Source organism: Pauljensenia sp. C0170B4, from assembly GCF_056590235.1.
The window spans coordinates 1-42,201 of record NZ_JBWPVS010000010.1; the positions used below are offsets into that span (position 1 = coordinate 1).

At 59.8% G+C, this 42,201-nt stretch carries 35 protein-coding genes and 1 tRNA gene; 22 read left to right on the forward strand and 14 right to left on the reverse strand.

The annotated features are described in order from the left end of the window. Positions 1-799: 799 nt before the first annotated feature. Both AC1EJ1_RS10025 and AC1EJ1_RS10030 read right to left on the reverse strand, forming a co-directional pair. Positions 800-2,524 carry a YihY/virulence factor BrkB family protein gene (locus AC1EJ1_RS10025; RefSeq protein ID WP_480295794.1) on the reverse strand — a complete coding sequence of 575 codons (1,725 nt, stop codon included), beginning with the start codon at positions 2,522-2,524 and terminating at the stop codon, positions 800-802. A gap of 127 nt (positions 2,525-2,651) precedes the next feature. Then, the gene (locus AC1EJ1_RS10030) at positions 2,652-3,194 is read right to left on the reverse strand and encodes a 2'-5' RNA ligase family protein (protein ID WP_058237091.1); all 543 of its coding nucleotides are present in this window, start codon (positions 3,192-3,194) and stop codon (positions 2,652-2,654) included. A 304-nt stretch (positions 3,195-3,498) separates the two neighbouring features. Here AC1EJ1_RS10030 and galT point away from each other — a divergent pair, with 304 nt between their 5' ends. The 9 genes from galT to AC1EJ1_RS10075 all read left to right on the forward strand — a co-directional run bounded on the left by galT (position 3,499) and on the right by AC1EJ1_RS10075 (position 15,486). After that, positions 3,499-4,707 (forward strand): galactose-1-phosphate uridylyltransferase, encoded by a 1,209-nt coding sequence (gene galT / locus AC1EJ1_RS10035; RefSeq protein ID WP_480295795.1) that lies wholly within the window; start codon positions 3,499-3,501, stop codon positions 4,705-4,707. A gap of 37 nt (positions 4,708-4,744) precedes the next feature. After that, complete coding sequence (gene galK, locus AC1EJ1_RS10040) at positions 4,745-6,010, forward strand: galactokinase (protein WP_480295815.1); 1,266 nt, start codon at positions 4,745-4,747, stop codon at positions 6,008-6,010. A gap of 141 nt (positions 6,011-6,151) precedes the next feature. Continuing rightward, the gene (pth, locus tag AC1EJ1_RS10045; protein WP_480295797.1) at positions 6,152-6,763 is read left to right on the forward strand and encodes an aminoacyl-tRNA hydrolase; all 612 of its coding nucleotides are present in this window, start codon (positions 6,152-6,154) and stop codon (positions 6,761-6,763) included. 94 nt (positions 6,764-6,857) lie between these two features. Continuing rightward, on the forward strand, positions 6,858-10,535 hold the full coding sequence (gene mfd / locus AC1EJ1_RS10050) for a transcription-repair coupling factor (RefSeq protein WP_480295799.1): 3,678 nt from the start codon (positions 6,858-6,860) through the stop codon (positions 10,533-10,535). Positions 10,536-10,728: 193 nt separating this feature from the next. After that, the gene (locus AC1EJ1_RS10055; RefSeq protein WP_058237088.1) at positions 10,729-11,325 is read left to right on the forward strand and encodes a hypothetical protein; all 597 of its coding nucleotides are present in this window, start codon (positions 10,729-10,731) and stop codon (positions 11,323-11,325) included. Positions 11,326-11,525: 200 nt separating this feature from the next. After that, positions 11,526-12,806, forward strand: coding sequence for a phosphopyruvate hydratase (eno, locus tag AC1EJ1_RS10060; RefSeq protein ID WP_058237087.1), 1,281 nt, complete (start codon positions 11,526-11,528; stop codon positions 12,804-12,806). Between the two features lie 162 nt (positions 12,807-12,968). Then, a complete protein-coding gene (locus AC1EJ1_RS10065; protein ID WP_480295801.1) occupies positions 12,969-13,874 on the forward strand; it encodes an FtsB family cell division protein in 906 nt (301 codons plus the stop codon). Continuing rightward, on the forward strand, positions 13,871-14,410 hold the full coding sequence (locus AC1EJ1_RS10070; RefSeq protein ID WP_480295802.1) for a DUF501 domain-containing protein: 540 nt from the start codon (positions 13,871-13,873) through the stop codon (positions 14,408-14,410). The genes AC1EJ1_RS10065 and AC1EJ1_RS10070 overlap by 4 nt, the downstream gene beginning before the upstream one ends. A 77-nt stretch (positions 14,411-14,487) precedes the next feature. Then, positions 14,488-15,486, forward strand: coding sequence for a Ppx/GppA phosphatase family protein (locus AC1EJ1_RS10075; RefSeq protein ID WP_480295804.1), 999 nt, complete (start codon positions 14,488-14,490; stop codon positions 15,484-15,486). A 105-nt stretch (positions 15,487-15,591) separates the two neighbouring features. Here the strand turns inward: AC1EJ1_RS10075 and nhaA are convergent, their stop codons facing one another. Continuing rightward, entirely contained in the window at positions 15,592-17,013 is a 1,422-nt protein-coding gene (gene nhaA, locus AC1EJ1_RS10080) for a Na+/H+ antiporter NhaA (RefSeq protein ID WP_285016274.1), read from the reverse strand. A gap of 196 nt (positions 17,014-17,209) precedes the next feature. Here nhaA and AC1EJ1_RS10085 point away from each other — a divergent pair. The 3 genes from AC1EJ1_RS10085 (at position 17,210) to AC1EJ1_RS10095 (ending at position 18,993) form a co-directional block, all read left to right on the forward strand. Beyond that, positions 17,210-17,283 (forward strand) — tRNA-Leu (locus AC1EJ1_RS10085). Positions 17,284-17,592: 309 nt separating this feature from the next. After that, positions 17,593-18,552, forward strand: a complete 960-nt coding sequence (locus AC1EJ1_RS10090; protein WP_480295806.1) for a Bax inhibitor-1/YccA family protein — start codon at positions 17,593-17,595, stop codon at positions 18,550-18,552. Positions 18,553-18,594: 42 nt separating this feature from the next. After that, complete coding sequence (locus tag AC1EJ1_RS10095; protein WP_058237082.1) at positions 18,595-18,993, forward strand: FKBP-type peptidyl-prolyl cis-trans isomerase; 399 nt, start codon at positions 18,595-18,597, stop codon at positions 18,991-18,993. Positions 18,994-19,123: 130 nt separating this feature from the next. Here the strand turns inward: AC1EJ1_RS10095 and msrA are convergent, their stop codons facing one another. Further along, positions 19,124-19,744 (reverse strand): peptide-methionine (S)-S-oxide reductase MsrA, encoded by a 621-nt coding sequence (msrA, locus tag AC1EJ1_RS10100; RefSeq protein WP_480295808.1) that lies wholly within the window; start codon positions 19,742-19,744, stop codon positions 19,124-19,126. Between the two features lie 301 nt (positions 19,745-20,045). Here msrA and AC1EJ1_RS10105 point away from each other — a divergent pair, with 301 nt between their 5' ends. Next, positions 20,046-21,554: an AI-2E family transporter gene (locus AC1EJ1_RS10105; protein ID WP_480295810.1), complete on the forward strand. Its 1,509-nt coding sequence runs from the start codon at positions 20,046-20,048 to the stop codon at positions 21,552-21,554. A 199-nt stretch (positions 21,555-21,753) separates the two neighbouring features. Here the strand turns inward: AC1EJ1_RS10105 and greA are convergent, their stop codons facing one another. Next, positions 21,754-22,239, reverse strand: a complete 486-nt coding sequence (gene greA, locus AC1EJ1_RS10110) for a transcription elongation factor GreA (RefSeq protein WP_058237079.1) — start codon at positions 22,237-22,239, stop codon at positions 21,754-21,756. 204 nt (positions 22,240-22,443) lie between these two features. Then, positions 22,444-23,127, reverse strand: coding sequence for a PAQR family membrane homeostasis protein TrhA (gene trhA / locus AC1EJ1_RS10115; protein WP_480295811.1), 684 nt, complete (start codon positions 23,125-23,127; stop codon positions 22,444-22,446). A gap of 248 nt (positions 23,128-23,375) precedes the next feature. Between trhA and AC1EJ1_RS10120 the strand changes: the two genes are divergently transcribed. Then, complete coding sequence (locus AC1EJ1_RS10120) at positions 23,376-24,137, forward strand: isoprenyl transferase (protein ID WP_058237078.1); 762 nt, start codon at positions 23,376-23,378, stop codon at positions 24,135-24,137. A 15-nt stretch (positions 24,138-24,152) separates the two neighbouring features. Here the strand turns inward: AC1EJ1_RS10120 and AC1EJ1_RS10125 are convergent, their stop codons facing one another. From AC1EJ1_RS10125 to xseA, 3 genes are all read right to left on the reverse strand, one after another. Further along, on the reverse strand, positions 24,153-25,106 hold the full coding sequence (locus AC1EJ1_RS10125; RefSeq protein WP_480295812.1) for a PfkB family carbohydrate kinase: 954 nt from the start codon (positions 25,104-25,106) through the stop codon (positions 24,153-24,155). A gap of 259 nt (positions 25,107-25,365) precedes the next feature. Further along, the gene (locus tag AC1EJ1_RS10130) at positions 25,366-25,650 is read right to left on the reverse strand and encodes an exodeoxyribonuclease VII small subunit (RefSeq protein ID WP_058237076.1); all 285 of its coding nucleotides are present in this window, start codon (positions 25,648-25,650) and stop codon (positions 25,366-25,368) included. Between the two features lie 84 nt (positions 25,651-25,734). Further along, positions 25,735-27,036: an exodeoxyribonuclease VII large subunit gene (xseA, locus tag AC1EJ1_RS10135; RefSeq protein ID WP_480295817.1), complete on the reverse strand. Its 1,302-nt coding sequence runs from the start codon at positions 27,034-27,036 to the stop codon at positions 25,735-25,737. Positions 27,037-27,215: 179 nt separating this feature from the next. Here xseA and AC1EJ1_RS10140 point away from each other — a divergent pair, with 179 nt between their 5' ends. The 3 genes from AC1EJ1_RS10140 to AC1EJ1_RS10150 all read left to right on the forward strand — a co-directional run bounded on the left by AC1EJ1_RS10140 (position 27,216) and on the right by AC1EJ1_RS10150 (position 31,129). Further along, complete coding sequence (locus tag AC1EJ1_RS10140) at positions 27,216-28,334, forward strand: 4-hydroxy-3-methylbut-2-enyl diphosphate reductase (RefSeq protein WP_083314372.1); 1,119 nt, start codon at positions 27,216-27,218, stop codon at positions 28,332-28,334. Between the two features lie 177 nt (positions 28,335-28,511). Further along, on the forward strand, positions 28,512-29,597 hold the full coding sequence (gene ychF / locus AC1EJ1_RS10145) for a redox-regulated ATPase YchF (RefSeq protein ID WP_480289430.1): 1,086 nt from the start codon (positions 28,512-28,514) through the stop codon (positions 29,595-29,597). Positions 29,598-29,617: 20 nt separating this feature from the next. After that, positions 29,618-31,129 (forward strand): recombinase family protein, encoded by a 1,512-nt coding sequence (locus AC1EJ1_RS10150; protein WP_070421670.1) that lies wholly within the window; start codon positions 29,618-29,620, stop codon positions 31,127-31,129. A gap of 540 nt (positions 31,130-31,669) precedes the next feature. Here the strand turns inward: AC1EJ1_RS10150 and AC1EJ1_RS10155 are convergent. Beyond that, complete coding sequence (locus tag AC1EJ1_RS10155; RefSeq protein WP_048733850.1) at positions 31,670-32,074, reverse strand: MerR family transcriptional regulator; 405 nt, start codon at positions 32,072-32,074, stop codon at positions 31,670-31,672. Between the two features lie 294 nt (positions 32,075-32,368). Between AC1EJ1_RS10155 and AC1EJ1_RS10160 the strand changes: the two genes are divergently transcribed. Continuing rightward, entirely contained in the window at positions 32,369-33,802 is a 1,434-nt protein-coding gene (locus tag AC1EJ1_RS10160) for a SulP family inorganic anion transporter (RefSeq protein WP_480295819.1), read from the forward strand. Between the two features lie 169 nt (positions 33,803-33,971). On the opposite strand, the gene AC1EJ1_RS10165 is transcribed toward AC1EJ1_RS10160, so the two are convergent. After that, positions 33,972-34,508: a hypothetical protein gene (locus tag AC1EJ1_RS10165; RefSeq protein ID WP_218079069.1), complete on the reverse strand. Its 537-nt coding sequence runs from the start codon at positions 34,506-34,508 to the stop codon at positions 33,972-33,974. A 35-nt stretch (positions 34,509-34,543) separates the two neighbouring features. Here AC1EJ1_RS10165 and AC1EJ1_RS10170 point away from each other — a divergent pair, with 35 nt between their 5' ends. From AC1EJ1_RS10170 to AC1EJ1_RS10185, 4 genes are all read left to right on the forward strand, one after another. Then, complete coding sequence (locus AC1EJ1_RS10170; protein WP_080972893.1) at positions 34,544-35,017, forward strand: recombinase family protein; 474 nt, start codon at positions 34,544-34,546, stop codon at positions 35,015-35,017. 170 nt (positions 35,018-35,187) lie between these two features. After that, the gene (locus AC1EJ1_RS10175; protein ID WP_480295814.1) at positions 35,188-36,210 is read left to right on the forward strand and encodes a DUF4192 domain-containing protein; all 1,023 of its coding nucleotides are present in this window, start codon (positions 35,188-35,190) and stop codon (positions 36,208-36,210) included. 160 nt (positions 36,211-36,370) lie between these two features. Next, complete coding sequence (locus AC1EJ1_RS10180; RefSeq protein ID WP_016456431.1) at positions 36,371-36,514, forward strand: hypothetical protein; 144 nt, start codon at positions 36,371-36,373, stop codon at positions 36,512-36,514. A 91-nt stretch (positions 36,515-36,605) separates the two neighbouring features. After that, positions 36,606-37,031 carry a single-stranded DNA-binding protein gene (locus AC1EJ1_RS10185; protein ID WP_016456430.1) on the forward strand — a complete coding sequence of 142 codons (426 nt, stop codon included), beginning with the start codon at positions 36,606-36,608 and terminating at the stop codon, positions 37,029-37,031. A gap of 568 nt (positions 37,032-37,599) precedes the next feature. Here the strand turns inward: AC1EJ1_RS10185 and AC1EJ1_RS10190 are convergent. The 3 genes from AC1EJ1_RS10190 to AC1EJ1_RS10200 all read right to left on the reverse strand — a co-directional run bounded on the left by AC1EJ1_RS10190 (position 37,600) and on the right by AC1EJ1_RS10200 (position 41,257). Continuing rightward, the gene (locus AC1EJ1_RS10190; RefSeq protein ID WP_070422031.1) at positions 37,600-38,958 is read right to left on the reverse strand and encodes a coiled-coil domain-containing protein; all 1,359 of its coding nucleotides are present in this window, start codon (positions 38,956-38,958) and stop codon (positions 37,600-37,602) included. A gap of 1,519 nt (positions 38,959-40,477) precedes the next feature. Beyond that, positions 40,478-40,777, reverse strand: coding sequence for a hypothetical protein (locus AC1EJ1_RS10195; RefSeq protein ID WP_024058949.1), 300 nt, complete (start codon positions 40,775-40,777; stop codon positions 40,478-40,480). Between the two features lie 171 nt (positions 40,778-40,948). Further along, entirely contained in the window at positions 40,949-41,257 is a 309-nt protein-coding gene (locus AC1EJ1_RS10200) for a helix-turn-helix domain-containing protein (protein WP_024058948.1), read from the reverse strand. Between the last annotated feature and the right edge of the window lie 944 nt (positions 41,258-42,201).

The following is a 42,201-nucleotide window of genomic DNA, read 5'->3' on the forward strand; positions in this document are numbered from 1 at the left end:
GAACAGTACTGCTGCCCGTACAGACCCAATTCATAATTGTGGATCAAACTCTTCCTGCACCCACCTGTCGATCTGGAAGCCTCTCACTGGATTCATCACGGCTCTACCTCCCGTGAGGTAACTCGTGACCAGTGCAAATGCCTCGCCCGTGGGTGCGATTGCCGGTGACCTGCCCTTCAGATCGACAGGCGGGGAAAGAGGAGAGGACAAGCATGCGGGAACAAGAATTCCCACAATGTGGGAAAGAACCACCCACGCTTGCACCCCGCGCGGAAGACCCCTCAGGCCCCGCAATGAGACACAAGGTTCACTCACCCCGCAAGCCGCGGGCCTTGTCTCCCCTCGGCAATCACGGGAGCGACGATCACATGAGACCCCGGGCATGTTCCCCCAAGTTCGAACTCGACACACACCCACAGCCCAAAAGACCCGCACTGACCTCACTGGCCAAGCATTCCCACAGGTCACAAGCCCACCCACCCAACCACACGCACCACCCACAGCCTCACAACGAACCCACCACCACGCCAAATCGAACCTCGGGGACGAAAAGAGGAAAGGCGTATCTCTCATCTCGCACTCGAGACAAAGAGCGAGGCACTCATGCCTTCGCGAAAGACGACACAAGAGGGGGAGGACACCTACCCTCCACGCACGGTGACACGAGCCAGTCTTCAGCCACGACGACACAAGGCACGAGGAGAGCGGGCATTCCCTACGCGCGGGGCTTGAACGACCGGCTCAGGCTCCAAGCTCAACGTGCAGCAGGGACATCCCCGCGCGGGGCTTGAAACTACTGCTACTTGTCGGCGCGGTCGATAACCTCGGACGTACCTGACATGTCGGTGTTCTGAGCGGAATCCTTGCTTGACGTGCTCTCAGCATTGTCAGGAGCAGTGCCGGCAGCCTCGCGCTCCTGGAGCAGCCGTTCGCCCAGAGCCAAAGCATCACGTCGGTTCTCATCTTCGTGTCGCTTAGTGGCGTCATCTTTCAGTGCGTCAACTTGTTCGCGCGCATCGGCCTGACGACGCTTCTCCTCTTTTTCGCGCTTGGCGTCCTCGACGTTCCACGGAGTTTTTTCACCGCGAGCTTCACGTTCGTCAGCCAGATTCTCTCCACGTTTCATTGCCTGATGGAAGTTCATACGAGCCTGCTTCTCCTTACGGTGTTCAGAAATTTCTTCCGGCGACATGCTGGCTAGAGCCGCCAATTCGCCCTCGCTGAATGAGGGGTGGTATGAGGCGTCAATGGCCAGCGGAGCATCGGAAAGCTTGGGGGGATCGGGGGTCGGTTCGACCTCTCCGGTCACAGCGTGGTGTGGCCACTCCAAAGTACGAGGGACACCCAGCGTGACATAGTTCGGCGTCTCATTGAAGTGAATCAGAGAGGACTTATCGGTCGGCGGGATTGCAGGCGGATTCGCAACCCACGCACTGATCTGCAAAATGACACGCATCTGCAGGTTAATCCACAAAATGAGCGTGACCAGCGTCGTCGCAGTGGTCAACACTGCGCCCGACACGGCGCCAACAGCGGACGTTCCCAAGAAGCGCAGCACCCCGGCGGCGAGGGCAGCCAATGCGGCACCCCACATGAGGTCGCGTCGAGGTGGATGAACGAGCGCCACGATTCGAATCAGAACAATGAACACGCCGAAATCAACCGCAAAACCGACCAGCAGGCTCGCAATGTTCAATGCAATTTTACCGAAACCGGCGTCGATTCCCAGAGTCGAGAAAATCCAATCGCCAAACACTCGCAGAGCTACGGAGGAAACGGCGCTCACCAGCACTCCCACGCCCAGGCAGAGAGCGCCGACCAGGTTACGCGGCATCGACTTGTAGATGGGAACCGGGGCACTCACCAGCCCAAACATCGAACGAATCGCCATGCCCAGCGACCCCACAACCGACAGAGCGGACCACACCAAGCCGACGAAGGCAACGATCGACGTGATTGACATTGCGGTGGAGACCTGCAGACTGTCGGGGTTGACCAGCCCGCCGTTCGTGCCGTCATCGATGACGCCCGGCATCGCGTTGTTGACACCGTTGATGACAGCCTCTTTGAGCTCCGCGTTATTGCCCAGCACCGCCATGAAGATGGTCCAGCCAACGACCAGTGCTGCGGACAGCGACAGGAGCGTTGTCAGCGCCATACCGCCTGACAACAAGCCACCGGAACGCTTACTGTATCGCGCCAATGCTCGCGCCAGGCGCGTCCGGTTCCACCACTGAATCAGTGCCTTGATCTTGTCGACCAGACCCGGAGTAGCGAGGGTCTCGCGCAATCCCGGGCCGCGCAGATGCGAGGCGCGCTTGGTTTCGTCGGAATATGTGCCGGCCAGCTCGGCTGAATGATAACCGGGAGCATTCGGAGATGGCTCATCACGATAGGTCAGATCCGATTCGCGCACGGTGCCCGTGAACGTTCCGGGTACTGAGCGCGGGCTCGGCGGCGCAACGGTGGATCCCACGTTGGTAGCCGACAAATCGTGTTGAGTATCGTTCGTGCTTGCCGTCATATTCATAATCTACGGTGTTGACGCGGCGCGCGCTCGCTATGCATAGGCAGAATTTGCTCAACAGGGGACGGCCGTCTCCCCTCGTCGATCACGAAAATTGACGAGGGAGGCTGCCGCATCCGCGTTCCTACTTCGTTTCGAAATCGAAAAGGGCGAGCGAGGAATACATGCCAGTGGGGTCCACGCGGTCCAGGCGAAATCCTGGAACCATCCAAGAGGCCTCGAAATCTGCGGCGACGTCGAGAGCCAGGTCAATGGCTGGGTCATCAACATCCTGAGCCAGTGTGACGTGAGGGTGGTAGGGGAATCGAAGGGTGTAGTCAAGTGGGCCGGTGCGCACATCGTCTGCAAGGCTGCGGCACTCATCCACGCCTTGCGTCACAGTCAGGAACGCCACCTGGGACAGAGGGCGGAACGTGTCAGTACCTTTAATGGTGATGCGGAACGGCTGGCGGCGTTGCGCGACGGAGCGGAGGTGGCGAATGATTCGGGTGCGATCTTCCACCGGCACGGCAATCGGTGGCATGACGGTGATGTGGGCGGGGACACGAGAGCCGTTGACGTCACCCAGCCCGAGGCGCAACTCTGTCAGTTCGCTGACCCAAGGCTCCGGAATGGCGATGACTGCTCCCATCCATTCCTGGCCGTCAAGGCGCGGAGGCAGGAACATGGATCACCGCCATTTCTGCAATGAGGTAGCTGCGTGGCGAAGCGGCCGGGGTGCCGCTGCGCGACTGACCTTTTAAGAGTACATGGGATGGTGCGGCTGTGAGGTGAAGGCGGTGCGGCTGTGAGGTGAAGGTCGCAACGCAGGTAGATGCCATGACCTAGGTCACGAGCCGTCCCCGTGGTGGTGACAAACCTCTATGGCAACGTAAACTTATGACGTGGCCTGCCTGTGGGGACACGGACGGGGCACCGAGAAATGAACGTCTCTCAAGAACTTCGTTGACAACGTGGAAGGACACACAGCGATGAGTGCTCAGGTGCGCAAAACTGCCACCAAACTTGCCGATGGGCGAGACCTCTTTTATTTCGACGATTCCCCCGAATATGTATCAGGACAGCGCACTCGTCGCCTCGATGACCCGCGGCCCTTGCCGGATCGTTTCGCACCGATTGAAGGGGAGGACGGGACCGTTCATCCCGTGACCGGACCTCAGATGCGCAAAGACCCGCTGACCGGGGACTGGATCCCGATGGCGTCCCACCGCATGAACCGTACATTCCTTCCGCCAGCAGACGCGAACCCACTGGCGCCGGCACGACCGGGCGCCGAATACTCCGACGGGGAGATACCCGACACAGACTACGACGTCGTCGTCTTCGAAAACCGCTTCCCCTCCCTCATGGCAACCCCAGAACAGGCGCAGGAAATCGCCGCAGCTGACGGTGTGATCCCCGTGAACGGTCTCGACGGTGATGACCTGTACCGCAGGGCACCAGCCGCGGGACGATGCGAAGTCATTTGCTTCACCCCGAACCTTGAAGACTCACTGGCCACCGTCTCCCATGAGCGCATGCGCACCGTGATCGAAGCGTGGGCGGACCGTACCCGCGAACTGTCAGCAATGCCCGGCATCAAACAGGTTTTCTGCTTTGAAAACCACGGCAAGGAAATTGGCGTCACACTCTCGCACCCACACGGCCAGATCTACGCCTACCCTTATCTGACGCCCCGCACCCGCCAAATGCTGACTCAGGCTCAGGCCCACCGCGAAGCGACTGGTCGCAACCTGTTCGACGATATCGTGGACACCGAGCTGCGCAGTGCGCGCCGTATCCTCGATCAAAGCGAACACTGGGTGCTGTTCACACCCGGAGCCGCGCGCTGGCCCGTCGAAGCTCACCTCGTCCCACGTCGCCACGTACGCGACATTGCGCATCTGACCGAGGAAGAACGTGAAGAACTGGCTGACCTCTACCTGCATTTGCTACAGGCAGGTAATCGCTTCTTCGTCAACCCGGACGGTTCGGCCATCGAGCTGCCGTACATCGCGGCCTGGCATCAGGCACCAATCGGACCTGAAGGCGACGAACTGCGCCTGCACCTGGAGTTCTTCTCATTCCTGCGCGCGCCGGGCAAACTGAAGTACCTGGCTGGTTCGGAATCAGGTATGGGTGCGTGGATTTCCGACACGTCTCCCGAAAAGATCGCTGACCGTTTCAAGGAGGTGTGGTGATATGACCACCCCACACACACCCGAGCAGGCTGGCTCCATGCACGAGGGCGGCTCAGCCAAGACAGAGGACCTCACGTTCAACGACCCCTTGACATTTGACGAGGGGGCCCTCGCCGCGCGCACCCTGTTCCGCGAAACATTCAACGCAGATGCGGATGGCGTGTGGCACGCACCTGGCCGTGTCAACATCATCGGTGAGCACGTGGATTACAACGGTGGCATCTGTCTGCCGATCGCGCTGCCACACCGTGCATTTATCGCTGCCACACCGCGATCTGACCGCCACGTACGCCTCGTGTCTCCGCAGACGCGCGACCATATCGACGAGTTCGACCTCGACACCGTTGACCGGCGCGGGACTGACGGCGAAGTATCCGGCTGGGCTGCGTACCTTGTGGGCGTGGCATGGGCCCTGGAGCAGGCCGGCTTTGGGCCGCTGCGCGGCTTCGATGCGGCGCTGCATTCCTGTGTGCCTCTGGGTGCAGGACTGTCGTCTTCTGCCGCTTTGGAATGCGCGATGGCCGTGGCGATCAACGACATGGAAGACCTCAACCTGCTCGGTGGTGACGATGATGATGCGGGCCGCGCACTCCTGGTGGATGCCGCACGGCGCGCTGAAAACGACATTGCGGGCGCCAATACAGGTGGGCTGGATCAGTCTGCATCGATGCGCTGCACGAAGGGACACGCACTGGAGCTTGACTGCCGCGATATGTCCGTGCGGTCGATCCCATTTGACCTGGCTCACGACCACCTGGCACTCCTGGTGATCGACACGCGCGCCGAGCATTCGCATGTAACCGGCGAATACGCCCAGCGCCGACAGGCCTGCGAAGAGGCCGCAGGCATCCTCGGTGTCGATCTGCTGGCCGACATCGACGATGAACAAGCGGCATTGGATCAGCTGCCTGACGAGGTGATGCGCGCTCGCGTGCGTCACGTTCTGACGGAGATTGATCGCACACGCACGTTCATTGACGAGCTGGCTTCCGGCTCGCTCGTCGGTGAGCGGCTGGATCGCTGCGCCGCGCTCTTGGACGCGTCCCATGACTCGCTGCGTGATGACTATGAGGTGACCTGTCCGGAACTGGATGTGGCCGTCGATGCGGCGCGAGCCAGTGGAGCACATGGCGCACGCATGACAGGTGGCGGTTTCGGCGGCTCGGCGATCGCCCTCGTCGATGAGTCTGCTGCGCGAGACGTGGCCCGGGCTGTCGCTGATGCCTTTGCTGAGCACGGCTTCGAAGCGCCGCAGTTCCTGATCGCTACGCCTGAAGAACCTGCAGGAAAAGTCGCTGAGTAACGTGGCGCGTCACAGGGGTCGTCAATACCTCGATCAGTGGCTGAAACACCGCGGCGGCCCTTGTGGTGGCGAATCGTCGACAGATGTGACATTCGACCAGCCGTGGCAGCTGAAAACTCCCACAATGGCACAATCAGATCTATGAGTGATGAAACCCCATGGCTGATTGTGGGGCTGGGAAATCCCGGCGCCCAGTATTCGCGCACCCGTCACAATGTCGGTCACATGGTGATCGATGCTCTGGCGGAACGATGCAGTGCGACCCTGACCGCACACAAGAGCGGGACGCACATGGCGAGTATCCGCCTGGGCATCAGACCAGGGGGCGCGCCAGGACCGCAAGTTCTCGTGGCCACATCCGATTCATACATGAATACGTCGGGTCGCTCGATCAATGCGTTGGCTCGCTTCGCACACATAGCGCCCGACCGTATCCTCGTCATTCACGATGACCTCGACCTGCCCGAACACGACCTGCGCCTGAAATTTGATGGGGGAGAAGGCGGCCACAATGGCCTGAAATCGCTCAGTCAGTGTCTGGGGACGCGGGCTTACCACCGGTTGCGTGTCGGAATCGGCAGGCCTCCGGGCAGGCAGGACCCTGCAGACTACGTTTTGGCACAGCTTTCAGCGCGCGCCCGCACTGAGTGGGACGTGACAGTGGAAAAGGCCGCTGACGTGATTGAAGACGTGGCACTGAACGGTTTCCCGGAGGCCCAACAACGCCTGCATTCGCATAGCTCGCCGCAGTAAAATCCTTTGTGTTTGCGCCATCGCAGTGATTCCGCCCGCCCACTGAGCGCCCTCGCCACATGTACCCATCCCAGTGAAACATGAGGAAGATGTCATGAAATTGAACGGCTTGATGGACCTGATCGGAGCCGACCAGGCAGTTCAACAATTCGCCACTTCACTGTCACGGTCCCTGAGCGGCACCATCGTCGCCCCGCAAGGCATTCGACCCGGCATGTACGCCCTCGCATCGCGCGAAAGGCTCATTGACGAGGCGGACCCGTCCACCGTTGGACCTCTGATCATCATCACGGCATCGGGGCGAGAAGCCGAAAGGCTGACTGACGCATTGTCTGCATGGGTGCCGAATGTGGGCATGTTCCCCTCGTGGGAAACCCTGCCGCATGAGCGACTGTCACCCCAGGTGGACACGATGGCTCAACGTATCGCCATCTTGCGCCGGCTGACACACCCGGATCCAACCGACCCGGCGACCGCGCCACTGTCCATTGTTGTCATGCCTGTCCGCGCATTCCTCCAACCTGTCATCCACGGGCTGGCCGACCTGGAGCCGGTGCGCGTCAAAGTAGGGGACATGGTGGATCTGCCCAGCATGGTTGACCGTCTGACACAACTGGGATACGAACGCGTGGATATGGTGGAGGCACGCGGACAGGTCAGCGTCCGAGGCGACATCCTCGACGTTTTCCCACCTCAGGAAGCACACCCTTTACGCGTCGAACTGTGGGGCGATGAGGTTGACGAGATTCGCTGGTTCTCCATGGCTGACCAGCGCACCCTCGGCGCAGCTACCGACGGCCTGTGGGCGGTGGCGTGTCGAGAACTCTTGCTAACCGACGAGGTCCGTGAAAAGGCACGCCATGCTGCTGACACCCTGCCGGGCGCGGCGCAGATTCTGGAACTGGCCAGTGAAGGGATCTACAGCGCAGGCCTGGAGTCTCTGGCCCCTGCTTTGGTGGAGCGCATGGACACCGTCCTTGACATCGCTCCCGAGGGCAGCGTGCTCATCATGGATGAGCCGGAGCGGGTGCGTGCCCGCGCAGCCGACCTTGTGTCAACCACCGAGGAATTCCTTCAGGCAGCATGGACCGCAGCGGCCGATGGTGGCACTGTCCCACTGGAAGCGCGCGACGCTTCGTTCCGTGACCTGGACGAAGTGTGGCAGGCTTCCGGACTTGCGCGGTGGGAGGTCTCCTCACTGGCGCCGGCAGAACTGGCCGATGCGCTGATCGCTGTCGAGGATGACCGAGGTGTGGATACGGACGACGAGCCGGGTGCTTTGCAGGCCCACGAGGCGCACGCCGTGGTGGTCTCACCGACACTGATGGCAGTCGGTGCTCGAGAAGTACGCCCATATCGCGGTGACTTTGATCGAGCGTGCGCCGATTTGGCTGAGCTGTCACACGCCGGGTGGAACATGGTGGTGACCACTCAAGGCCCTGGGCCCGGGCGACGAATCGCCTCGATACTGAACGATGCGCACGTGCCGGCGCGAGTGGTAGAGGAGTTGACGCGCGCGCCTGAAGAAAGTGTCGTGCACGTGACGACCGCGCAAGCCGGCGCCGGGTTTGTAATGGCCGATCAGCACCTGGCAGTCCTTACTGAACAGGACCTGACTGGTCGCGTGGGAGCGACCACTCGCGATATGAGGAAGATGCCGTCGCGGCGCAGGAAGGGCGTCGATCCGCTGACACTGCACGCCGGCGACCTGGTTGTTCACGAACAGCACGGGATCGGACGCTTCCTCGAACTGGTCTCACGCACTGTGGGCAGGGGAGCGTCCGCCGTCACGCGCGACTACCTTGTCATTGAGTACGCTCCCTCGCGCAGGGGACAACCTGGGGACCGTCTGTTCGTGCCGACGAACTCGCTGGATCAGGTCTCCAAATACACGGGATCGGATCAGCCGACACTGACCCGGATGGGTGGGGCTGACTGGGCGAAGACCAAAGCCAAAGCTCGTAAAGCCGTCAAGGAAATCGCCGCTGAACTGATCCGCCTGTACGCTGCGCGCCAGGCAACAAAAGGGCACGCGTTCAGCGCTGACACCCCCTGGCAGCGCGAACTTGAAGATGCGTTCCCATATGTGGAAACCCCTGATCAGCTCGTGACAATCGATGAAGTCAAAGCTGATATGGAAAAGCCCATGCCGATGGACCGGCTCCTGACAGGAGACGTGGGATACGGCAAAACCGAGATCGCTGTGCGCGCGGCGTTCAAAGCCATCCAGGACGGCAAGCAGGTTGCTGTGCTGGTTCCCACCACCTTGCTGGTCCAGCAGCACTATGACACCTTCAGCGCTCGCTATGCCGGTTTCCCCGTCACAATTGGGACACTGTCACGTTTTTCCACGCCGAAAGAAGCTGAAGAGGTCAAGGAGGCACTTGCGTCCGGTGGTATTGACCTGGTGATCGGCACACACGCCCTGCTGACGGGCACGGTCCGCTTCAAGGATCTGGGTCTAGTCGTCATTGACGAGGAGCAGCGTTTCGGTGTCGAGCATAAGGAGACACTCAAAGCGCTGCGCACTGATGTGGACGTGCTGTCCATGTCGGCAACACCTATCCCTCGAACACTGGAAATGGCGATTTCCGGTATCCGTGAAATGTCGATCCTGCAGACACCGCCAGAAGAGCGTCAGCCGGTTCTGACATTTGTGGGCGCATACACGGATGCGCAGGTTATCGCTGCAGTCCGGCGCGAGCTGCTGCGTGACGGGCAGGTGTTCTACGTCCATAACCGTGTCGAATCCATCAACACGGTGGCTGCTCACCTCAGCGAACTGGTACCCGAAGCGCGCATCCGTGTCGCTCACGGTAAACTGTCCGAACACGAACTTGAACGCGTTATCGTTGATTTCTGGAACCACGACTTCGACGTGCTGGTGTGCACGACAATCGTGGAAACCGGCCTGGATATTTCCAATGCAAACACCCTGATTGTGGACAGGGCTGACGCGTTCGGTCTGTCACAGCTGCACCAGCTGCGTGGCCGAGTGGGACGAGGGCGCGAACGCGCTTACGCTTACTTCTTTTACCCAGCTGACCGCACTCTTACCGAAACGGCCCATGAACGGTTGCGGACAATCGCCCAGTTCACGGATCTGGGCGCCGGGCTGCACGTTGCGCAAAAAGACCTCGAAATCCGCGGTGCCGGCAACCTGCTGGGTGGCGCGCAATCAGGTCATATCGAGGGCGTGGGGTTCGATCTGTACGTGCGTATGGTGGCTGACGCAGTGGCAACATTTAAAGGGGAGCGCCCCGCCGAACAGGTGGACGTGCGAGTGGATCTGGCCGTGGATGCGCATATTCCTGCCGAATATGTGACGAGCGAGCGCCTGCGGCTCGAGGTATACGCCAGGATTGCAGGCGTGAGCACGCCTGAACAGGAAAACGATGTGCGCGATGAGCTGGCCGACCGATACGGCCCAATTCCTCCTCAGGTGAATTTGCTGTTCGACATTGCGCGACTGCGTGAGCGCCTGCGCCAGGTCGGAGTCGAAGAGGTCGCCACTCAGGGACGGTACATCAAGTTCGCACCCGTCGAACTTGCTGATTCACAGATGATGCGCCTGAAGCGGCTGCACCCTGGCGCAGTCATTAAGACTGCGGTGCGTCAGATCCTGGTTCCCATCCCAATGACCGCCCACATCGGTGGGCACCCCTTGGCAGACAGCGCCCTCATCGAGTGGACGCTGAATGTCGTTGACACGATCATCGTGCCTTTCGCCGCCTCATCAGAAGGCGGCGCCCCCGGCGTTAAAGACCGGTGATCACTCCCCACGAACATAGAAGCCCGACACCTTGAAACGCCGAGTGGTCGCGTGCATGCGACCACTCGGCGCAAGTACCTGGGTGAGTCGTCCTCGTTCATGAGCGAGGGGAGCGGGACTTCTCACCCCCTGGTGCGGCACATCGGTCAACGTGACGTAGAATAGACACGCACAAGACCTAAGGAGGATCTCGGTGGCACAAAAACGGGGAATAGCTGGCTTCGTTGCAACTCTTGCCGGGCTGGCGCTCGTCATTACGGGATGTTCAGCTCACCCAGGCGCGGCGGCGCGAATCGGAGACCACAACATCAGCGAAGAAACCGTCACGGAAGTTGCCACTGCACTTCCCGATGTTGTGGCACAGCGAGTCAGTCGCGTGGATGCGCTCAGGCTCCTGACGTCCAGCTATTTCCAGAATCGCATGGGACACGACAAAGACGTGACGTTTACTGACGACCAGGTTCTTGACCTCATGAAGCAAGTAGCTGCATCTCGTGGTCTTGAAGCCCCGGAAAATGTACCCGCCAGCGTCCTCGACGTCTTCAGAGGAGAGATGGTCCTGCAGCAGCTGCAGGTCGACGGCAATGATCTCCAGACGATCCAGCAGGAACTGGAACAGTACTACACGAAGGAAAAAATCGACATTAACCCGCGGTACTACACCGCCCAGGCGAACACAAAGCAGGCCAGCACGCTTGCCGACATTGTGACACCCGCAGATGTCAAGGCGCCGAAGAGCGACGGGGATGCATCGACTGACACAGACAGCCAAAGCGGCCATACCCACTAAAATTTAAAACGTGAGACATACCTCGATGCACGCTGCGCGGCTCACGCCGAATGAGGGACCAATGTCGCTCAAGTGCAGGTCAACACGTACACGTGAAGGTCACGAGCACGTTTTTCGAGCATCAGGGGTGTGTTTTACAACCGTTGCGTACTACTGTGAGACGCGACAGCTCCACGCACACAATCACGAAGGAGAATGACGTGGCAAGGATTGAGACAATCGGGGCACGCGAAATCCTCGACTCTCGAGGCAACCCGACCGTAGAGGTCGAGGTTCTGTTGGAGGACGGCACCGTTTCCCGCGCATCCGTTCCCTCCGGTGCATCAACCGGTGCCTTCGAGGCGGTCGAACGTCGCGATGGCGACAAGGATCGTTACATGGGCAAGGGCGTACAGGACGCTGTCGATGCAGTGACCGAGGTGATCGGCGCTGAACTGATCGATGAGGACGCAACCGACCAGCGCGTCATCGACGAGGCCATGCTGGACCTCGACGGAACCGACAACAAGGGCAAGCTGGGCGCAAACGCCATCCTGGGTGTGTCGCTCGCAGTGGCCAAGGCTGCCGCAGAGTCCGCCGGACTGCCCCTGTACCGTTACCTGGGCGGCCCGAACGCACACGTTCTGCCTGTCCCGATGATGAACATCCTCAACGGCGGCTCTCACGCAGACACCAACGTGGATATTCAGGAATTCATGATTGCCCCAATCGGCGCTCCGACCTTCCGTGAAGCACTGCGCTGGGGTGCAGAGGTCTACCACACCCTCAAGGGCGTCATCAAGAGCCGTGGCCTGTCCACCGGCCTGGGTGACGAGGGCGGCTTCGCCCCCAACCTTGAGTCCAACTCGGCAGCACTCGACCTGATCGTGGAAGCCATCGAAAAGGCCGGTTACAAGCCGGGCGCAGACGTGGCACTGGCACTGGATGTTGCCTCCACCGAGTTCTTCGCTGATGGCATGTACCAGTTCGAGGGTGAAGGCCGCTCCACTGACTACATGGTGTCCTACTACGAGAAGCTCATCTCTGACTACCCGCTGGTCTCCATCGAAGACCCGTTGTCAGAAGACGAATGGGACGCATGGAAGTCACTGACCGCTCAGATCGGTGACCGTGTTCAGCTGGTGGGCGACGACCTGTTCGTCACCAACCCCGATCGCCTGCGCAAGGGCATCGAGATGAACGTGGCTAACGCACTGCTGGTCAAGGTCAACCAGATCGGCTCCCTGACCGAGACGCTGGATGCCGTTGAGGAAGCACACCGCAACGGATACCGCACGATGACCTCGCACCGCTCCGGCGAGACCGAGGATACGACGATCGCGGATCTTGCTGTTGCCACCAACTCCGGTCAGATCAAGACCGGTGCTCCGGCACGTTCAGAGCGTGTCGCCAAGTACAACCAGCTGCTGCGCATTGAAGAAGAGCTTGCTGAAGCAGCCGTGTACGCAGGTGCATCGTCGTTCCCACGCTTCAAGGCCTGAGAACACTGAAGCCCTGACGGCTTAGTTTTTTAATGTGCGCCGAGTGGTCGCTTGCACGCGACCACTCGGCGCACAGCTGTTTCACGGGAGTATGACCAGAACGACTGTGACATGCCGCAAGCGGATCGCCCGGCTCGAAGCATTTTAAGGCACGATGAGAACATGGCTGATTCGTCGCATCATGATCCGAGGCGCCCTCACGCGCCTCGTCGACGCACTTTTGGTGCGTCACGCCCCTCGTCGACGCCAGCCAGCCAGCAGCGTCGCTCTCGCCCAATCCGGCGATCCCATGGAGATCAAACGGATTCACATAGCGACAGCCAGATATCTACTCGGCCCTCGCTCGGCGCAGTAAACGACAGGGCAGATGAATCGCGTGAGTCGGGCGCCGAAGCGAGTCAGGATTCGCCGAAGGGCCGCTTCCATTCGGATCGCCTGCGCCGCATCGGCCTGGCGGGACCCCGCCTGAAAACAGGAGGCTCGGACTCTTCACGCTCAGCATCTGTCGCATCACGTTTTCGCCGGAACCGTCAACCGGACGCGGCGACGAAGACGAAGGAACGTAGTGGCGGACGGGGCGCAAAGACAGCACGCAGTGACGCTTCGTCGCGCAACATCTCTTTCGGCGGACTGACAATTTCGGTCCGATTCCTCGCAATCAGCATCATGGCTGCGCTGCTTGCTGTCCTACTCATTCCCTCCGCGTACCAATGGTTCAGGCAGAGCCAGGACCTGAAAGATATGCAGGTGCGTGTCGAACAGGCCAGGGAACGCAACGCCGAGCTTCACGAACAGCTCGACTTATGGAAGGACCCGACGTACGTGGCATCGCAGGCCCGCTCACGCCTCGGATATGTCCAGCCGGGAGAAACCCAGTACACGGTCAAGGACCCAGGGCCAGGATACGAGAATGCCTCCTCGCAGGAAAACGACAAACGAGGCCCGGATAAGCCGTGGATTCAGGTTCTTGCCCAATCGGTCATCGATGCGGACAACCCTGAAGAAGCAACCCACGACGCCAAAGACCAGACTCCACTGAACTTCAGTCAATCAGGAGACGAGAAATGAACATCCACGGCAGCGACACTGACGCAAGGCAGTTGCCGGAGCTGTCGCCGGCCACCGAAAAGGACCTGGAAGTGGTGCGCGAGCAGCTCGGACGCTTGCCGCGTGGAGTGGATTCTATCGGCGCCAGATGTGTGTGCGGACGGCCCACCGTTGTCGTGACTCGCCCGCGCCTGGATGACGGTACGCCTTTCCCGACGACTTTCTACCTTACGTGCCCACCGATCGTGCGTGGATGCTCCACGCTGGAAGCAGAGCATGTGATGGAAGACCTCAATGAGTGGATCAGGATTGACGAGGACGCTGCCAGGCGCTACCGCGATGCTCACAACTCCTATATCGCTTTTCGTCGGACGCTGGGTGAAGTGCCGGAGATCGACGGCGTATCTGCCGGTGGCATGCCAACTCGCGTGAAATGTCTGCACGCGCTTGTCGCGCACTCCCTCGTCGCAGGCCCCGGAGGCAACCCGGTGGGCGACAAAGCACTCGAAATCCTTGCCGAGCGCAATCTGTGGCAGTCTGACCGCTGCATGTGCTAGACGAGTCGCGACAATACGATGGCCTGCAGCGAGGCATCCACACCGCCTTCAAACGTGACACAATGAGCGCCGTGACTATGACTGAACCAGAACAGCTGCGCCACCCTCGGCGTGTGGCAGCCATCGACTGCGGGACCAACTCAATCAGGCTCCTGATCGCAGACGTTGAGCGAGACGATACGGGATCTGTGCGGATGCGGGACATCACGCGCCTGATGCGGATCGTTCGTCTGGGCTACAACGTTGATAAGACAGGGCGTCTCGACCCCGACGCAATTGAACGCACGCTGGAAGTGGTGCAAGAATACGCGGAGCTTATTAAGCATCACAATGTGGATTCCGTGCGTTTTGTGGCGACTTCGGCTAGCCGAGATGCGCAGAACCGCGATGTTTTTGTCGACGGGGTGCGTGAACTGCTCAACGTGGAGCCTGAAGTGGTGCCCGGCGAGGAAGAGGCCGCTTTGTCCTTTGCTGGAGCGATGAGCGCGTTGGATTCTCAGGCGAGGCGTCCGGCACTGGTGGTGGACATTGGTGGTGGCTCCACTGAGCTGGTCATCGGCACAACAGGCGTCGAACAGGCGATCTCGCTCAACATGGGGTCTGTGCGAGTGACGGAACGTTTCTTCGCGCACTGTGACTCTGAGCATGGGATTGATCCGCAGGCCGAAGCCGAAGCCACCCGGTGGATCGACGAACAGCTGGATCATGCGGCCTGCATTATTGACTTTGGCATGGTGGGGACACTGGTGGGCGTCGCCGGCACGGTGACGACCATCGCTGCGCAGGCGCTGGGCTTGGACCGCTATATGCCTGAGCGCATCCACGGTGCCGTGTTCACGATGGGTGAGGGGGAACGCGCCATCCGCTTCATGATCGATCAGCCTGTCAAGGTCAAGGCTGCTCTGGGGTTCATGCCGAAAGGACGCGAAGACGTGATCGCCGGCGGCGCACTGATCTGGTCCCGCATTTGTGCGCGAGTGGTCGCGTGTACGCGACCACTCGGCACAATCGATCGCTGGGTGACGTCCGAGCACGACATTTTGGACGGGATCGCCTTGTCTCAGGTGAAGGAGTAGACGCTCAGCAGGTGTTTAGTGCGCCGGCGGCGTAAACCGCGCAGTGCTGACCAAGTCTGGGTCTGTGTCGCGATCGCTCAGCGTCGGATCGCCGTGCTCGGACGTTCAGCGCTGATTTGACGCGTGCGCTCCACGGGCGCGCACGCTTGTACGCTGGTGCAGGGCAATAGCCCCCAACAACGCGGCAGCAAACGTACCGAGAATCACGCCGAAGCGAGCATGGAACACTTCGGTTTCGCCCGGGAACGCAAGCCCGGCTACCAGCATCGCGACCGTGAATCCGATGCCGGCCAGCAGGCCGATCGCGGCAATGTCGGGCAGGTCCACTCCGTTGCCCAAGCGCAGGCGGGTGTAGCGCGTCAGAATAGCGACCGACCCCCAGATGCCGATCAGCTTGCCCAGCGGCAATGCGACTGCGACGGAAATAGTGATTGGGTCGGTCAGCGCTGCGCTCAGGCCACCCTCGCCACCCATGACGGGTACGCCAGCGGCGAAGAATGCGAAAACGGGAAGAGCCAGGCCCGCTGACCACGGACTGAGCTTCTCATCAAACTCGTGGGTGAGCTGTCGGTTCCTGATGCGTTTGGCGGGCACAACCATGCCCAGGCAGACACCCGCGATCGTCGCGTGAACGCCGGAGTTGAGCATCAGTGCCCACGCCACCACAGCCAAAGGTATGAGCAGCCACCACTTGGTGATCTGGCGCTGCACCAGGAATCCAAAGACCACGATCGTCAGCAGTGCTCCGCCCAGCGCCAGCCAGTTCAGGCCAGATGAGTAAAACACTGCGATGACGATGATGGCCAGCAGATCGTCGACAACTGCCAAAGTCAGCAGGAAGGTTCTCGCGGCAGGTGGGAGGCCTCGTCCAAAGATCCCCAGGAGTGCCACCGCGAAGGCAATATCAGTTGCAGTTGGCACGGCCCACCCGTGGAAGTGATCGGAACCAGTGATGGTTTGGATCAGCACATAGATGGTGGCAGGTCCGACCATGCCGAAAGCGGCCGCCAACATGGGCAGTGCCGCTTCCCGGATGTCACGCAGCGGTCCGGTCACAAAATCTGACTTCAACTCCAGGCCGACAACGAAGAAGAAGATGGTGAGCAGTCCGTCGGCCGCCCATTCGTGCACTGACAGATGCAGTCCGAGCGATTCAGGGCCAAATTCATAGTGCGAAATAGCGCTGTAGATCGGTTCCCAGGGGGAATTTGCCAGGAAGAGAGCGATGAGTGCAACGACAATGAGCAGCAAACCGGTTCGCGTCTCGTCAGCGAGGAATCGCGGAATGGCTTGGAAAGCATTGCGAATACGGTGCCCCACACTCGCGTTCGACGAGGATGCATAAACTCGTTTGCGCGGCAGAGCTGACACCAAAATCGGCGGGCGCTGCTGAAGTCGCGCACCGGGGAAGTTATGACGTGAGCGATGCACAATCCCGTCACTGCGATACGGGATTCGAGGCATGTCGCGCTTTTCGCGTGTGGCTCCACCGGTGGAGGTAGTTTCTTCAGACGAGCCGAGAGTCATTCGTATCGAACCTTCCTTCGCGACGAGGAACCGCTGTGATGGAGATGTGGCTACCTTCGATCATAAGGCACAGGCAATGTGTGGGTAATGCGTTGTCGAGGCGTGGGCGCGGCTCGTGTGGGATGACGGCCGGAAGTGCGTGTAAACTAGGCACGCTGCCGTCACGAGCCATGAGCCAGGCTTGTGGGGTTGGCATGCCCCCATGGCCCAATTGGCAGAGGCAATCGACTTAAAATCGATGTGTTGTCAGTTCGAATCTGACTGGGGGTACGGAGTCGGGCACGCAAGCGGCAGAAATGATGCTCGCCGGGTCTTTGCCGGACGCGGCAGGTTCATTGACGAGGGAGTCCCATGCGAATTCTGACTCGGAAACTCTTCTGTGGAGAGCTGGCCTTGGATTGGTGAAGGGCGAGAGGTGCGCCGAAAGGGATCGCCAGATCTCGCTGTCGGCTCAATAAGAAAGACCCCGATGGGCTAGCGGTCGGGCCGCAAACGTGAAAACCTTAAGACAGGTAGTAGTGGGTCAGTCTGTTTCCGGCAACGCCTGTTCCCGGGGCGCGCTGGCCAGAAGGAGGCACAATGTCCAACCCCGTATTGAAGAAGCTGGTGAAAGACGAGACGCGCTCGGCGCAGACCACTCCAGCTGGCTATCCAGGAATGCCAGGGTATGCCCCCGGCAACAGCGGATATACCAATTACCAGTCGCAGCAGTACGCTGATCCTTACGCCCATCAGGCTGGCGCTGGCGCTTCGGCCGGCACTGCAACGCAGCAGGGGTACCCTCGTTACCCTCAGCAGGCGGACCAGTTTGAGGAATTTGAGCAGCGTTACAACCAGCCGTCTGCTGATGCGGTGGATCGTGGCCGACTGACAATCGACGATGTCATCGTCAAGACCGGAATCCTTTTTGGGATTCTGCTTGTCGCAGCTGCCGGAGCATGGGCTGTCACGCGTGCCAACCCGTCGATGGGGCTTGGTTTGATGTTTGGCGGCCTGGCCGTCGGATTCGTGCTGGCTTTGATTGTTTCGTTCTCACGTTCACCGAAGCCGGGACTGACGATGGTGTATGCAGCTGCTGAAGGCCTCGCGCTGGGCGGCGTGTCATCAGTCATGGAAATCGTGTATCCCGGGATCGTCCTTCAGGCGGTTGTGGGTACTCTGAGCGTTTTTGGCGTCACACTGGCTCTGTATGCGTCTGGCAAAGTTCGCTACTCATCGAAGATGGCCAGGTTTGCCATGATTTCTCTGTTCGGCATCATCACCTTCTCGATCGTGTCGTTCCTGCTCAACATCACCGGCGTGCTCGACTCGTCACTGCGCTCCATCACGGTTATGGGAATCCCGCTGGGGGTCTTCATCGGTGTCTTCTGCGTCTTCATCGGCGCGATTTGCCTGATTGGTGATTTCGAGGTGGCCAAGGTGGCCGTCGAGCAGGGGGCTCCTTCAAAGTTTGCCTGGACATGCGCATTCGGGCTGATGGTGACTCTCGTGTGGATGTATCTGGAGATTCTGCGCCTCCTGTCATACTTCCGCGAGTAGACTCGCTTTCATCATTACACGTCACAGTAAGGACAACGCACTATGGAAAACGTTCACGTCGAAGGCGAGTTTGGACGCAAGCCGACTGTCGCATTCACAGATGCACAGCCCTCCGATGAGCTGCTGATTGAAGTGCTGCGCGCGGGTGATGGCCAGGAAGTGGAGCCGGGCGACACGATTCAGTGCCATTACCTGGGCCAGGTGTGGAACGGACAGGTTTTTGACAACTCCTATGACCGAGGCCAAGCACTGAGCTTCCAGATCGGTGTGGGAATGGTGATCCGCGGATGGGATGATGGCTTGGTGGGGCAGCGTGTTGGCTCACGCGTCTTGCTGTCAATTCCGGCAGAATACGGGTACGGCGACCACGGGGTACCGCAGGCAGGTATCCAAGGTGGAGACACCCTGGTCTTCGTGACTGACATTCTGGGAGTGCACTAGCACCACCTTGAGGCATCATCGATACGTCTCAATTCACTGGGTCCTTGCGGACACATCCGCAAGGACCCTTTTGATTTAAAAGACTGAGACCTCGGCTGAGATCAGAGCGACCCGAGCAGCAGCGCCAGCTTCAGGAACGGGACTTCAGAACGGGGCACGCATAGCCCGTGCGTGAATGGCACTGATAACCATCAGGGTTCTTAAACAGATAGCCCTGGTGGGAATCCTCTGCGAACCAGAACTGCCCGCCATCGGCTGCCGTCGCAATATGGGTGGTAATGGCTCCGAAGCCATGCTCACTGATTGTGTCGTGGTAGGCCTCGCGCGTGCGCACGGCAAGGTCGTACTGCTCATTAGTGGTGGTCCAGATCGCTGAATGGTACTGGTGACCAATGTCTCCGCCCTGACGGTCCCCCTGGGTGGGATCGTGAATTTCGAAGAACGTGGCAATGATCTGACCGGTGGAAATCTTCGACGTGTCGTACACCACTCGCACGGTTTCAAGATGCCCGGTTCCGCCGGCACACACCTGCTTGTAAGTTGGATGATCAGCATGTCCGCCCATGAACCCCACAGCAGTGGCCACAACCCCCGGTGTTTCCCAGAAAATCTTTTCGACTCCCCAGTAGCAGCCAGCAGCGAAGTAGATCAGCTCCTGGCCCTCTTCAGGTTCCATATCCAGCGGAGTTCCCAGGACAACGTGACGGTTCGGATCATCATGCGCATTGATGGCGTTGTGGAACTCAAACATTGTGGCTCGCTTTCTCTTGGTGCCGATATTGTCTCATTGCCGTACGCAAATGCCCACCCGCTTCCCTTTAATTGCGCTGAGAGCATGAATGTCGCGTAGACTATCGTGCGACATTTAACCTGCGCTTCACGCTGTCCTCGCACACATCTCGCGACGAGAACCGTCTCTAACTGGCACGTGCCGCCTCGGATCAGGGGCACTGTGCATATTTGACGAGGTGGGCCACGCTCGCCCCGCGACGCGAACTGCGCCAGCCAGATGCAGGTTGACTGTTGACGCTCCACTGAAAGTGAGGATCACCATGGCGCAAAGACACGACACGCCGTATGCCGAACGGCTGAATAACTGGATGGGCAAATGGCCACGACGCCGCTCCCATTCATCGTCTCGCGACCACGACGAAGTCGTGAGCTTCCACGAGCCTGCTGTCTCGCCTCGGTCTCGTGACGCAAGCGAGGGCGTGACATGGTCTGTGCGTGTGGCTGCAGCATGGTCGTGGCGCCTCCTGATCATTATCGCTGCCGTTGCCGTCGTGGCGTGGGGAGCGGTCCAACTGTCCCTGATTGTCTTTCCGGTTGCGATTGCCGTCCTTCTGACAGTCCTGCTGGAGCCGCTGGTGCGTTTCCTGCACGTCAAGGTTCGCCTTCCGCAGACAGCCGCAGCTGCCACCGGATTGGTCGTCGCCCTCCTCGTCGTCGTGACAATCATCGCTGGAGCCGCCGGACAACTCATCCGGCAGGTCCCATCCCTTGTCTCCAAAGCCTCCCAAGGCCTCGATAAAGCGGTCGAATGGGTATCTAACGGCCCGTTTGGACTTGAGACGGCCACCATTGAACAGGGCATCGAGACAATCCGCACAGAAGTCACCCAGTTCTTGAGCGCACACTCCTCGGCCCTCGCAACAGGCGCACTGAGCCTGACGAGCTCTCTTGCGTCAGTTCTGACCGGATCCCTCATTATGTTGTTCTGCCTGTTCTTCTTCATGCGCGAAGGCAGGCGGATCTGGCTGTGGGTGGTACGCCTGTTCCCGGCGCCAGCGCGCCGCCCGGTCCACGAATCAGCGATCCGCGGATGGGTCACCCTGTCGGCATACGTGCGCACGCAGATCAAAGTTGCCGCAATTGATGCAATCGGTATCGGTATCGGTGCGTGGGCACTGGGCGTACCGATGGCGATCCCCATCACCGTGCTTGTCTTTTTCGGCTCGTTCATCCCGATCGTTGGCGCCCTGGTGTCTGGAACCATTGCCGTCCTCGTTGCATTGGTGGATCAGGGCGTGGCGCGCGCACTGTTCATGCTGCTGATCATCCTCGCCGTCCAGCAGATCGAAGGTAATATTCTGCAGCCCTGGCTCATGTCCTCTGCAGTATCCCTGCACCCAGTCGCCGTCCTGCTGGTTGTGGCAGGTGCCGGCGCGGTCGCCGGCATTCCCGGCGCTCTTTTCGGCGTGCCGATCGCAGCATTCCTGAACTCAACGTTCCTTTACCTGCACGGATATGACCCCATACCCGCCCTTCGCGATCAGGAGGACAGACCTGGAGGCCCGCCAGGAATGTTGGATGAGATGGTCGCGCAGTCCTATGCCTCTGATGATGACGAAGACGGTGACGGCATCAAGGACAACAAGAACGAAGCCGTCAAGTCAGATTCAGACGAGGATACTTCCCATAGCGGCAGCCACGCTGACGCTCATGATTCTCACGCTGACGATGATCGAGCGCAGGGTGACAGCAACGAAATTGCTGCGGCCCGGGGTGGATCATCCAGCGACGAGGGCGACCCAGCAGGCTCATCCTCCTCAACGCGGTGAGCTGACGCCTCGAGCATGCGTTGATGCGCTCGGAGAGCACGCTGAGCCGGCATCGACGCGGTGCGCCAAGACTCTCACTAAACGTTCACTCGTAGGCTGGCAGGTGCATGCGCGCGGGCCCTTCATACAGCAAACTCCCCGAAAGAGGCGGTTGAACACAGTCAGCCGCTCTTTCGGGGAGCACCCGTCTGGAGAGTAATTATCCTTCTTGTCCGTAAGGCACACACTCGAGAATTTCAACCTCGATGGTCTTACCGTTGGGCGCCTCATAGGTCAGCTTGTCGCCAGGCTTATGTCCCATCACCGCTGCACCCAGCGGTGCGCGAGCGGAGAACACCTGGATACCCAGATCGCCGCCGGCATCGCGTGAGCCGAGCAGGAACTTCTGCTCACGGCCAGCCACCGTTGCAGTGACGACCATTCCAGGCTCCACCACGCCATCGTTGGCGGGAGTTTCTCCCACCTCCGCATGCTCGAGCATCTCCTGAAGTGCGAGGATACGCGTTTCGTTCATGGACTGCTCATTTCGGGCAGCATGGTAGCCGCCGTTCTCCCTCAAATCGCCTTCCTGGCGAGCCGCATCGATCAGTTTGGCGATCTCCGGGCGACGCTGCTCGATTCTCTCAGTCAGCTCTGCCTTGAGGGCATCATATTGGGCTCGTGTCAGCCACTGAGTGTCCGCCATGGTTCCTTCCTTTCAATGAAAAAGTCCGGCACCGTGGTGTGGTGCCGGAGCGACAAAACGATGAACTAGGGTCAGTGTAACAATAAGAGCGACTAAAGCCATATTCAAAGCGGCGAAAGTCGCGTTTTCATCTCCGGACGAAACGGCGCATGGGTCACCCTCGTCAATGACGACAAAACAACCAACGCCGCTGGTGGCACACGCTTAAGCAGTCAGGACCGCGATGTACACGGCGACGCATTGACACGCCCACGCCAGGATCGTGAACGAGTGGAAGATTTCATGGAACCCAAACCACTTGGACGAGGGATTCGGCCATTTCGTCGCATAGACGAGGGCACCCAGTGTATACAGCAAACCACCTGCAATGACGAGCCACACGACGGCGGGGCCACCACCAGACCACAGAGCGGGCAGATACCATATGGCGGTCCAGCCCAACACAACGTACAGCAGCGTTGCCAGCCAGCGGGGCGCTTCCGGCCACAACAGGTTAATGAGAATGCCTGCGATGGCACCTGTCCACACGATCGAGAGCAGAACAACCTGATCATGCGGGGACAGGAGGGCGACAGCCAGCGGTGTGTAGGTGCCGGCGATCAGCAGGAAAATGTTTGAATGGTCGAGTCTGCGCCATAGCGTCTCCCATTTGGGAGCCCAGTAGAAACGGTGGTAAAGCGCCGAGATGCCGAACAGGATGAGCGATGCGGCAAGGTAGACAGCCGAGGCCCATGTAGTCGCTGTGGTAGGTGCCAGGCACACGAGAACGATCGAGGCGGCCAGTGACAGGGGAGTGGCGACCAGATGGAGCCATCCGCGAAAGTGCGGCTTGACGCTAATGAGCTGTTCTGGAACCCACTGGGTGGGGTGAATAGATGCAATCTTCATGTCTGACATCTCTCCTTACCGAACTCGCATTCTCGCAGGGACAGTGACGCGTTGGTGGGGGCCGCGGGGCGCCGCGGTGGCGCTGTGATGGGGCCGTGATGACCACCCCGCCCTCTTCCCTACGATACCGTAAGTTAGGTAGCGGGACCGCCACAATCTCCACAGGCGAAATCCACGGGGCAATCCTTCGCCCTCTGAGTTCGAGGCGTGAGGTATACAGTTGGTGCAAGAACATATGGGAGGTCCCGATGGCGCAATGGAATTTGCTCTACGACCTGTATGAACGGCGAGTACGCTCTGAAATCGCTCATGGGTCGATTCCCCGTCACGTCGGGGTCATCTTGGATGGAAACCGCCGCTGGGCGCGTTCCATTGGAACCACAGCGTCTCACGGTCACCGCGCCGGTGCCGGGAAAATTGCAGAATTTTTGGAGTGGGCCGAAGAGGTCGGAGTTGAGATCGTCACGCTATGGATGCTCTCTACCGACAATCTGGAGCGCGATCAGCATGAGATCGACGAGCTTTTTGACATTATTGGACAGGCCGTGCGCGCCTTGGCCGCTCAGCGTCGCTGGAAAATCGGTGTTGTCGGTGATTTGTCACTGCTCAGCGAGGATCTTGCCGATGAGTTGCGCAGCGCCCAGGACGCGACGAAAGATATGGATGGCCTGAGCGTCAACATCGCGGTTGGCTACGGCGGGCGTCATGAGATTGCTGATGCGGTGCGCTCTTTGCTGCGAGATGCGGCTGCGCAGGGGCGCACGCTGGAAGAAGTTGCTGATTCGCTCACTGACGAGGACATCACGAATCATCTGTACACCAAGGGGCAGCCTGATCCGGACCTTGTGATTCGCACCTCGGGTGAGCAGCGGCTATCCGGCTTTATGATCTGGCAGAGTGTTCACACCGAGTTGTACTTCTGTGAGGCGTACTGGCCTGACTTCCGACGCGTCGATTTTCTGCGCGCGCTACGCTCCTATGCGCAACGTGAACGGCGTATGGGGCGCTGATTGCGCGCAGGCGAGCTAGTCGTTCAGCTCCGATTCGCTCAGCTCCGACAGCCACGGTGGGTTGGCGCCGGCACGCGAAACAGTGATATCTGAAATTCGTGAGGCTCGCGTCAAAATCTTCATTGCGGTCGCCTCGTCAAGGGTCCGCAACGCTTCGCGCGCGTCAGCCCCCACGAGGCCAAGACCCCACAGTGCGTCAATAATGCCGCCAGTGAACGAATCACCCGCGCCGACAGTATCAACCACTGGGATATCAGCAGGGGTGGCCGCGCACTGCATGCCACTCACTGAACGAGCCATGGCACCCTTGCTTCCGCGGGTGACGATGACAAGCGACGGGCCAAGTCCGAGCCAATCAGACACGACCTCGTCCAGTGGTGCATCATTCGTCAGCCATGCGATGTCTTCATCTGAGACCTTCACGATGTCAGCTGCACGCACGAAGTCGAGGATCGTGTCGATCGATTCTTCCGGTGAGCCCATAATGTCGGGGCGGATATTCGGGTCGTAGGTGACGATGGCCTGATCGTGTGCGCGGTGCAGCGCGTCAAGAATGGCGGGGCCACCTGGCTGAATAACAGCGGAAATCGACCCGGCATGCACGATTTGGGCATTGGGAGAAACAGGGATAGGCGTGCGCGGAGCCCACTCAATATCGAAGGTGTAGGTCGCGGCACCTCGCTCATTCAATGTGGCGGTCGCCGTCGTTGTGCGTGTTGCGCCGAAAGATTCCGGTGGAATATAGACGTGGGAGTCGCGGAAGTGTTCAGCTACTGTCCGCCCTCGTTCATCGCGGCCCAGCCACGTTTCCAGCACAATCGGACGACCCAGGCGACCCAGTGTCATCGCCGTGTTTGCGGGAGAGCCGCCGGGTGTCTCCACAACATCATCGGGGCGGTCGGGGCGGTGCAGAATATCCACGAGGGACTCGCCGATGGCGAGGATATGCGGGGCAGACAAGATATCCATTGAAACTTCCTGACTGGTGACGTACACGCTTCTGTGCGGGTGCGCCCGAACTGGTGGGGAAGAGCGCACGAGTGCGTTCTGTGCTTAGCCTATCGAATGTGGGTATGCAGCGGAAATTGGCAACGCCTGCAGACTCCATGGTCGAGGAGAACGGGGCGGAGTGCGGTCATGTGGCGCCAGGGGCGACGCGCGCCCGGGTGGTGCTAGGGACGGTGTGCGCTCGGGCGGTGCTAGAGGCGACGTGACCGCGAGTGGTCGCCTACCTGAAAGCGCCGTCTGCTTGTTCAGATGAGCCGCTCGCATCGTCGTGTGGCTGGTCTGAGGCGTCTGCCTGTTCAAGGCGGGATTGAGCCTGGTCCAGGATCGTGCGGCAGCGCGTGGCGAGAGCTTCACCTCGCTCCCACAGCTGAAGGGTTGCTTCGAGGGGAGCCTTGCCTGATTCAAGAACACCGACGATCTCAACGAGTTCATCGCGTGCCTGCTCGTATCCCATAGTGGAGGCATCCGGCCGGTTCTCCACAGGTGAGGTGCCATTCTGGCTCATAAACTTTTCCTTCCCAGTTTTCTTGTGCGTGCCGAGTGGTCGCGTGCACGCGACCACTCGGCACAATGAACAAAGCTTTGCGCATTAATTGGCGAGGGGATCATCTTCTGATGCGGAGGTATCCGAGGTAGCAGGAGTGAAGCCGAACACTTGAGCGACCAGTCGGCCCGACGCTAAGACGCCCTCAAGTAAATCGCCTTTCGCTATCTGATCAGTGGAGCGAATCAGATCTCCACCCGGCGTGCGCAACAGGGCATACCCGCGATCCAACGTTGCCTGAGGGGACAGCGCCCTCAACGTGCCGATCGCTCGAGCCAACCCCGTCTGCTCGCGGGACAGCATTCGCGACAGCGCCACTGACAGGCGGCCACGCAAACCGTCCACAACCTGCACGTGGCGCTCGACAATCGCCCTTGGCTCGACCATCACTGGACGCGACGTGACCAACGAGAGACGCTCGCGCTCCCTGCCTACCACGCGCGCAACCGCAGAACGCATGCGCGAGGCGGCCTGAGTCAGCCCAGCAGTCTCCTGCGCCAAATCTGGCACGACACGGCGGGCCGCATCCGTCGGCGTGGACGCACGAAAATCAGCAACCAGATCCAGCAGAGGAGCGTCGGCCTCGTGCCCAATGGCTGAAACAAGCGGTTTACGAATCGTTGCCGCAGTACGCACCATCGTCTCATCAGAAAACGGCAAAAGGTCCTCGACCGAGCCGCCACCACGGGCCACTACGATGACATCAACATGGTTCAGCCCGTCCAGCTCAGTCATCGCCGCGCACACCTCCCGCACCGCGTGCACGCCCTGAACAGCAACTTCACGGATCTCAAAGCCGATCGCAGGCCAGCGCGCGCTCGCGTTGACCACGACGTCATCTTTTGCCTTGGCGTTGCGGCCACACACCAAACCAATCACCTTCGGGGCGAACGGCAGCGGGACTTTGCGTTCGGGAGCAAACAGGCCCTCGGCCGAAAGCTTGCGGCGCAGCATCTCAATCTGCGCGAGCAAATCGCCCAGTCCCTGCAGATGGATCTCCTCAGCCCGCAGATTGAGCGTCCCGCGCTTCTCCCAAAACACAGGAGTCGCACGAATCACCACGCGCGCCCCTTCTTCAAAGCCCGGGCCGGTGCGGTCCAGTACCGAAGGGAACGCGGTCACAGTCATGGATGTATCCGCTTGCACATCACGCAACACGAAAAACGCCATACGAGTGCCAGGTCGCGGCTTGTATTCGACGATCTGGCCTTCAACCCACAGTGTCGACATCTTTTCGACATAGGTCTTGATGTTCTCAGTAAGCAGTCGCAGAGGCCACGGGTTCTCCCTCGTCGTCATCGCTGCCTTGGGGGCGAGCATGCGCGCACCGGGCTGGCCCGCGTTCATTGACGAGGGTGGCCGGCCGCTTCCGGGCTGGCGTCCATCTGGCATATGCGGAGGCTGTGAAAATGACACGATCCAAGGATGTCACATCACACGACGATGCGGACGGTGGAGCGCTGCCGTGACGTGGGATTCATTACGCTGAGGATGTCAATAGGTGTCATAGACGTTAGATTGGACGTATGAATCAGGACGCCGCTGCGCATCGCGCATCTCCCGTGTCGCTTCCGTCGCCCTCGTTCCCACGGCCGCCGCAAGATGATGGTGGGGCCGGATCAGGCCAGGGGCAGACGCCTGAAGGCGGGCGCGTGCTCGTCGCTGCGCCGCGTGGGTACTGTGCGGGCGTGGACAGAGCGGTCGACGTCGTGGAGAAAGCGCTCGAACTGTACGGGCCGCCTATCTACGTGCGCAAAGAGATCGTTCACAATAAATACGTGGTGGAAACTCTGTCTGAGCGCGGCGCGATTTTCGTGCAGGAAGTCGGCGAAGTTCCCGAGGGAGCTCGGGTCGTGTTTTCCGCGCACGGAGTGTCACCGCAGGTGGTGGCCGCAGCGCAGGAGCGTCACCTCGCCACTATCGATGCGACGTGCCCGCTCGTGACGAAAGTGCATCGCGAAGCGGTGCGTTTTGCGCGCGAAGACTATGACATTATCCTGGTGGGCCATCAGGGGCACGAGGAAGTCGAGGGGACGTTTGGTGAGGCTCCCGACCATATTCAGGTCGTTGGATCGCCTGACGAGGTTGACTCGGTGACGGTGCGTGACCCCTCGCGCGTGGTATGGATTTCGCAGACCACGCTCTCTGTTGACGAGACGCGGCAGACGGTTGACCGGCTGCGTGAACGATTCCCGGAGCTGACGGATCCTCCCAGTGACGATATTTGCTATGCGACGCAAAACCGGCAAGTTGCAGTGAAGTCGATTGCGCCTGACGTTGATGTCATGATCGTGGTGGGATCGGCGAATTCGTCGAATTCTGTGCGGCTGCTGGAAGTTGCGCTGGATGCCGGTGCCGGTTCAGCTCATCGTGTTGACCGAGCAAGTGAGCTGCGCGAAGAATGGTTTGAAGGTGCTCAGACGGTTGGTGTCACATCGGGTGCGTCCGTGCCGGAAGTGTTGGTGCGAGACGTCATCGCGTGGCTGAAAGAACGCGGCTTGACGCACGTTGAGCAAGTGCGCACCGAAACCGAGACGACAACGTTTGCATTGCCGCGTAATTTGCGTATGGAGCTCAAGAAGTCGGGGCTGATCGATGCGCGCCCGCACGCACCGCGGCAGTCAGGTGCGAACCACACGCATTGACGGTGACGCCCGGTGCAACGAAGGCGCGAGACGCTGCTGACTCACCACAAGATATCTGCGCGAATTTTCTGGTGTGTGCCGAGTGGTCGCTTGCACGCGACCACTCGGCACACACATGAATGAGGCGCAGGACACGGCTTTCCGCATACGCGCACAGGAATGCCTACAATAGGGCACGTGTCTTTGACTATTGGAATTGCGGGACTGCCCAACGTCGGCAAGTCGACCCTCTTTAACGCCCTGACGCGCGCATCAGCGCTCGCAGCGAACTACCCCTTCGCCACGATCGAACCAAACGTGGGAGTGGTACCGCTGCCTGATCCTCGTCTGGACGTTCTAGCAAAAATGTTCAACTCAGAAAAGATCATTCACGCCACCGTCTCATTCGTTGATATTGCGGGCATCGTGCGTGGCGCCTCTGAAGGCGAAGGCCTGGGCAACCAGTTTCTTGCCAACATTCGCGAGGCAGACGCAATCTGCCAGGTCACACGCGCATTCGACGACCCCGACGTTGTCCACGTCGAAGGCAAAGTTGATCCGGCCAGTGACATTGAGACCATCTCAACAGAACTGATCCTTGCTGATATTCAGACCCTTGAAAAGCAAATCCCTCGCCTCGACAAAGAGGTCAAGGGTAAGAAAACAGATCCAGCAGTTCTGGCGACGGCGAAAGCCGCCCTCGAACTTCTTGAACAAGGCACCGTACTATCCGGGCCCGAGGGAGCAGCGCTCGACCAGGATGCCCTTAAATCGTTCCAGCTGATGACGGCGAAACCGTTCATCTATGTCTTCAATATGGATTCCGAGGGGATGGCAGATCGCGCCAAGCAGGATGAACTGCGCGCCCTCGTCGCACCCGCTGACGCCATTTTCCTGGACGCCCAATTCGAGTCCGAACTCATTGAACTTGACGAGGATGACGCCCGCGAAATGCTCGAAGAGTCAGGGCAAGCAGAATCTGGCTTGGATCAGCTGGCGCGCGTGGGATTTAGCACCCTCGGACTGCAAACATTCCTCACCGCTGGTGACAAGGAATCACGGGCATGGACGATTCACCAGGGAGATACCGCCCCCGAAGCTGCCGGCGTCATCCACACCGACTTCCAGAAAGGTTTCATTAAAGCCGAGGTCGTTAGCTACGACGAGCTGGTTGAACTGGGCTCGATGGCGGAGGCGCGCGCTCACGGGCGGGTGCGTATGGAAGGCAAAGACTACGTCATGCAGGACGGTGACGTGGTGGAGTTTCGTTTCAATGTAACCTGAGGCGCGCTAGTGTTAGCGGCATGACAACACGTGCTGCTATTTACCTCCGTATCTCGCTCGATGCTGCCATGGACGGCCTCGCCATCGACCGGCAGCGCCAGGACTGCGAAGCCCTTGCCGAGCAACGCGGCTGGGACGTCGTGCATACCTACGTCGATCAGTCGATCTCCGCGTCGAAGAAGGACGTGGACCGCCCCGACTACGACGCGATGGTGGCGTCCTTTGAGCGCGGCGAGATCGACGCGATCATTTGCTGGGACCTCGACCGCCTCACACGGCAGCCCTGGCAGCTCGAAGAGTGGATCGACAGGGCAGAGGAGCAGGGGCTGAAACTCGTCACTGCGAACGGTGATGCTGACCTTGCCACCGACGGCGGCAGAATGTACGCGCGCATCAAAGCAGCCGTGGCACGCGGCGAGATCGAGCGAAAGAGCATGCGCCAGTCTCGTGCGCAACAGCAACGCGCCGAGCAGGGCCGCTGGTACTCCGGCGGTGTGCGCCCTATCGGCTACACCTCCACCGGCGAGATCATTCCATCCGAAGCCGCCGCCGTGCTCGGTATGTTCCGCGCTGTCGAGAGGGGCAACTCCATGCGCGACATTGCGCGCGCCTTATCTGGGGTCGATCAACCGGGCTTGCCGGATATCCCGACCACGCCGCGCCATATGTACACCGTGGTCACAGAGCGCAACGCTCGACGCCGCGCTGAAGGCCAGGAAGAAAAGCCGGTTCCCGACGCGCAGCCGTGGGCCTACACGTCGTTGCACTCGATCCTGCGCAACCCCGTGTATGCGGGTTACTCCACTTATAAGAAGGCCAAGCGCAAAGGCGTGAAGAACAAATACCGCCGTGTCACGCATATCGTCCGCGACCCCGATACCGGCGAGCCGGTGAAAGGGCAGTGGGAGCCGATCGTCACACCAGATCTGTGGTGGCGCGTGCAGAACGTGCTCGACGATCCCGACCGGCTGACCAACAAGGAGCGCCGGAACACTCGCCGCCATCTCGGCTCGGGTCTGTATGTCTGCGACGAGTGTGGCAACCCCGTGCGCACACATGCCGACCGCTACCGCTGCGCCGCCTGTGGATTAGTGCGCACACATAGCGTCGATGATTTTGTGCTCGCCGTGATCCGCGCCCGCCTTGGCCGTGACGACCTGGCGGACCTGCTGCCGACTGTGGACGACGACGAGGTCAACGCCATCGACGACGAACTCGCTGAGCTTCGCGCAAAGCTCGCCCGCGTCCAGGCTGACTACGATGAGGAGCTTATCGAGGCCCGTGACCTCAAGCGCGCGCGAAACCGTTATGAGCCGCAGATCGAGAAACTCGAAACGCGCCGTGCCCGTCTTGCTGGCGCATCGGCGCTGCTCGACACAACCGGCTACGCCTCGCCCGTGGATGCCTTCGACAACGCAGAGCTTGCCGTGCAGCGCCGAGTCATCAATACCCTGTGCCAGGTGCGCCTGCGCCGTGGCGTGCGCGGCACCAAGACCTTTAACCCTGAATCGGTGCAGATCGTGTGGAACTAGGTTGCAGTGTGTGACACGTCAACAATCGCGCGCATGCGCTGCGGCGCGCAAAGCTCTTACGAAGGAACGCCACGGGAGCCGGCAGTTCGGGGGAGATCTGCCTTCGTGTATCGGGGGCGACACTGCTCAACCGTGGCGTTCGCAGGAAGTATGACACGGCTCTTGTTACCCCAGAGGTCGTAGGTTCGAATCCTGCCCCCGCTACCAACTTCCAAGCCCCTACCAGGAGAAACACTGGTAGGGGCTTTAGTTATTTCTCTTAAGGCGCACGTCCTGGGACTCAAATCGGGACTTTAGCGATGGCATTTTGTCACTTAAGCCGGTTTGGAAGTGATGGGGTTAAGTGACAATTTTCGATTTTGTGACCTTGGATGACTGTGTCGTTTTGAGGAGTCGTCTGCACGGATTTCAGAAGTCCTCTGTACTATCGCCATCCACTCCGGAGAGGCCGCGGGCGTTCGTCCACTTCATCTGGAACGCGATTCGACAGAGCGCATTCAATACGATGGTCTTTTTCTCCCTGCGAAGGATGGGGGCAGTTTAGGGTACCAGGGTGTTGACCAGATCGAGGAATTCCTCAGCGTAGGCAATTTGCTTGCGTAGCTTTTCGTAGCGGGTGCGCGTCTCCTCACGAATGTCGGCAAGGGTGGCCTTGGCATTACTCCGTGCCTGCTGTGCGGTATCACTGTCCTGCCCGCCATCTGAACTATGAAGAATCTCCGCAGCTTCCAGGAATTCCCGCATCTGATCCAGAGTAAACCCCAGCGGTTTCATCCGTCGCACCAGCAAAACACGACGTACATCAGCCTCACTATAAAGCCTGAACCCACCAGGGCTACGCCCCGATGGGGTAATCAGGCCGACGTTGTCATAATAACGCAAGGTGGGAATCGACAACCCCGTCTGGTCAACGACCTCGCCGATCTTGAAATTACTGTTTTGCATTGCCTGTTCTCCTTCACGGTGATGTTGCCCACGGGTTCCTGTGCCTGGGTTGGCGGTTGAGTAAAACTCCCGCTACCATGACCACCATCACCAAACCTAAAGTTACTAGAGGGTTGGATTCCTTTCGGGCGTTCGCCCAGTTACCTATCCCCTCAAAGATTGGACATCTATGACTGAAACTAGCACGGCGGCCCCCGCCCCCTCCTGAGTCCAGACGGCGCTGATGCCCCTACCGGGATCATCGCATCCTTCCGTTACGCATTTTCTTCCCCCGCCCGTATCCGTATAGAGATTCTGGCCGGACTGGCGGTATCCCTGGCGCTGATCCCTGAGGCCATTGCCTTTTCCATCCTTGCCGGTGTTGACCCAGCCATGGGTCTGTTTTCCTCGGTAGTCATGGCCATTGCGATCGCCTTTACCGGTGGCCGCCCGGCAATGATCACCGGCGCCACCGGGGCTATTGCCCTAGTCATTGCTCCTGTGGCGCGTGGTTACGGGATGGATTATTTCATCGCCACCGTCCTGTTGGGCGGTGTCCTACAAATCGTGCTCGGCGCCCTCGGTGTGGCGAAACTTCAGCGTTTTATCCCCCGATCGGTGATGCTGGGTTTCGTCAATGCACTGGGCATTATGATTTTCACCGCCCAACTCGAACACCTCATTGATGTGCCTTGGATAGTCTACCCACTCGTCGGCTTGGGTGTGGTGATCATGATTTTCTTCCCCAAGCTCACCAGTGTGATCCCCGCCCCGCTGGTCACGATTATCGTGCTCACCGGTTTGGTCATTGCCGCCGGTTTGACTGTCCCGACGGTCTCGGACATGGGCAAGATGCCGGAGACCTTACCGTCCCTGTTTATTCCGAACGTGCCGTGGACGTTGGAGACCCTGCAGATCATCGCGCCTTATGCCCTGGCCATGGCCGTGGTCGGTCTCATGGAATCGTTGATGACCGCCAAGCTCGTCGATGACATCACCGACACTCATTCCGATAAAACTCGTGAATCCTGGGGACAGGGGGTGGCTAATATTGCCTCCGGTTTCTTCGGCGGCATGGGTGGCTGCGCGATGATCGGTCAAACCATGATCAACGTCCGCGAATCCGGGGCACGTACCCGCCTATCCACCCTGTTAGCCGGTGTGTTCCTGCTGGTCCTGGTCCTGGCACTGGGCGACATCGTTGGCATGATCCCGATGGCTGCCCTGGTGGCAATCATGATCATGGTCTCGGTCGGCACCATCGACTGGCACTCGGTGCATCCACGCACCCTTAAACTCATGCCGGTCTCTGAGACCATTGTTATGGCCGTGACGATTATTGCCACCCTAGCCACCAGCAACCTGGCCATTGGTGTGGTGTTGGGTGTGGTCACCGCGATGATCATGTTCGCCCGTCGGATGGCACATATCGCTTCCATTGAAAAGGTCTCCGAGATCGACGGCGACGGCGATGGAGAGATTGATACTCGTACCTACCGGGTGCATGGCCAGTTGTTTTGGGCATCAAGCAATGACCTGGTTTATCGCTTTGATTACACCGATTCTGCCCGTCATATCACTATTGATCTCACTGAGGCGGAGATCTGGGATGCCTCCACGGTCGCGACCTTTGACGCGATTACGCAGAAGTTCCAGGACAGAGGCAAAACCGTGTCCATTATCGGGCTCGACGGTCCCAGTCAGGACCGGCTGAACCGCCTGTCTGGCCGGCTTGGCACCGGCCACTAACATCCCCCGACTCGAGCACATCGACTTGGCGCCCCAACTTATAACCGGGGCGCCAGTTTATTGGTGCTGTTGCAAAGTTGGGGCATAGGAAGAGCATAAAAGAAGCGTAGCGGTTAACCGCTACGCTGTGTTGTGGGGATTTTTACTTTTTACGGTGCACGTGTTCTAGTTAGTGGTTCGTTTCTTTCCTCGGGTGATTGCGACGGTATTCCTCGACTAAGTGAGCAATACCCGGCGCAGCCTGGGACAACATCCAGGTCATAAGCGCTATAAGAACCCCTATGACGATAAGTGTTAACGCCAACCAGCCCAGTGTTGGGCCGATGCCGTTGGCCTCCTGGACGTGACCCCACAAGGCAGACACGCCGTCGGGTATGCCGAGCATACTTAGCAGCCCGTTCCCCAAGGCTCCGACAGCAACGAGTGCGATAGCAACGAAGAGAACACTGGCTGCAATCCACGAGGCAGACATGCAGGCCTTAATAAAGTTCGTGTTCGACTTTTCCATATCGTCGTTATACTGCTTGCGTTCTGCGCGTATCTCCTCCAGCAGCTTTTCGTTGGACTCCTTCTCCTGGAGCAGAGCGCTGCGAGCCTTCTTAGAGGCTTCTGCTGCCTCGTGCAGGCTCTTAGGCTCTTTCGACATTGCCTCAGATACAGCTACTTCTACCAGCGGTTCCAGGCTAGAAGTCAGGCTCGAAGTCATCTGAGCGTTCAGGCTCTGGCTGCGACCCGGACCACATCTACTCAGACACCATCTCCGGCACCAACTGGCAACGGCCTGGTCTTGATGACGCGCTGGCGTACATGCGCCCCGACGACACGCTCGTTGTCACGCGCTTGGACAGGCTCGGCCGCAGCCTCGCGGACACCGTGAACACCATCGCTGACCTCGCCGAGCGTGACATCAACGTCAAGGTGTTGGAGCCAGCGCTGGACACGTCGAAGCCCACCGACAAGGTGGTTATCAACGTCATGGCAAGTCTTGCCGAGTGGGAGCGTGACCTGCTTGTCCAGCGCACCCGTGAGGGCGTGGCGCACGCCCGCGCACAGGGCAGGGTCGCCGGCCCCAAGCCGAAGCTCAGCGCTGAGCAGGCGCAGATGGCCAAGGAGCTTATCGACGGCGGCAAGTCCGTCAGCGCTGTAGCGCGCACCTTTAACGTCTCGCGGCCGACGATCTATCGCGCTCTCAAGCGCATCGAAGCCGACGCTTAAGCACAGGCTGCGTCGCTAGCGCTCGCACCCGGCGAGAAGGCATCAGGCTGCGCTAGCGACGCTCGGCACACATGAGTGCTGCACTGCTGGGATACGCCTGCGACCGGCAGAGCCGGGCCGAATACGGGATTGACCACATACACCCCGTATTCGTGCAAAGGAGCACTGCCATGTCCACCCATTCTCACACGCTTGCATCCCACGGCGAGATCCTCGCGAACCTCCCCGGCATCCTCGGGTTCTACCCGAACAACTCGCTGATCCTCGCGTTCTTCGTCGACGACGAGGGCGTCGACACCGTCCGCCTCGGCCCGGTCGCACGGTTCGACCTGGACGAAGCAGTGGAGAAGCTCACCGAGAGCCGCGAGCGGTTCGCAGCGTGGGTCCACCACCTCGAACTCGACGCTGTTATCGCGTACATGATCAGCGATGACATTGCGCAGCCGGTCTTCGACGAGACGGCCACGTACCTCACCAGCGGGGCCTCGCCGCTACCGCCGCTGCTCGGGGTGGTGCAGGTGCCCGAGATCGTCACTGGGGCTGCTTGGTGGTCTGTGTACCAGCATCCGCTCATCGACGAGCCGCGCCACGGTGTTGTCGGCGAGGTCGCCGCATCAGCGGCGCTGCAGCAGATGCTAGAGCACACCGGCGAGCTGCCGGAGCCGAGCAAAGACGACATCGAGGCACGGTTGAACAGCACTGACCACGGCATCGACGCTGCCGAGCACGCCGACATCATCGAAGACGCGCTGGCGTATATCCCGCCCATGTTCGCAGACGTGCTGCAGCGTGAGTATGAGCAGGCGGCGGCAGGGATCACCCAGCCGAGCGCTCGCGCTGTTCGGTCTGCGCTGAAATGCTTCACCACGCCGCGCTTGCGGGACACGCTGCTTGCCGCACTGCTCGATGACCCGCAGGCGGGCCTTGCGTTCATAGAGAAGGTTATGCGCGCTGTCCCGACCAGCTGGCCAGGCATGCGCTCGCAGCTCACCGCCACTGTTGCCGTGCTCGCTCACGCCACAGGCCAGACGGGGCTAGCTGGCGTGGCTGCGCAGCGAGCCACCGAGATCGGGCCAGACGAGAACTTCCCGTCGCTGGTGGCGAAGCTGACCGATATCGGCCAGGGCGAGCGGATGGTCGAGCTTGTCCGCGAGGGCGCTGAGAAGACCCGCACGATCTTGTTTGCCGAGTAGCACCACACACCCCGTTGTAGCAATGCAACGGGGTTTCTTTTTCTCGCGGGGCCTTGGCTTGCGACGACAGACACCGCAACGAGGCAGGGGAGTGACCTTTAGACAGCAGAGCTGTCTCCAACAGACGGATTGACCATCAATCCGAACAAGGAGGCACGTGATGCGCGACATCACCCACACCGACCTGGAACTGCTCTACCAGCTCGCCGACGGCATCGACGGCGAGGACGCCGATCCGGGCGCAGCACAAGAACTGCGCGACCTAGAGGCGGCAGGCACACCGCTGCCCTGGGCAGTGTTGTAACGACAGCGCAACCGCCCCGCAGCAGCAAAGCAGCTGCTTAAGTACCCAAATTGCACGGCAAATCACACCCACTCACGTAAGGAGAACCAACATGTCCAACCCCTTCAACAACGGCACCATCGTCGGCAACGCAGCTCGCGCACCCAAGCTGTTCGAGCACGCAAACGGCGGCGCGACGGTGAAGCTCAGCGTCTATGCGCGCAACACCTTCAAGAACAAGTCCACCGGCAAGGTGGAAAGCGAGATCGTGGAGCTGACCGGCTACGTCCAGGACGCCGCGAACCCCGGTGTGTTCGGCTGCATCGGCTCCGGCGATCGCGTTGCGGTGAGCTACTCGCTCAAGACCGACGTCTACACCGACAAGGACGGTGTGAAGCAGTACCCGCTGGTGGCGCGCATCGACACGGTGCAGCTGATCGATTCCAAGAAGGAGTCCGCTGCTCGCGCTGCCCGTCGCGGAGGCGAGGCGGCGACCGCCGCCCTGGCTGGCGCTGAGGGCGAAGAAGTACCGTTCTAACTACGAAACCCCGCAGGGAAACCTGCGGGGTTATTTTTTCAACCATTTCACACGCCAATTTGCTGCGAATCACTTGTGCAGTTTTACGGTGCAGTGGTGCGGTGCTTTTACTGGCGTTTCTGCTGCGCAACTCACTGCACTATGTAGTGTCTGTGACATTTCATTAACACGTAGGTTGCACTGTGTATTGGGCACCCATTTCATCGACACGTTTACTGCGCAATCAAATGCCCTGTCACTTTAATGACATGTGAATTGGGCAGTGAAGTGGTTTGTCATCCTATTGACACCTTTACTGCGCAACAGGATGACAACGACATTCTGCAGGTCTGTGTGCTGGCATGTTTGCTGTGCAGCACATGCGCCGTCGTACACACCGACGCGCTGCGCAATATCTCCGCCACTTAACCGGCCAATTCGCTGCGCAACGTAGTGACACTTGGCCCCGCTTAGCCGAGATTTCTTCGATTTTCGCCGAATCTCAGCGGTTTCATACCGCAGATGACCGACGACGCCGACGGCGCCCTGTACGGCCCGCAGACGGGCGTGCAGAGCGCATGGTGAGCTGCTAAAGCTCCATACCGCCGTCACGATCACGCTGCTGTTGCTGCTGGCGGCGCTTCTCGATACGCTCGCGCGCACGTTGCTGCGCCCCGCCCTTCTTGCCTGAGGTCTGCGACTGCTTGAACAGCGTGTAGCGCTCAAGCAGCTCCGGGCTGCGATGCAGTTCTTGCACCAGGAACTTCTTGTCCAGATGCTCCAACTGCTGTCCTGACTTCACCGCTTCTTCGATGATGATGGCTGCTTCATCTTCGGCGTCCGTGTGCGCGTTGCGGCGGATCTGATCAGCCTCATCGCGGGCATCCGTGCGCGTTACTGCAGCGTCGCGCGTGGCCTCGTCGCGGATGCTTGTGGCCTCATCTCGTGCTTCGCTGCGGATCGTCTCAGCGTCGCGCTCAGCCTGCTTACGGGCCTCGTCGGCTTGGCGTGTGATCGACTCCGCTTCGCTGCGGGCTGCGGCTGTAATCTCGCCCGCCTTGGCCTGTGCAGTCTCTTCGGCTCGTTCGAGCAGCTCGTCTGCTTGCGCTTCGGCAAGGCCCATGGTCTGCTCGGCTTCTTGCTTGGCCTTCTCGCGCGCGTCACTGCGGATCTGCTCGGCTTCTTGCTCTGCCTTCTCACGTGCCTCGTTGAGCACACGCTCGGCAACAGCGCGAGCCTGTTCTTCGGCGTGCTGCAACACACCTTGCGCTTTTTCGTTGGCAGCTTTTGCCTGTTCAAGTTCTTTTGCTGTTTGCTCGCGGTCACGATCAATTGCGTCCATATCGCGCTGCACGGATCGCTTCTTGACTTCCACATCATCCTCGCGCTTGGCGAGGTCGCGCTCCCGGTCTTGTTGTTCTGCGTAGCGTCCGAGGTTCAACGACTCGTCATGCCGCTCGGAGACTTCCAGTTCCACCGGATAGCCCAGCGAGTGCATGTGTTCGCGCAGGCCCCGTTGCGCGTCGATGAACTTCTGGTTACCCGAGATCTGCTTGCCCTTCTTCGGGCCGGATGTGTACCGCACTGAGGTGTCAGTGTTGTACGCGATGCCGGGGCGGCAACGGAGCTTGTCGGGATCTTCGGGCTTCGGTGAGAACGTATCCGCCTGGAACTGGATGTGTGGCGTTGATTCGTCGAAGTTCATATCACCGCCAGCGACTGCGTCGATACCGCCGGGAATGAAGTTCTCGGCGAGCCAACGCATTGACTCTTCGGGGTACATCATTGCTTCTTCGTAGTCGCGGGCTGCATAGCGCGGACGTTTCACTTCGCGCCCGTCCACCTCACTGGTGTAGTAGTCGGGGATCTCCTTGCACATCGACTTCGGCAGATACACGACGAACAGCGACGTCTCGAAACTGTTCTTCTGCACGCGCACTCCGTCCATCCGAGGCGTCTACGGCCGCCACAGGGCCGTACAGCCGCTGCCACAAAGATGAACCAATCGAGTCGCGGCGCTACACATTTGCATCAACAGCTGCCGCTGGATCTGCTGCGAGCGGGCGCTCGCGAAACACACGTCGCTGGCGGTGTCTGTTACATGCGCTTGCGCGCATATGGCCGCCGTGAACGTGATACGTCTGCACCGATAGTGTGTCTGTTGCACGGGCCGATATGGAGTGTGTTACTCAGCCCGTGTCGTTGACCCCCGCAGCAGCATCAACACCGCCTTGTGGCGGATAGCTCGCTGCGGGATGTTCACCACCCTGCAATGACCGCCTGACGGCGGTGCCAGAGTGCAGGGTGTGGCTGTGCGCACCACGTTAACGATGTCGGTCTTGCCGTTCGGTTAGACACCTTGCGCTCGCAGGCTCGCTGCAGGTGTCTCGATGACGCGGGAAGACGCCGCAAGCGGCGTTTCCACCCGTCATCGGCCCTTACTTTAAGACCGACATACAACGGACGTAGCCGCATGTGGTGCGCACAGCGTGGCGACCTGCAGGTTTTGCGTAGGCACCATGTGCGCTTCGCGCATCAACGGGCCGTTTCGGGTAAGGGTCGAAGACCGCATTAAGACCCGAAACACGCAGGTCGCAGCCCCCTTCTGTGTCAAAACCCCTATATGTTTGTCGTTATAGGGGTAGAAGGGGGAAAAGGGCATAAGGGGGTGCGACGCCTCCGCTGCGCTCCGGCGCTCGGCATAGCCGAGGCACTGCACCGGGTATTACTGCTCGCTGGCGCTCGCATAACCCGGTGCCCGGCGCTGGCGCGCCGCCCCCTACAGCCCCAGTCTCAGACCTCGCTCGCTCGGTCTGGCTGGTGCTGTCTTGCCCTCCGCTTGCGCTCCGGTCAAGATGCCCAATAGTGCAGCTGGCGCTGCACCTTGTGTGATGACCCATGCTCTGCATCACGACACTGCCGGCAATCCGATATATCCCGTTGATATACATTCGGATATGCCAGCATCGATGTGTCGTGTTTGGGTCATCACGAAACGCTCCATCACGGCAAGCCTGCCGAGATGGATATTGGCGTATCTCACGACGCGGCATTATGCGGCATGCGCCGCATACCATCTGCCGTCGCGGTTGCATCTTCAGCAGCACAGCTGCTGAAATCTGCTCTGTCCACGCTGCTGTCTTTGCTGCACCCACGGCCCCGTCTTCGGCATATTTCAAGTCCACACAAGACTATGCCGGCCAGAACCGCGCATAACAGCAGCGCGACATACCGCCAGCCATGTGGCGGATGATCCAGGCGACGGGGCAGACGTGTATATGCCCCGTCGCCGATACCGGCGCAAGCATCGTGACAGTGTCACGTGTAGCGGTGCCGCAGCCACCCGCACACACGCGAAAACCCCGCCCTTGCGAGCGGGGTGTGTGGCGACATCAAACGTGACGGCTGTACGTCGTCACGCCGCGTGGCCGTACACACATGAGGTGATTGCGTGTACGGCTAAAGGGTTAGTCGGGTACAACTTCTAGATGCCGCTTCGGCTTACTGCCCTCGGTGCTCTCAGGCGTGTCGCCGTCACCGTTCTCAGGTGTATCGCTGTCCCCTTCGGTGCTGGCGGACTTGTCACCGTCCCCTTCGGTGCTGGCGGACTTGTCACCGTCGAGATTCACCTCGAACTCTTCGGCATACTTGCGCAACTGCGCAAGGCGCTCCTTTGTCGCTTTGTGTGCACGGCGCGCCTCGTTCACGGTATCTTTTGCTTGCTGCTCATCGCGCAGCGCTGCTGCGTAATCGTCTCTGAAAGACATGGTTTGTTCTCCTTGGTTGAATGAACTGTTTATTTGGACTCGGGGCACGACGGTGGAGCGCGCGTGTGTAGTAGCACGGCCATCACCCATCAGCCCTCGCACTCAGTTCAAGACCCAGCCTGACTAGCTGAGCTAAGCGGCGGGATCTCGTCGTAGGCGGGTTTGTCCGCATTAGTGCTTCACACCGCCCAGCACCGTGACGAGCTGCTGGCGCTGCTCATCTGTCAGTTGGGGCGCTGCATTCACGACGGCATCGACGAAGCCGTCGAATAGCTGCGGGGCAGGGCGGCGTGCGGCCGCGAGGTAGGCGTCGAGATCGTCTTGGCGAATCCGATAGGCGGTGCCGAAACGGTGGAATGAAAGACGGCCCTCTTTAATAGCTTTTCGCAACGTGGACTCGGAGCCGACGCCGAGATCGGCGAGTTCCTGCAGCGTGTAAAAGCGTGGCGCGACGGCGGTAGTCGTGTCCTTTTCGGACATAGAAAAACGCTCCTGGGCAGATTGATCTGTCCCGGAGCGGGGTGCTTTACCGGCTTGCTATTCAGGCGGCTTGGAGTGCCGTGCTCAACTCGCTAGAACGGTGGTCTGCCGTCCCATCGCTTTACGGGAGCGCTTACTCCCTACCTGACCGCTTTTGTGGTTGGCAATGCCGTTGCCGACCGGTCTATCTCGTCGGAGGAACCGCGCCTATCACGGTCGAGAGGCTGTCTCTTTATGAATTATCCTCGGGGTTATCCCCCGTATGCGGCTGGCTAAACCAAAAACGAATTAAAACGCCACATACGGTCTGGGGGCCATCGTACGGAACTTATGCGTCGCGCACAATAGCCTGCGACCTAATCTTTACGAATCGAACCGAGCACGTTTCTACACGCCACGTGGCACGGCTGGGGTGTTGTGGTGGGGCAGCTGTTGTGTGGCGGCATGGTGACACGCAAGGGGCGCGCCTTTTTGTGACCTGTGACACGTCTATAGTGTGCTCGTTTCGTAGTTTTGACCTCGTTTCGTAATTTGCCGATCAAAATACGAAAAAATTACGAAACGCTCTACCTGCGGTTTCGTAGAACTACGAAAATCGGAAAACCAAATTACGAAACACGCGATAACGCTGTGACCTGCACAGACACGTCACATTTCGGGGATGTTTCGTAATTTTGCGGCATTTCGACCCAAACCTTTTAAGGGAGAGACACAGACACACATTACGGGCACATGTCTACGACATAGACCGTCCTCATTGAGGGCACGCTGCAGGGGTTGTAGCTATGTGACACGGCCGGGATGCTGCGTCACGGTGACACGCAAGGGGCGCGCCTTTTTATGACCTGTGACACGTCTGTAGCGCGCTCGTTTCGTAGTTTTGACCTCGTTTCGTAATTTGCCGATCAAAATACGAAAAAATTACGAAACGCTCTACCTGCGGT

Bases quoted from the DNA above. Each gene is read 5' to 3' on its own strand.
- AC1EJ1_RS10025 (WP_480295794.1), bottom strand. From the start codon at position 2,524: ATGACGGCAAGCACGAACGATACTCAACACGATTTGTCGGCTACCAAC.
- AC1EJ1_RS10175 (WP_480295814.1), top strand. From the start codon at position 35,188: ATGTCCACCCATTCTCACACGCTTGCATCCCACGGCGAGATCCTCGCG.
- AC1EJ1_RS10140 (WP_083314372.1), top strand. From the start codon at position 27,216: ATGAATCAGGACGCCGCTGCGCATCGCGCATCTCCCGTGTCGCTTCCG.
- mfd (WP_480295799.1), top strand. From the start codon at position 6,858: ATGAAATTGAACGGCTTGATGGACCTGATCGGAGCCGACCAGGCAGTT.
- AC1EJ1_RS10150 (WP_070421670.1), top strand. From the start codon at position 29,618: ATGACAACACGTGCTGCTATTTACCTCCGTATCTCGCTCGATGCTGCC.
- AC1EJ1_RS10185 (WP_016456430.1), top strand. From the start codon at position 36,606: ATGTCCAACCCCTTCAACAACGGCACCATCGTCGGCAACGCAGCTCGC.
- AC1EJ1_RS10120 (WP_058237078.1), top strand. From the start codon at position 23,376: ATGGCGCAATGGAATTTGCTCTACGACCTGTATGAACGGCGAGTACGC.
- trhA (WP_480295811.1), bottom strand. From the start codon at position 23,127: ATGAAGATTGCATCTATTCACCCCACCCAGTGGGTTCCAGAACAGCTC.
- galT (WP_480295795.1), top strand. From the start codon at position 3,499: ATGAGTGCTCAGGTGCGCAAAACTGCCACCAAACTTGCCGATGGGCGA.
- AC1EJ1_RS10180 (WP_016456431.1), top strand. From the start codon at position 36,371: ATGCGCGACATCACCCACACCGACCTGGAACTGCTCTACCAGCTCGCC.
- AC1EJ1_RS10195 (WP_024058949.1), bottom strand. From the start codon at position 40,777: ATGTCTTTCAGAGACGATTACGCAGCAGCGCTGCGCGATGAGCAGCAA.
- AC1EJ1_RS10075 (WP_480295804.1), top strand. From the start codon at position 14,488: ATGACTGAACCAGAACAGCTGCGCCACCCTCGGCGTGTGGCAGCCATC.
- AC1EJ1_RS10095 (WP_058237082.1), top strand. From the start codon at position 18,595: ATGGAAAACGTTCACGTCGAAGGCGAGTTTGGACGCAAGCCGACTGTC.
- AC1EJ1_RS10090 (WP_480295806.1), top strand. From the start codon at position 17,593: ATGTCCAACCCCGTATTGAAGAAGCTGGTGAAAGACGAGACGCGCTCG.
- galK (WP_480295815.1), top strand. From the start codon at position 4,745: ATGCACGAGGGCGGCTCAGCCAAGACAGAGGACCTCACGTTCAACGAC.
- xseA (WP_480295817.1), bottom strand. From the start codon at position 27,036: ATGAACGCGGGCCAGCCCGGTGCGCGCATGCTCGCCCCCAAGGCAGCG.
- AC1EJ1_RS10105 (WP_480295810.1), top strand. From the start codon at position 20,046: ATGGCGCAAAGACACGACACGCCGTATGCCGAACGGCTGAATAACTGG.
- AC1EJ1_RS10190 (WP_070422031.1), bottom strand. From the start codon at position 38,958: ATGGACGGAGTGCGCGTGCAGAAGAACAGTTTCGAGACGTCGCTGTTC.
- AC1EJ1_RS10125 (WP_480295812.1), bottom strand. From the start codon at position 25,106: ATGGATATCTTGTCTGCCCCGCATATCCTCGCCATCGGCGAGTCCCTC.
- nhaA (WP_285016274.1), bottom strand. From the start codon at position 17,013: ATGACTCTCGGCTCGTCTGAAGAAACTACCTCCACCGGTGGAGCCACA.
- AC1EJ1_RS10200 (WP_024058948.1), bottom strand. From the start codon at position 41,257: ATGTCCGAAAAGGACACGACTACCGCCGTCGCGCCACGCTTTTACACG.
- greA (WP_058237079.1), bottom strand. From the start codon at position 22,239: ATGGCGGACACTCAGTGGCTGACACGAGCCCAATATGATGCCCTCAAG.
- AC1EJ1_RS10155 (WP_048733850.1), bottom strand. From the start codon at position 32,074: ATGCAAAACAGTAATTTCAAGATCGGCGAGGTCGTTGACCAGACGGGG.
- AC1EJ1_RS10070 (WP_480295802.1), top strand. From the start codon at position 13,871: ATGAACATCCACGGCAGCGACACTGACGCAAGGCAGTTGCCGGAGCTG.
- msrA (WP_480295808.1), bottom strand. From the start codon at position 19,744: ATGTTTGAGTTCCACAACGCCATCAATGCGCATGATGATCCGAACCGT.
- AC1EJ1_RS10030 (WP_058237091.1), bottom strand. From the start codon at position 3,194: ATGTTCCTGCCTCCGCGCCTTGACGGCCAGGAATGGATGGGAGCAGTC.
- AC1EJ1_RS10065 (WP_480295801.1), top strand. From the start codon at position 12,969: ATGGCTGATTCGTCGCATCATGATCCGAGGCGCCCTCACGCGCCTCGT.
- AC1EJ1_RS10130 (WP_058237076.1), bottom strand. From the start codon at position 25,650: ATGAGCCAGAATGGCACCTCACCTGTGGAGAACCGGCCGGATGCCTCC.
- AC1EJ1_RS10165 (WP_218079069.1), bottom strand. From the start codon at position 34,508: ATGACTTCGAGCCTGACTTCTAGCCTGGAACCGCTGGTAGAAGTAGCT.
- pth (WP_480295797.1), top strand. From the start codon at position 6,152: ATGAGTGATGAAACCCCATGGCTGATTGTGGGGCTGGGAAATCCCGGC.